Source organism: Dialister histaminiformans (assembly GCF_900103425.1).
GTDB lineage: Bacteria > Bacillota > Negativicutes > Veillonellales > Dialisteraceae > Allisonella > Allisonella histaminiformans.
Genome location: NZ_FMXA01000014.1, coordinates 1 through 50,245, shown reverse-complemented (window position 1 = coordinate 50,245; position 50,245 = coordinate 1). Strand labels below are relative to the sequence as shown.

Here is a 50,245-nt window from a genome sequence, read left to right as displayed (position 1 = left end):
CTGAGTCTGTACCGGATGACGCCGTCCAGGGCGGAAGAGTGCATCGAATTTACGAGGATACACCCGTTTCCATGCCAACACGGAAGTTAAGCTTGTAAACAAATACATAGCGATCTTAACGCATCTTCTGCGTCACTGGAGACAAATCCGAACTCGGACGTAGCAGACTACAGTCTGAGTCCGAATTTGTCTCCGTTCCTTGAATCTGCATTAACCTTGTATGTATTTGCATCTCTGTTCTTACGCTGGGGAGTCATGCACTTTTACCGTTGTATTTGCTTCTATCCTCCCAGATCGCTTCTGGGGAGCATGCTATGTGAGAAAATACAAGCTTAACTTCTAACCGTGAGTTGTTAGAAAAACGTAAAACACACCCATTTGAGGAAATTGAGGCTAGTTTGTCTCAGATATGGCTGAAGCCGGATAACTCCGGTGTCAGCCTGTAGGCAGCTACGGCTGGCGACCGTGAAATATTAGAGAAATGTAAAACACACCCATTTGAGAAAATCGGAGTGAGTTTAGTCTGTATGCGCTGAATGCTGGTAAATTCGGTGACGGGCTGTAAAAGGTTACGCCTGGCATCGGATTTACCAGCAGTGAAGCAGCAGGCAGGCTGAAATCGTCTCCGATTTCCCAAATGGGGCCGAAAGTACTTGCTGGGAAGTCCTGGGAGGGGACAGCTTCCAGAGGATTCATTCTCTGGAAGCTGTATGTTTTCAGACCGTAAAACAGGAAATCCGGAGGATTTCCCAAAGGATATTGCGGCCGGCAGATAAAACTCCATATTCTATGCATCACAAAAGAGACACCTGAAACGGTGTCTTTTTTATTTGGCAATCTTGGTAACTCCCAGGCCAGGTGCCTATGTAGGTAAAATAGTAAAAGGATACAAAGGGAAAATGCGAAGGCCTGGTGAGGCGCGAAGACAAAGTATTGTTATCATATGTTTTTTAAAGAGTCTTATAAATTTACAAGCAACAATAAGCATGTTACACTTAATTTAAGTTGTAGATATATTTACATGTAGGTTTTATTGAAAGAGGGATATTTATGCCTGCATTCCCCCTGCGTTTATTTGTCCTTTTAGCATTGGTTCTGAATGTGTCTTTTATTGTTGACCTATCACATGCAGCAGAACCTGCCCCAAAAATTGTTCGCATTGGCTATGCTATACCTAAAAATTATAAGGGCAATCCCGCCAGGATTCATAAGTCGGGATATACATATGAATATATGAGGATGCTTGCTTCTTTCAATAACTGGAGATATGTTTATGTATACCGAACCTGGTCTGAATTGCTGGGGGATCTGGCAGCAGGAAGAATTGATATAATGGATAATGTTTCCTATACGCCAGAAAGGGCTAAATTGTATGATTTTTCTGTTTTTCCTCTACGGAGTTTGGCCTATTACCTGTTTGTGCCAAACGGCCAGGAAGACCGATATCAGCGCATGGAGGATTTTCGTGGAAAACGTATTGGAGTTGGTAAAGATACCACTGTGGCCAGCCAGCTCCGTCAATGGAATAAAGAGCATGGACTGAATCTTAAGATTGTTGAATATAGTGATTATGAATCTCGTATTGTGGCATTAAGGCGTGGAGAAGTGGATGCATTGGCAGACTTTACTGCCAGGCTGGATACCGTTAAGGGAAATGTGATTCCTGTGTTGCGCTTTGGTACAGATAATTCCTATGTCGCCGTATCTAAGAAACGACCGGATCTTCTTAAAGAGACTAATGAGGGGCTGTCCATGATTAGCACATATATCCCTGATTTTAAAGCGCATTTGAAAGAAAAGTATATCCTGAAAAACTCAGAAAGTATTGTCCTGACGACTGAGCAGAAAGCCTGGTTTAAAAGACATGGAACAATTCGAATTGGATATATAGATACGATGGTTCCTTTTATTTCTACCGGTCCTGATGGACAGGCTCGGGGGATGTTCAAAGATTTAATCAATTACGGGTTTAGAAAATTTAATTTAAATGTGCCTGTAACTTATATTCCTTATCAGGATATGCAACAGCTGATCAAGGATTTACAGGAACATAAACTTGATGCTGCGATTCCCATTTACGATACTCCGTGGGAAGCGGAAAATAAACATATATTACTTACCCCTAATGTAGTACGGATGAAGATGTATGTTCTTAGTCGTAATGGAGAGCCTTTAAATCAGGATACCCTTTTTGCTGTGGTAAAATCATTGCCTCCGCAGGAAAAGTATATCAGGCAATTTTTCCCCGGGCATAAGATTAAATATTTTGAATCGCCAGAAGCTTTGATAGAAGCTGTGGAAAATGGAGATGCCGGGGCTGCTGTGGTAGATCCGTACTTTATTTCTCTGTATATCCAGAATAATGATCTTCAGGTTACCAGTCTGGAGGATTCTGAAGATTTAACCATTGCGGTAAATCCGGATAATCATCCTCTGTTTTTGACGATGAGTCGAATGGGGGAATTATGGGGAGACAGTAATATTGCAGATTCACTTTTGAAGCATACGGATGAAGCATTTACGCCTGGATTTGCATATTATGTACAGCATAATTATGGGAAAGTTATAGTGATAGCGATTATTGGGACCGGTGTGCTTACCGCTCTGGTTGGAACTATTATCTTCAGAAATCGGCAAAAAGAAGCAGCAGAACGCATGGCTTCCATAGATTTTCTGACAGGTCTGCCAAATCGCAGAGCCTATGAAGAAAAGTTGTTGGAGGAAGAGCATGTGCATAGTGAGCAATTTGCGGTCGCTGTATTTGATATTAATGGATTAAAAAAGGCTAATGATACCCTGGGCCATGCAGCAGGAGATGAATTAATTAAAACCATGGCAAAATTTCTGATGAATTTAAAGGATGAATCCAAAGAGAAACTTCCATTTTTTCAGGGGTATCGTGTAGGGGGAGACGAGTTTGTCGCGTTGATGCAGGTAGACGATAGGCAACGCCTGCTTTTACACCAGTCTTTACTGGATCAGATGAATAACTGGAAAGGCGCATTCAATCCCCGCATATCCGTATCTGTTGGAGTTTCCAGCCGCAGTGAATTCCCAGACAGTTCATCCAATGAGTTGGTACGCATTGCTGATAATCGAATGTATCAGGATAAGTTAAATTATTATCGCTCAGCAGAAGAGAAAAAATAATCGTGCTGTTGTAGAAGCGGGTATGTAGTATTGGGGCTGTATAAAAGCAGCAAAAACGCAGACTGAAATGGATGGTTCATAAAGAATTCAGTCTGCGTTTTAATATGTAAAAGCAGGGCCAGCAGATCATCCGAAATGGGGCGAAGATTTCGGTATAGGTAAAAATACCTGCCAATCGATTAAATGTCAGCCAGAAGCTTCACCAGTGCCTTAACACCTTTGCTTGGAGATTTAGCACAGTAAATACCAATATTTCCTGCATCAATGTCAGAAGGGACTACATGAAAATATGGCTTAAAATTATTGGCCCATGAGGAATGGATGATGGTCAGGACATCTCGGTAATAGCTTTGGAACCGGGTTTCTGTATTATAAGCATTATCCAGTTCCTCAATTTCAGCATAAGATGGCAATGCATCCTTGAAAGGCTGAGCAATGCCATCGTAATGGCCGGTGATGATATGTTGATTCCGAAGGTCTTCTTTATGGATAATAGGTAAGCGGGACAAAGGATTCTCTTCCCTCATCAGAAACGAATAGGTATCTCTCATAAGTGGAATAAATGTGAGGTTCTTTATGTATTCCGGACGATATTCTGCTGCGATACTTAAATCTACATCTCCATTGGCAATCGCTTTCAGATGGGTGGAAAAAGGGAAGAAAGGAAACATGATTTCACTCTGGGGGTATTCCTGGCGAAATTTCCGGAAAGCGCACAGGAAACGGGTAGGCAACCCTTCCTCTGGTAGTGCAACCCGTATATGGTAGTGTTGATTCTTATCATTATTTAAGCCATAGTATCTGGCCTCTTCATACAGAGAAATTATTTTTTTAGCACTGGTTAGAAAATGGACTCCGTTTTCCGTAAGCGTTACTCCGTGATTGGTCCTGTTAAACAGGGGAAAACCCAAATCACGTTCCAGAAGATTAATTTGCTGAATAAGTGCCGCCGGGGAGATGAATAATACAGAAGCGGCTTTTGAAAAACTTCCTAGTTTGGCCGTTTCAATAAAAGAAGATAACTGGCGATCGTTCATAATGTCTCCTTGTTTGAAGAAAAATGATATCTCTATCCGGATTGTTGCCATATTCATCCTGGAAGAATCTGACCAATATATGGGGTCAGACAATTCTGTACTCCTGTTTTTATTATACCAGTATATAAGCTGGCGTAAAGCTTTTACTTAATACGGATTTAAATTTATGAAATTCCGCATAAATTTAGTTCATTTTATAATAGAGCCAAAGGGGGGATGAATATGAAAACATTCCAGTTAAATGATTATACATTGCATGTGTTTTTTAACGATGCAGTAAGTTTTTTTGTAACTATGGCAGTCCTTGAAAAAGATGGACATGCGGTACTGGTTAATACTGGCTTTACCCAATCGGCAGCCAAGAAGGTTTCCTATTGGATTAAGGAAAAAGGACTGATTCTGGATAAGATCTTTATTACCCACTTCGATCCGGATTATTATTTTGGACTTGAAACGGTGATAAGGGAATTTCCAGAGGTCATAGCCTATGCTTCGCAGGAAACAGTGGATAAGATTTGTACCTCATTGTCTGGCAAACTGGACGCATGGAAAAATGTTCTTAAAGAAGATGCACCAGTTAATCCTGTAATTCCTAAGGCTATGGAGAAGGGGCCGATAGATTTTCTTGGAGTTCCCTTTATATTTAGCGGAGAGAATGGACGGATAAATCTCTGGGATGAAAAGAATCGGGTACTGCTGGGAGGCATAGATACTTTTAATGAAATTCATGTATTCCTGGCTGATACAGGGTCCAGAGAGAAGCTGGAGGCATGGATTAAGCGCCTGGATGTATTGGACGCATTACATCCTGAAATTCTGATTCCATCACATGCTGTCGAAAATGGTACCTTTGATACGGAAGCACTTAAACATACCCGGGAATATCTGAAGAATGCAATAGATGGAATTTCCAGGGCAGAAAACAGCAGAGAATTGACAGATTTTCTGCTTGCGGATTATCCGGACAGAGAAAATAAAGGGGTAGTAGAACTGGGGGCTAAAGTACTTATGGGAGAATTGCAGTGGGGCTGATTGTCACATAAAGTAAAATGATTGGATTAGAAAGGAGCAATATATTATGTTTTTTGATTATGTAAAAAATAAGAAAGTTTCTGTGCATTATGAATCCGGCTTTGCTTTTGATATTGTATACCCGGAAAAGGATGTACTGCAGTGGATTCCAACCAGTGATAAAAGCCTCGCTCCATCTGGGAGAGAACACTATGAAGTAGAAGAAGTAAGCGATAAGATTTTTTATGTCAATTGGGTGGAAGAAACAGGTGTCGTAGTATCGCAGATTCTGAATTTCAATTCTAATAAAGTGCTCGCATTCATGACCTGGAATGATGAAAAGGGACGCGGTGGCAGAGCATCCATTTTTCATAAAGGAACCTTTGAAATCAGATAAAGGCAGAAATGTACCTGTCGATACAGCAGGATAAAATATAAAATCAAGAACTCCTGATATACCATTAGTTTTTCGGTATATCAGGAGTTTTATGTAACTTCATGCCCAGGAAAATAAAATCCCACAGGGCTTATGTTTTTAAAACCATTAGCTTACCCATGCGTCCACGACCGGATTGTTTGGCATCGTAGAGAGAAATATCTGCCAGGCGAATCATTTTATACAGCGCTTCCGTGGTTCGAGGGGTTCCATAGCATTGTCCAATGCTGAAATTAACCTTTCTGGTTATGTTTTCAATGGAAATAGACTGAGTCAGCTGTTCGAGCTGGGTCAATTTGGCATTGAATATAGTTAAATTTCCCTTAAAAATGACAAGGAATTCATCACCGCCAATACGATAGGCAGAATTGCCAAAGACATGTTTCATATGACTGGCAGCCTGTTTTATAACCAGATCTCCGGCAGCATGGCCTGCTTCATCATTAAATTCTTTAAAGAAATCAATATCCAGCATAGCCACAAACAGCGGATGATGAATAAGTTGCGCTGTATCTGCATCCAGCCCATCTCTATTTTTTAGCCCGGATAGATTGTCAGTCCAGCTGGTCAGCTGCCATTGCCTGATGGTTTTTTCTGCGGAATCATGATCCAGTTGGAGAGAAGCAATGATAAGAATAAGGGCCCACAAAAAGTTGGAAATTTTAAGATAAGGATAGTAGATGTCCAGTAAGTTACACGTTCCATAGATAAAGCACATAAGCAGCAGGAAAATCCAGGAAAGGAGGGAGAAATGCTTGCGATGAAACAGGACAACAAGGAAACTGAATGCCATATAGATATACAGATAATTATCAGCAAACCATACCAATGGGCCATGATGGAATTGCCCGTCAGGAGTCATGTAAAAAATCCAGTGTCTGGTCCATGGAAGCAGGAAAATAGTAGTAAGAAACAGATAGGGGAGTGCACAAACCACTTTTTGCCAAACAGAGAGTGTTTTGTTTACACCGGTAAGACTTAAAATGTACAGAACAACCAGGTAAATTAACGTGGTGTTCAGTACATATCCGGAGAAATTCACCAGATTTCCAGTCTCCGGTGAAAAAAGAAGCGGATTGTTTCGCATTACACAGGAAAAAGCTTCCAGCAGGCTGGTAATAGCCAGAAGAATGGTAGTGGCAATTAACAGATGCATAGAGTGACTTTTCCTTTTGATTTGAAGCAGGCGGAAAATAAGGATTACGGAAAGCATGAGAAAGGCGCTGATATCATAGCCAACGTTGTATTCGCCAATATCATATAAAATGTGGACCATAAATAAAGCAGACCTTTCAAATATATTAATTATTATGAATATAAATAAGCTGATAAAACATAGATCGGTTGCTCACACTATAACACGAGAGCAGTTATTTATTCAATGGAAGCAGCTGCGTATGCTGTGAATCTCCTTCTGTTACATGGAGTTGACAATCTGTGCTAAAAGGAGAATAATGGGCAGTGAGATTGCATATTTTATTGATAAGTCTGTTAATCAGAGCGGGGAACGACCGCATGGATAAGATTTGATATGATACAAGGTAAGATTTGGGGCCGGTGTCTATAATTACAGGTATGGTAACAGGGGTGAATCATTTGGATTATAGAAAGCAAAAAGGTTCTTCGGCAGCAGTTCGAAAAAAGCAGCAATATCTGCTGGTATCGGTTGTTTTTTCTTTTCTCCTTGGGATAGGGTTGCTTATGGGGGCGATTTACGGGAGTCGGGCACATGCTCGTCATCTGGCCGAACTTTATCTGTCTGATGTGACCTGGGAGTTGGGGCAGGGAATAAAAACGACAGATTCTCTGGGGGAAATATTAAAAGACTCAGGTGGAAAAACTGATAGTTTTTATACGGGAGCCCGGGCATTGCAACTGCAGAATCCGGTAGTAGAACTATTTGCCTTCGAACTGCCGTCAGGGCAGCGGTTAATAAGCCCGGCAGGTAATTATGTGACTCCGCCTGACTTATATCTGAAGGATGTGCCAGTTTCCGGAATGAGTGGGCATAGGAATGCGGCAGATACCCTGTTTTTCGGTCCTTCTCCGATTTCTGACGCAGACACCGGGATATACATTCGTAAATCAGTATATGCAGGAACAGAAAAATATGTGGGTACTGTCACTACCATATTAAGCATAAATAAACTGCTCAGGACAGAAACTATTTCAGAGCTGGCTCGTCAGGGATATGATTATCGGTTGCTGCAGGTAGTTGGGGGAAATGTCCGGGTTATTACCACCAATCTGGATAAACCGCTGTCTTATCCATTGACGGTGACAGAAAATTATGAGGGACAACGATGGGAATTACAGGTTATGCCTCATAATGGATGGATGACTCCGGAAATCTTGCTTCTGGGGGTAACCGTTATGGCTATGGGAGGATTTGTTCTATATACGGCATATGAATGGGTAAAACTCAGAACTCGGAATGAAGAATTAAACATGGAAACCAGAGTGCTGAGGAAGGAATCAGTGATTGATCCATTGACACAGATTTATAACCGACGTGGGTTTGAAATAGAGGCTAATCATCTTCTCCGGTCACAGGATAAGGCCATTCTGGTATTTCTGGATATTAATGATTATAAGGTATATAACGACATTTATGGGCACGAAGCCGGTGACAGAGCTCTGGTTTCTCTGGCCAGAGAACTAACGGCACTCATGAAAAAAATGCATGGGCTTACGGGCCGTATGGGTGGGGATGAATTTGCAATGCTTATTCCTGGTAATTCGCAGAAACATATTGAATTATTGTCGAAATGGGCAGACAAAAAACATTTTTTTGTGCAGAAGGGGACAAGTTTTGAATTTGCAGTGAGTGTTGGATATGCGTTTTATCCTGATCATGGCGTGGGTCTCATGGATCTCCTCCATAAGGCGGATAAAGCGGCATACCACATTAAGCGAGTAAAGGGAATAAATAGTTTTTGTTACAATAGCGTTCTTGAAAAGGAACACCGATTGAATATGGGGTTCAGCGTCAAAGATCTGGAATATGGAATGCCGGCAGCCCTTGTTATCTGTGAAGCAAACTATCAGGGGAGGATATTATTTGCTAACCGGGAGGCAGAACAACTTTATGGATATGAAAATAACTCCTCTTCATGGATGGGGAAGCGTTGGGCGGATATGATTGCTCCGGAGGAGCTTCCCCGGGTTCTGATGGAAATAAAAGGGTATAGAAATCGTCATGGAGCTAAAGACATGAATGGGAACTACCCAGGACCGCGAAAACCCATTAACTTCCACCTGATAAAAGCCGACGGAAGCCGGAGAAAGGTCAGCACACTGGGAAGAATTGCCTATAATCAGCACTATGGAGATATAATGTTTATTCTTATGTTTGAATAGTGAATTGCAAAAACGCAGGAAGTCTGATGGAATGCTTCCTGCGTTTTTGTATAAAAACCAGTAGGATGGTATAGTGAATTATCTTGCCAGGTTGAGAGCTTCTCTTACTTTTTCTGCTGTTACCTCATAGCTGTCCCCGGGATGTGCCTCATATACTTTTGTTTCATCCACAAAAATGGATGGGCAGTAGTAATGATCAAACCCTTTGGCAGATTCCGGGTGTTCATCTTCATAAATCCATTCTGCAGTCATTCCCTGATAAGCTTCCTGCGCAGTAAGTTCTTTCCAGGCTTTCATTGCATTGTGGCAATATGGGCAACCGTGAAGAATAAAAATTTTAATATTTTTCATAGGAACCTCCTTTGAACGATAATCGTATTAATCCTTATAATTGTGGCGCTTCATCCATATGTCCATATAAGAGCAGTGGGAAGCTACTTTATAATGATGAGCCTTAGCCCATTGATACGTGGGGATTGCCAGTTTTCCTGCAATCCCCTGTCCACGCATACTTTCTTCCACTATAGTATGTTCTACAGTTAGTACATCTTCTTCCAGCGTATATTCAATATAACAGGAAGGGAAATGCTCCAGTTCAAACCGATGACGCGATGGCTGGTGGATGATATTCATAAAAAATCCTTTCTCAAATCAGAACCCCGGAGGATGTTGTCCTGCAGCATGGCAGAGAAATCCATCTGAAGTGTGTTGTGAGTATTTCAGGGGGATTAATCACATTATACATCCATTGACCGGGATTGAGTATAAATCATTTTTTTCGGCTTTCCAGCCAAGGGGAGGAATGTTCGCAGACAGTTTTTTGGTATGAGAGCGAAGAGTAAACTTTTCCTGGACAGCTGAAATGGGGACAGGGAAAAAGAAGCTCCTTGATAATGTATTCAATACCTGACAGAGCATAGTAAGGATTTTTCTTAAGTCAGATATTTTAGTAAAAAAGCGTACTGAAATATACAATCTATCCTAAAAAACACTACTGGGGCTCTTGCTTGCAATCATAATACGTATTGGTAGTTTCCCTTATGGTGATTTGTTATAATAGTAAAAATAGTATGGCATATGGTGCGGCGAAAGTGGCATATACATATGGTAGTTATCTTTAAAGTGGTGTTGAGGTAGAAATGAGTGCATACACAATTGGATTTTTAAAGCACAGTGGGTTTTACCTGGAGCTGGATGACTGTATTCTGGTCTTTGATTATTATCAGGATCCGGAAGGAATCCTGGATTCTCTGCTGGCCGATACAGTAAAGGATGTGTATTTCTTTGTATCCCATCGGCATTATGATCACTTTAATCCGGAAATTGCAAAATTTCAGAATAAGGCAAAGTCCTATTTTCTGCACAGGGATTGTGAGTTTTCTATAGAGGATATGGATAAGGTGCATTTCCTTAACGTAGGCGACTCTTATCATGCCAAACACTTTTCTGTGCGCATGTATGGCTCTACCGATATCGGAGGGTCTTATCTGATACAGTATAAAAATAGGAATATTTTTCATGCCGGGGATTTGAATTGGTGGCATTGGTCTGGTGAAAGTGACCGGGATAATATGGCGGCACGTGCTTTCTATTTCCGTGAGCTGAAAAGATTAAAAGGACTGGAAACAGACATACTGTTTTTTCCTGTAGATGCAAGACAGGGAGAAGCCCGGGAATGGGGGGTCAGGCAGTTTATGGAAACGGTTACTGTAAAACAATTGCTGGTGCCGATGCATGCCTTTGGTCCGGCATGGAAACGTTCCTACGCATTTCGGTGGAGATTTCCGAATGTTCCGGTATGGATTCCGCAGCATGATGGTGAAAAATATAAGGGAGAGTTGGTATGAGTTCAACCTGGATTATCATTCTTATCGGTATGATTGGGGGCAATTTCCTTCTGAATGTGGCTCCTGTGGGATTTTATGTAGAAGCGGTAGTAATTATCAATCTGCTGATTCTGGCACTGGCATTTTTTGCGTTCAGGCGGGATCCATTTATTGATATGCGGGCAAATATGCTATTCATGATTGGACTGACTGTGATTAACATCATGACAGAGCTGGGGATGATGTCTACTACGTTATCCTGGGTGGCTTTTGGGGCATTGTTTATCTGGTCTATGATGGGAGGAGGAAGGTCACGCTGATGAAAAACGGAAAAGTAGGTATGGCGGATGGATTGCTGGTGCTTTCCATGGCGCTGTGCCTTTTTTCATATATGTACATGGAAACATCCTGTGGAAAACTGCTTTTTCATATGGCACTGGCGGCTGGGATTGCAGGGCTTGCTGACTGGTATGCGGTAAGGTCATTATTTCATAAGCCGCTGGGGATTGGTTTCCATACGGATATAATCAAGAACAGCCGGGTAAAAATGATGGCAGCGGCAAGAAATATGCTGATGGAACAGATTTTTACAGTACCGGCCTTATACCGGCTGTGCAAACTTCATCCGCCGCTTATGGTATGCCGTCAGTGGATACAGGAAAATCAGGAGCTGTGTACAGCATGGCTGGCCCGGTGTATTCAGGTTGTCCTGGAACATATGGATCTGGAAGCCTCAATACATGGAAAAGGGGATGTGGATCTGATAGGGTTCGCGGGACCGGCGGTTACCGGGACACTGGAGGACATAAAAGGGGACCCGTTCTGGGACGCGGTTACCCGGGAAGCCAGAAGATTATATCATCTTCCGGTGATGGAAAATATGCTTAACCGTCTCTTTGAAGAAGCTGTTGCTTATTATGGAGAAGGAAGTACCGGAAGGAAGATGGCGGGAAAACTTCTTCTGAGTAAAAAGGAAGAACTGCTGAAGCGGGGAGAGGAAAGGTTCCTTCAGTCGCAGATTATAGCTTCCCTGGTTGAACAGGCGTGGTCTGTCTGGCTTCAGTCATTGACCGGAGAAAAACGACAGCAGCTGAATTACCGGTTGAATCAGCTGTTTATGAAATGGGTACAGAATGCTGTCCGTGAAGAAACGGAGAGGGACGATGCAGCTCAGAAGATAGCTGCTGCATTAATCGACTGGATTCTTGCACTTTCAGGCAACCGGGAAAGAATGCTGGAACGCAGTTTTTCGTACTGGCTTATCCGGAAGATTCCGGATATACACCAGTTAATGGACAGGACGGTAATGCAGTGGATGGAGCGTTACAGCGGACAGGAAATCTCAGATTTCATGGAACAGTCGCTGTACCGGGATCTGCAGATTATCCGGGTAAACGGTACGCTTATCGGCGCAGTGCTGGGGTTCCTGTTTGAACTGGCCTATATGGCGGCAGGAGGGATATAGTATGAAAAATATAAAGACAGCCAATGTGATACTCATACTGTCAGGTCTGCTCCTGATACCTCTTTTCTTTCTGCGGCTGCATACCCCGTCATCTGTGTTGGATGCCATTTTCTTTCTGGTACAGTGTGTATTTATCGGCAGTGTGGCAGACTGGTTTGCGGTAACGGCATTATTCAGAAAGCCTCTGGGCATTTCATTTCATACGGAACTTATTCCACGGAACAGGGATAAGATTATAGGTGGAATTCGTAAGGCCATTGAAAAGAAACTGCTCACCAGAGAAACAGCGGAAATGATGGTGGCCGATTTATCTGTGGAAAATCTGATTTATTCTTTTATGAATAATGAAGAACGCCGCACCCGGTTAATTCACCAGACGGCGGAAATGCTGGCGGAAAAATTCATGGATGCCAGACCTGTACTTCTGGAGACCGGTAGAGAAATGGTGGTATCCAGAAAGGAAGAAATAGCCGGATTTATCTGTGACAGTATAATCAGCCGCTCCGATATCCTGCTGGACAGGCTTCTTGATCTGGCAGAGAAAAAACTGGAAGAGGAAAAGACGGACGAAGTTCTGGCGGCCAGACTGAAGACCTATGTTATGGAGGAACTGGCACCGGGAAATATGATGATTGGGCTGGCCCTCCTGACCGGAGCAGTTAATTTTGAGCATATGGCAAAAGCCATTTCCAGAGCAGCGCGGGAAGAGCTTCAGCATCTGGACCGGGCACAGGTATACGGAGAATGGAATACCTCTCTGAGAGCACTGGCAGCAGACCGGCGGGTGATGGATATGCTGAAAGCCAACGTAGTCCGCCTGGCACATACAGACAGGGTACAGTCCATTCTGTGCAGTCTACCCGGATATACGGATGAAAAGGTGCTTGCCACGGATATGGCTGGCGCGATGGAGCAGGGGCTCTATACGGTGATAAATGACAGGGAAACCATGCAGAAGATAGAGGAAAGTTCAGTTTCACTTTTCAGGAAAGTGCTGAGTTACGAACAGTCTTTCGCCGGGACAGAGGCGGAAAATATTCTGAAGCGTTTTTCGAAAGTGAAATTCAACCGGTTTCTTTATGAGAAAACGGCAGATGAACTGGGGTGGATCCGTATCAATGGTGCAGTGGTCGGATGTATAGGCGGTACGATTTTTCTCAGTGTACTGTGGCTGGTAGAAAAAATTTCCGGCTGACTGCGTAAAGAAATTTTTCTGTAACAGCTGCAAACCTGGATAATCCGTTCTAAGGAGTCCGGGAACAGGTCTTCCGGAGAAGGAAAGGCAGATACACAAAGAATCGGATACAGGTAAGAAAATGCGTTGTGCATTGAAGCCTGTGTCCGGTTCTTTTTGTTTTATATGGAAAGGAGTTAGTCGCCCATGGCCATTTTTACAGTATATTTCTGAAGTGGCGAAGGGAACCAGACTCTGTCAGGGAAAAAGAAAGCCAACGGTAATCAGAAAGGAAGAAACACAGGGAAAGCCAGAAAAAAGGACGGCATGAGAAGGGAAAATGATTACTTTATCGCATAGAATGAGGGAATATAGAAGATGAATACATATAATCTTGACAATATTTTAATAAAAATACTAAAATTAATTTAGTATATCATGCATTTTTGCAGGATATATGTATTTACACTTAGATAGACTGAAATACATATTTTTACAAGGAAAGAGAGGTGAAGTCTTTGAGTTTAGATAAAGTAATGCTCTTTATCTGTATTACCGGTATTATTGCCGCCGCCATTGGCTGCGGTATTGGATATATACTGAGAAAACGGCTGGCAGAAGCTAAAATTGGCTCTGCAGAAGCAAAAGCACAGCAGATTGCAGACGATGCCAAACGTTTATTAGATAATACATCCAGAGAAGCACAGAACCTGAAAAAAGAGGCGATGATGCAGACTCGTGAAGAAATTCATAAGCTTCGTGAAGACGTAGAAAAGGAAAATCGTGAACGAAGGGATGAACTTCAGAAATATGAGCAGAGACTGGTACAGAAGGAAGAACATCTGGATCGAAGAAGTACAACATTAGAAGAACGAGAAGACGATTTATCAAAGAAAACAGAGCAGCTGAAAGCCAGACAGACGGAAGTGGATGCCGTATATGAACAGCAGAGAGCCCGTCTGGAAGAAATATCTCAGATGACGCAGAGTGAAGCCCGCACTATGATTATGGATAAGGTGGATTCTGATCTGACCCATGAAAAGGCTGTCAGAATCCGGGAAGCGGAAGCGGATATTAAGGCGGATGCGGACCAGATTGCCAGAAAGATTCTGGCAACCGCCATCCAGCGTAATGCGGCGGATACCGTTTCTGAAACCACGGTTTCGGTTGTTTCTTTGCCTAATGAAGAAATGAAGGGGCGCATTATTGGCCGCGAAGGGCGCAATATCCGTGCTCTGGAAACACTTACCGGGGTTGACCTCATTATTGATGACACACCGGAAGCGGTTATTCTGTCCTGCTTTAACCCGGTACGCAGGGAAATTGCCCGCGTAGCCCTGGAAGCACTGGTCAAGGATGGACGAATCCATCCGGCCCGTATTGAAGAAGTAGTGGCCAAGGCAAAACGGGAAGTGGATAGAGCCATCATCGAAGCCGGTGAGGCAGCGGTACTGGAATGCGGTATCCGCGGTATTCATCCGGAACTGGTTAAAACTCTGGGTAAGCTGCGCTATCGCACCAGCTATGGACAGAACGTCCTTCAGCATTCCATTGACGTATCCTACTTTGCAGGGGTTCTTGCCGCTGAAGTAGGAGCTAATGTGGATCTGGCCAAGAGAGCCGGCCTTCTTCATGATATAGGCAAGGCGGTAGACCGTGAACGCGAAGGTACTCATGTAGAGCTGGGCGTAGAACTGGCTAAGCGGTATCATGAACCGGAAGCGGTTATTAATACCATCGCATCTCACCATGGGGACTGTGAACCACAGTGTGTGGAAGCCGTTTTGGTAGCGGCAGCGGATGCCATCTCGGCAGCAAGACCGGGTGCACGCCGTGAAACACTGGAAAACTATATCAAGAGACTGACAAAACTGGAAGATATTGCCAAGTCATATCCGGGAGTTGAAAACTGCTACGCGATTCAGGCTGGCAGGGAACTTCGGGTTCTGGTAAAACCGGAAAAGATTTCTGAAGATCAGGCCACCATTCTGGCGCATAAGATTTCTCAGCAGATTGAAAGTGAATTGCAGTATCCTGGACAGGTCAAGGTTATAGTTATCCGTGAAACCCGTGCAGTAGATTATGCTAAGTAGCTAAGCAAAAAATCCGTAAGCTGGATTTTCCGGCTTACGGATTTTTTATTTGGATGCTACGGGATATGACCTGATTCATCCAGGGCGGGAACTTTCTCTGATGTGTTAAAATAGGTTTACGCTGAAAATCCTTTCAATCGTTTATACGAAGTGGGGGCTTTACTTTGAAAAATAACAGAAAATATATAAATAACAGCAAAGGACGATTTGATAAAAGACTGGCCGTTATCCTTCTTGCAGCTATCCTGATTGGCGGGGTAAGCGGATATAAATTAAATACACATATGCATCCTGCAGGAGATGAACAGGGCACATATACATGGAGCAATGACTCCAGCGCGCCGGTGGAAAGTACCCTGCCGGCTTCCAGAAATACTGCGGTAGTGGAAACTGCTAAACGAGTTGGCCCGGCAGTTGTCGGGATTACATCTGAAGTGTATGACCGCGACATCTTTAACCGGAATGTGGAAGTGGGGCAAAATGTAGGGTCCGGTGTTATTTTTGATAAAAAAGGATATATTGTTACCAATAACCATGTAGTAGGTAATAATCGACAGGTCAACGTAGCACTCTCTGATGGTCAGGTAGTCACAGGGAAGGTTATCGGAACGGATGCGGTAACCGATCTGGCGGTGGTAAAAATTCCGGGCAGTGATAAACTTCCGGTAGCTGAATTTGGTAATTCCGATTCCCTGCAGCCTGGGGAAACCGCAGTAGCCATTGGTAATCCGCTGGGCCTTGAATTCAGAGGTACCGTAACGGTTGGGGTCATCAGTGCGCTGAATCGTACACTGGATGATGTAGAACAGCAGATTAAACTTATTCAGACAGATGCGGCAATTAATCCGGGCAATTCCGGAGGAGCCCTCTGTACGGCCGATGGAAAGGTTATCGGTATCAACAGTGCTAAGATTGCAAAAGCCGGGGTAGAAGGGATGGGATTTGCCATTCCAATCAACCAGGTGAAGGCTATCGTTTCTCAGCTCATCAGCAATGGGCATGTTACCCGTCCATATCTGGGCTTATATGGGATTGATAAGACACTGGCAGCTAGAAACGGCATCTCCTGGGATCATAACGGGGGAATCTATGTATACAAGATTGCTGACGGCAGTCCTCTGGATGGAAGCGATATTGTACGCGGAGACTATATTATGCAGATTAATGGAAAGGCAACCAATTCCCTGTCTGAACTGAGAAATGTAATGATGAACTATAAACCAGGGGATAAGGTAACCATCACCTATGAACATAGTGGTCACACCAGAACCGCCGTGGTAGTTTTGGGAGAGGATGACGGGAAATGAAATTTTCTGTAATCGGCATTGGGAAAATCAAAGAAAAGTGGATGAAGGCAGGAATAGCCGAATACACTAAACGGCTGTCCGGGATGGGCAGAGTGGAATTTATTGAGCAGGGGGAAGAACGGGTTCCGGATAATCCTTCTCCCGCGGATATTACTAAGGCACTGGATCGGGAAGCGGAAAAACTGTTGAAATATGTTCCGGAAGGAGCCTGCGTGATCCTTCTGGATACAAAGGGAAAGGAAATGAGTTCAGAAGATTTTTCCCACTGGATGGAAAAAAAGATGGTAACAGGAAGCAGCCATTTCTGTTTCCTTATCGGAGGTCCTTATGGTAACAGCGATTTGCTGAGGAAAAGGGCACAGCTCAGGTTCTGTCTTGGCCAGATAACACTGACACACCAGATGGCAAGGCTGATTCTGACAGAACAGATTTACCGGGCGATGAAAATCATGAGACATGAGCCATATCATCTCTGATATTGACTATTGTATGATATAATATGATTATCAGATGATTCTGTTATAACTAAGAATTCAGGTGGATATTATGACTTCAAAAGTGTATAAGGCAAAAGATTTTATGTCAAAGTATGTCCTGTCTGTACCAGCAGATTGCACAGTACAGGAACTGATTCATTTGTTTGTATCCCATCCTATTGATGCGATTCCGGTAACTGATGGCGACAATAAGCTGCTGGGGATAGTTTCTGAAGGGGATTTGCTGTATAAGAAGGTACGTCCTTATGTTCCACAGTATGTGGATGTACTGGGCGCCAGCCTTTACTATTGCGGATATGGCCGTTATGAAAAGTCTTTCCGTAAATTACTGGCAACCAGAGCAGATGAAATCATGACCAAGGATGTACGTTGTGTAACTCCGGAAACGGATATGGACACCATTACTTCCCTTATGATTGATGAACATCTCAAGACGGTGCCGGTAGTAGATAAGAACAACCGGCTGGCAGGCATTGTGACACGCCATGATATCTTGGGGGTTATTGCCGCTACGGATGCAAGAGATCTGATTGATGGTGTTGGTGAATCCGTAAAGAATGCTATGGATTCCAAAGCAAACAAAGAAAAGTAGTCTGCAGGACGGCAGATAAGGAAAAGCGGGACATGTCTCGCTTTTTCTTTATCTCCGGATAATGATAAGATAAAATGAAACATGCAATTATTCCTTTATTTATACCCCACTGGGGATGTCCTCATCAGTGCGTCTTCTGTAATCAGGTACGGATTACCGGACGGAGTACGTCGGTTACGGCGCAGGATATAGAAAAGATTATCAGAGAATATGTGCCGGTTCGCGATGATAGCCGGTACTGGGAGGCCGCTTTTTATGGCGGATCCTTTACAGCGCTTCCTGTTAAAGTTATGGAAGAACTGCTGAAGCCGGCGAAACAGGCGCTGGATGAAGGAAGGATTCGTGCCATACGGTTGTCAACCCGGCCGGATTGTATTACGCCGGAAATCCTCAGGCTCCTGAAGAGATACGGGGTTAAAACCGTAGAACTGGGAGTGCAGAGTCTGGATCCCCAGGTACTGAAAAAGGCGGAACGGGGACATACGGCAGAAGACGCCAGGCAGGCCGCAGCGCTCCTGCGGCAAAATGATTTTTCCGTGGGATTGCAGTTTATGATAGGGCTTCCCGGAGAAGACTGGAAATCCATGCGCTACACAGCGCGGAAGGGAGTCAGGTTAAAACCTGATTTTATACGCATATACCCCGTGTTGGTTCTGGAAGGCACTGCACTGGGACAGATGTACAGGGCGGGAACATATCGCCCTATCCGGCTGGAAGAGGCAGTATGTAAGGCTGCCTTTATGAAACGGTGGTATAATCACCATGGTATTGGAGTTATACGCGTAGGCCTTCAGGCTACGGATGAATTGGATACAGGACATTCCCTTCTGGCGGGGCCCTACCATCCGGCAATGGGGGAGATGTGTGATCAGTACATCGCCCGTCATGTCATTACGCCATGGATACGTCGTGCAGCGGGACCGGTAGAAATCGTATGCTCCCGCAGGGACCGTTCAAAAGTTATGGGGCGGCGCAGGGAGTCCTGGATTTTTTATGAAGAACTTATGCAGGGAAAAGGAACGATAACCTGCAGAGAAAGCGCGGATATAGCTGTGGGAACGGTACGGATTTACTATGGAGATAAACACGTTACCGTAATGATTGATGAGAATGTTCCACTGGAGAACTGACGCAGGCAGCAGTGATTCAGCAGGACAGACTATACAGGAAATGAACGGGTCATATGATGAAAAGGAAAGGAGAAAGGACTCATGATAAAATCCATTATTTCAGCACTTGGATTCTTTCACCGGGGCTTTCTGATTATGGCCGGTTTTGCCCTGTGCATGCTGTTCTGTGCCTGTGTTCTGATGCTTCCTGTCTCACAGAATGGCGGGGTGCATCTGAGCTTTCTGGATGTACTTTTTACCGCGGTCAGCGTAATCAGCGTGACTGGGTTGTCCTATATCGATATTGAAAAGGAATTTTCTCTGTTCGGCCAGATATTCATCATGATAATGAGCGAAATCGGTGGGCTGGGCATTATGACAGCTATGGCGGTATGGGGAATCAGTACAGGGAAGCGGATTCAGCTCAGGGAACGGCTTCTGATAAAGGATTCTTTTAATCTGCAGACCCCTTCCGGTGTAGTCTGGCTGGTAAAACGGATTGTAACTACCACCCTGTGGATTGAATGTATTTCCAGCATTCTCCTTTCTATTTACTTTGTTCCACAGTATGGATGGAAAGGAATTTATCTGGGATGCTGGTACTCGGTGGCCTCATTCTGCAATACCGGATTTGATATTCTTGGGGCAGAAGGCGGAGTGGCCGGACTCATGTCCCATCCGTATCCGCTTATAATTATTTATCTGACCTCATTGCTGGGTGGAGTAGGTTTCCTGGTTATCAATGATGTCATTGATAAGAGGTCCTGGCGGAAATTCCAGCTGAATACGAAGATTGTCATCACCACCGGATTGTTTCTTACGGTGGTAAGCACCGTGGCCTTTCTCTGCCTGGAAGGTGAAAACCCGGCGTCTATGGCGGCTCTGTCATGGCCGGATAAGGTGGTAAATGCTCTCTTTATGGCATCATCATCCCGTATGTCCGGGTTCTCCATGGTGGATATGACCGCGTTGAAACCGGCGACACTGCTTCTGATGATAGCCCTGATGAGTGTGGGAACCGGGCCGGTATCTACCGGGGGCGGAATCCGTACTACTACGCTGGCTGTGCTTTATCTGTCCACAGCCTCCTGGCTGCGGGGCAGACATCAGGTGGTAGTCTATCATAAGAGGATACCCATGCAGGTGCTCTATAAGGCACTGAATATATTTTTTATTTACAGCGGCTTTGTGTTTTTAACCACATTTGCCATGCTTGTATGTAATACCGGAGGTTTTTCTTTCGGTCAGATTTTATTTGAATCGGTTTCCGCGTTCAGCACCGTAGGGCTTACGGCAGGTGTGACCGCACAGTTAAATACATCGTGCAAGATCATTCTTATGATTGCCATGTTCATAGGCCGTGTGGGAATTATGACGCTGTCTATTGTTTTTGGGGATAGAAGAAAGAGAAATCTCCAGTTCCCGGAAGAAAATATTTCGATTGGCTGAGGGTATAAATGAATAAAAAACTGATATTTTTTGTAGCTGGGCTGGGTCGTTTTGGAGAAAGTGTAGCCACCACTTTGGAAAACATGGGATATGAAGTTATGGCCATGGACCTGGATGAGGATGTTGTTCAGAATCTTTCCTCAACACTGGGCTATGTTGTATGTGCCGATGCTTCAGAAGAAAAAAACCTGCAGGCTATAGGGGCAGGGAATGCCGATGTGGCGGTAGTGGCACTGGGGGATATGTCAGCCAGCCTTCTGAGTACACTTATCCTTAAGGAAATGGGCGTAAAGAAAATTGTCGTCAAGGCATTAAGCAAAATGCACGGTAAGATGCTTACTAAAATCGGGGCAGACAAAATCATTTATTCTGAACATGAAATGGGAATTCGGGTAGCTCACAATCTGGTGAACCCGGGACTGGTAGATTATATCGAAATGGATAATGATCTGTCGGTGTTCAGTATCAGGGTGCCTTCCGGGTGGGTGGGGAAGGATCTGAAACATCTGAATGTCAGAAATAAGTACAATATCACAGTAGTTGCCATCCGCCGGGGAGAGAAGACCATGGTTAATCCGAATCCTGAACTTAAGCTGCAGGTGGATGATATGATGATTATTCTTGGGGATAATGAAAGTGTAAAGAAGGCAACAGAAACAATCGGGAACAGCTGATAACCGGAATCAGTGTCCTTGAAATGGACACTAATCTTTGCTATGATATCTATGAATTTTTGTTCGATATACACAAAGTAATATTCTTTTTGTAATAAAAACGATGTGTCGGGTTCTGTTTAAATACAACAGATTTTAAGTACAGGAGTGATTCCTTTTGGAAAAATTAATCATCAGGGGCGGCCGCCCTCTGCATGGACATGTGCGTGTGTCCAGCGCTAAAAATGCAGTTTTGCCTATTATCGTTGCTACATTGCTTCCGGATAGCCCATCCACTATCATTGATGCGCCGCATCTGGAAGATGTAAAGACTATCTGCAGTGTTATTGAATCTCTGGGCGGAAATATCCTGCTGAGAGATAACGCTATGATTTTTGATACGACAACGGTAGATAAGACAGAAGCATCATATGAACTGATGAGCCGCATGCGGGCATCCTTCCTGATTATGGGACCGCTTCTGGCTAAAAAACGTCACGCAAAAATTGCACTTCCAGGCGGCTGCATGATTGGCAGTCGTCCAATTGACCTGCACCTTAAGGCCTTTGAGGCCATGGGAGCTAAAGTTACGGTAGGTAATGGATATGTGGAAGCTTCTGTACCGGAAGGACTTAAGGGAGCTACCATTTATCTGGATTTCCCGAGTGTCGGAGCTACAGAAAACATTCTGATGGCAGCGGCAGTGGCTGATGGAAAGACTATTATTGAAAATGCTGCGGAAGAACCGGAAATTGTGGATCTGGTCACCTTCCTTAACAGCATGGGAGCCAATATCAAGGGCGCGGGTACCAATGTCATCCGTGTAGAAGGGGTTAAACATCTCTACGGCGCATCCCACACCGTTATTCCGGACCGTATTGAAGCGGGAACATTTATTATTGCAGCGGCTATGGCCGGCGGCGATGTAGTGGTGGATAATGTGCTTTCTGAACATCTGAAACCGCTTCTGGCCAAGCTTGGTGAAGCTGGAGTCAAGGTTATTAAGGATATTGACAGTGTACGGGTTATCAGTGACGGACATATCCATTCTACCGATATTAAGACGCTGCCATACCCTGGATTCCCGACGGATCTGCAGGCACAGTTCATGGCCATGATGACCATAGGGGATGGAACAAGTACGGTAACGGAAACTGTATTTGAAAACCGGTTTATGCATGTTGGCGAACTGCGTAGGATGGGTGCCAATATTGAGGTAGAAGGCCGTAAGGCTATTGTTCATGGGGTTCCGTTCCTTCAGGGGGCCTTTGTCAGAGCCACTGATTTGCGTGCAGGTGCCGCATTGGTACTGGCAGGACTGGCGGCCCATGGTGTAACTGAAGTCGGAGATCTTCGTCATATCGATCGTGGATATGACCATTTGGTTGAGAAGCTGAGAGGCTTGGGAGCTGACATTATCCGTGTCGACAAAGATTAAAGGCGTTAAAAATAATTTACAACTGTCCATGCCCGGAGGGTCTCTGGTAGACTGGCTTGGTGGACTGGGGGCTGAAGATATCGGAGTGGATCTGGGGAGCTCTAATGTAGTTATCTACATAAAGAATCAGGGACTGGTATTTCCGGAATCTTCCGTAGTGGCTGTGCGTGAAAAGAACGGCGAATTCGTGGCTTCCGGTACCAGGGCAGAAGAAATGGAAGGACGTACACCTAAAGGTATTTATACGATACGTCCTATAAAAGAAAGTGCCATTGTGGATTATCGGGCAACGGCACATCTTCTCAATTCCATCATTAACCAGTCATACCTTAAGCGGATGTTTTTCCATCCCCGCCTGATTATCTGTGTTCCGGTAGGAATTACCGGGGTACAGCGCAGGGCACTGCTTGAAGCCGCTTTTACCATGGGGGCAAGAAAGACCGTCCTCATCGAACAGCCTATAGCTTCCCTTATGGGGATTGGACTGGATGCATCCCATATGGAAGGGGCCATGATAGTCGATGTTGGCGGAGGTACCACTTCGGTATCGGTAGCCTCTGTCCATGGTATCGTGGTGAGCGACTATTCCCGTATGGCCGGCATGGCTATGGACCAGGCAATTATAGCCCGTGTCCGGGAAGTATATAAGGTGGAAATTGGAAGAAAGGCTGCGGAGCTTGTCAAGATTGCATTGGGAGCCCGCTGGCATATTGATAACAGGAAACGAAGCACCTCGGTGTGCGGTACATCCCTGGTTACCGGGCTTCCGGTGAAAATTGAAGTAACAGGAAAGGTGGCAGCCGAAGCACTGACACCAGTTCTTGAGCATATTTTCCGGAAGGTAAGGAGTGTCCTTCAGAAAACACCTCCTGCACTTCTGGCTGATATCCGGGATCATGGCATCATGATTACCGGCGGGGCAGGGCAGCTGAAAGGTCTGGATCAGATGATTACGAATCTGACTGGAATCCCTGCCTATGTAGTGGAACATCCTCTGTATGTCAATGCTATTGGCGCTGGCACAGCACTGGGATATATGAATGATCTCAGGGATTCCATGCAGGATTTGCGATAATTTTAAGATAAAAAATTCAAACTGAAAGATTGCAGGCCGTATCTTCTGCGTAGCGGAAGGTATGGCCTGCAGTTTTTGTGTTACAGGGAAGATAAGGGCAGATTACCCAAATTTTGTGCAGAAATGGTACAATGAACAAAAGAATAACTATCGGTAAATGAAAGGGAGTAGAGTATCTATGAAAACCAGATATAAGATTATGGCAGCAGCTGCTCTGCTGGCGGGAGCAATTTCTTTTGCATACGCGTCCGGTCCAGTTGTACAGACCTCGATGCTCAGCGGTACTACCGTCAGTGTAGTGGCACCTGGAACAAAGGTTAAAGAAGGGGATGTGCTGGTTATGGTGGATTCCCTGGTGGGACCAGTACCGGCAGCCCGCGCTACAGCGGATGGAACAGTAAAAGAAGTTAATGTGACCAAGGGACAGAAAATTGTACAGAATCAGCAGGTGGCAGTCATTGCTGATTAATTGGCTGGGGGAATGGTAATGAAATCTAAGTGGATCAGGAAATATAAACTGGCAGTTATGGTGGGATGTGCACTGCTTTTCAGCGGAGCTTCGGCATGGGCCGATCCCTTCATGCCGGTTTCTTCCGTACGGGAAGGTATGCATGGATTGGCTAAAACCGTTGTTCATGGCACGACCATAGATACATTCAATGTGGATGTACTTGGTGTGCTGAAAAATAAGGGGGCCAATGGGGGAGATCTTGTCCTCGTAAAAGTATCCGGACCACTTATTGATAAGACTAATGGCATTGCCCAGGGGATGAGCGGAAGTCCGGTATATATCAATGGGAAGCTTCTGGGGGCGGTGGCTTATGGCTTTCCACAGTCCGGCGGCCGTATCGGCATGGTTACGCCTATTGAGGACATGCTGAAGCTCTGGGCTATTGATGATAACGAATCCAGCACTATGGAACCGGATGTTAACCATCTGATTCCGCTGGAGACACCACTGATGGCATCGGGATACACCGCCGATGGGATGAATTTCCTTTCGGAAAAAATGAAGGGATTCCATATGACACCCTATTCGGCAGCCTCTTCCGGAGAGGATGACCGGAAACTGCCATTGTATCCGGGAAGCTCCGTAGCCGCCACCATGATTACAGGCGATTTAAAACTGGGAGCCATAGGGACGGTAACCTATGTGGATGGTGACCATATCCTGGCTTTTGGCCATCCGTTTATGAATGCGGGAAATACTGGGTATTTTATGCATAATTCCTACATTTTCACGGTTATACCCAGCACGAATACACCGTTTAAACTGGGGTCAGTGGGAGCGGAAATCGGAGAAATCAATCAGGACAGAGGTACAGGAATCAGTGGTGTCAGCGGCGAAAGTCCATCTTTTGTTCCGTTGCATGCCCGGGTAACAGATGAAGACCTTCGTTTTACACGAAATCTGGACGTACGGATGATTAAGAGTCAGAAACTGCTTCCTACTCTTTCCGCGACCTCTGTATATAACGCTATCAGCAGTACCATGGACAGAAGCGGTGAAGGAACAGTAAAGTTCACATACACTTTCTATCCGGCGGATAATGCGCAGAAACCGTTTACACGGACCAATATGTACTGGTCTTCATCGGACATTGCGTCCCGCAGCGTAGATGAGATTTATGATGTACTGAAGATTCTGGCTGATAATCGATTTAAGGATTATGACCTGCGGAATATCGACGTTAACATGTCGGTGACAAAGGACAGAAAGACAGCGAGAATACTGGATGCAACAGCAACACCGATGATTGTAAGCCCTGGGGATACCATTTATCTGCGTGTCCGCCTGCAGGCATACAGAGGTGATGTATTTTATAAGGATATGACATTTACCGTACCGAAAGACCAGCCATATGGAAAAATGATGCTGGAAGTGCGCGGTGGTGGTGTAATACCGCTTCCTTATCTGTTGGAACAGCAGAAATATAATTTGTCGGATGAAGTACTGGATCGCCTGCGTACATACAAGAATTTTGACGATCTGCAGAAAAATATTATGGATGAGGATCAGAATAATCAGGTGGTTATAGAAATTCTGGATCCGAATGTCAGCATGATATCTAAAGAAGATGATGGCAGGGCATCAGCGGAGATTCAGGGGAAAAAGGTGCAGGATACTCCGGACTACCTTCATAAAGAGGATAATAAGTCCAACAAAGACAGTGATAATGCGGAAAGGCCAAGAAGCCGTGCGGATACCGACTATGTGATTTACGGAGATGGTCAGTTTACATTTACTGTATTGCCTGAAGCTAAAAGAGATGCAGCGCTGAAAAAGATGATAAACAGCCGGAAGAAAGCGGTGGCAGAGATGCATGCCGATAACGAAAATGAAGCTCAGGATGCAGATTCAGGAAGTGAAGAAAAAAAATAAATAGTCTGCTATCTATTTTTTATGATATTTGTTATACTGGTCTATAAGCAATAAAAGGGAGGGAAAAAGCGCATGATGGAAATGCTGGAATGGCTTGGCAGAAAGACGCTGGGGATATTCGATCAGCTGGGTGCGATTATCCTTCTTTTTGTTGCCGCAGTGAAACAACTGCCGAAAATCAGTTTTCATGAGACCGCAAAACAGAGTCTTGACCTGGGGGTAAAATCTTTTTCCATTGTCGCGTTGACTCTCCTTTTCACAGGGATGGTACTTTCCGTACAGATGGCCGGTGTACTTACTAAATATGGAGCCGCTTTTTCCATCGGCGGGATTGTAACCATAGCCATGGGAAGAGAGTTAGGACCGGTTCTCTGCGGCGTAGTGCTGGCCGGCCGATGCGGCGCGGCCATTACGGCTGAACTGGGGACCATGCGGGTTACGGAACAGATTGATGCCCTTCGCTGTATGGCAGTCAATCCTGTGGCCTATCTGGTGGTGCCCAGAATGGTGGCCTGTATGACCATGCTTCCCGTACTTAATGTATTTGGGGTGGCAATCGGTATTGTAGGAGCCATGCTGGTTGCCGCGTTAAAAGATGGGGTTTCCGCCTACACCTTTTTCCATTCCATTCAGGTTTTCTGTGGAACGGAAGATATATCGGCCGGTATCATTAAATCGGTGATATTTGGCATGATTGTGGCTCTGGTGGGGTGTGACCGTGGGATGACCTGTGACGCAGGGGCAGAAGGGGTTGGCAAGGCAACCACACAGTCGGTAGTATATTCTATCGTTATGTTATTTGCAGCTAATTATCTGCTGTCATCCGTATTGTTCTGAGAATAGGAGTTATCTTGATTAGTGTTGAACATGTAAGTAAGTCCTTCGGCACAAGACAAATACTCCGGGATGTAAGTCTATCCGTGGGAAAAGGAGAAACGATGGTTATCCTGGGAGCTTCCGGCTCCGGGAAATCCACACTCCTTAAGATGATTATCGGCTTACTTCGCCCCGACAGTGGACGTGTGATGGTCAATGGACAGGATATTACCCGGATGAATGAAGACGAATTAAACAGAGAGCGGATACACATGGGCATGGTATTCCAGTACTCCGCATTGTTTGATTCCATGTCGGTCAGGGAAAACGTAGCTTTTGGACTTCGCCATCATGGACATTTTTCTGAAGCGGAAATTGATTCCATAGTCAGGGAAAAACTTCACCTGGTAGGATTGGATGGTACAGAATCCCTTATGCCGGCCAGTTTGTCAGGCGGCATGAAAAAAAGGGTAAGTCTGGCCAGGGCCATCGCGCTGAATCCGGAAATTATCCTGTATGATGAACCGACTGCCGGGCTCGATCCGATTCGGTCGACGGACATCAGCGCGCTGATTAAGCGTATGCAGGAAACTATGCACGTAACCAGTGTGGTAGTAACCCATGATTTGAAGTCTGCGTATTATGTGGCAGACCGGATTGCATTTCTGTATAAGGGGCAGTTCCGATTTATAGGAAAGCCTGAGGAAATCAGGAATTCAGACGATCCGACAGTTCAGCAGTTTATTCAGGGACGGGGATCTCTGACAGAAGATTCCCATACAGGAGGTGACAGAGGATGAAATGGTCTACAGAAGCCAAAGTAGGCGCGTTTGCATTGGCCGGCATTGCTCTGTTCTCCGGGATGATGGTTGAGCTTGGTAATGTAGTTCTTTTTGGGAACAAGGGATTTGATGTCACCGGGTATTTTGAAGACGCAGAAGGCATAGAGCCGGGCAGCTCCATTCAGTATGCCGGAGTTGAAGTAGGCCGGGTTGACAGCATTGCGGTGAAAGATGGACAGGCTGTTTTATCCCTCCGGCTGTATGAGGGTACACAGATTCCTAAAGATGCGGAATTTTCCATTCAGGACAGCAGTATTATGGGTGGAAAAATTGTCAGAGTTACCGGAGGTACATTGAGTGAAGGGTACCTGGGCCCGGGAATGGCTATACAGGGGGATTCCGGCGGGTCGATGAATGCTGCTATGGGGAAGATGAACAAGCTGATGGATTCGGCGCAGACCATGATGGATGGCTTGAATACCATTGTGGCGGATCCAAAAGCACAGGGGTCAGTCAAGAGTACTCTGGCTAATGTGGACACGATGACACAGAATCTGGCCAACATTACTGCACAGGGAATTGCCATAGCTCATCAGGTGGATGGGATGACACAGCAGATGAATGCCATGCTTCGTCAGTTTAATGGAGATGGTAAGGCGGTCAGCGATGCAAGGACGATTCTGGACAACCTGGCAGCTACATCGGCAAACGCGAGGTCGCTATCTTCTCAAGCGGCACAGATGTCCGGAAAATTAAACAATTTCATGAGTGGAGATAATTTGTCGGCTGACGCTTCCATGTTATATAATGTTAAAGACAATGAATTTTCACCGGATTTCAGTGTGAAATTTGGTGGAGACAGGTTTTTCCAGCTGGGAATAGAGTCTCTGGGAAACGGTTCTCTTCTGGATGCTTCATTAGGACAGAAACGAGGAAGTTTTGATTTCTATGGAGGCATTATCCGCGATAAAATCGGCGGTGGTGCAGCCTACAGAAACGGAAGATGGAAATTTAACACAGATTTATATGATCCCAATGATTTAACAATCCGTCTCCGCGGTGGATATGAATTCTCACCGAATATTTCAGTGGTGGGGCAGTCCATTCTGCCGCATAGCCGTGAAGGTGGCGGGGAATATATTGGTTTGGGTTATACATATTGAGACTCTGAAGAAGGGATGGAAATAAAGAATGAATAAGAAAAGATATGCAGTACTTGCATCAGCAGTGATATTGTCCTTAGGGGCCGGATTTAACGTTATGGCCGCAGATTCTGTACGCACAACTACAGATCCGGCTATTACCAGCAGAGCATTGAAGAATGATGCTGCAGAAAAAGAAGCTGCCCGTAAAGTGGACTTTACCAATCGTCTGCTCGCCAAGAATCTGGGAACAGAAGATGTAACCGCAGTAAAGGCTCCGGCTGCAAAGGCACTCAACATCGATCTGAAGGGTGCAGTTACTACAGCTCTTAATAACAACAGAGATATCCGACTTTCTGAATACGCACTGGAAAAGGCTAAAGCTCAGGTCAGTGAAGCGGCTGCAGGCAAGAATCCGCAGGTTTCCTATGACTGGAAGGGCGGCAGAGCCAAGACAAATCAGACAGTCAAAGTTATTTCCAATTCTTACAGCAATGGAATCAATGTAACCTGGCCAATCTGGACCGGTGGTGCTGTAGAAGGTGCCATTGATTCAGCACGCTATGCAGAAGATGCGGCTAATGTAGCTGTATACCAGCAGGAAGCAGCAACCAAGCTGTCTGCGACAAAGGCATACTATCAGTGGCTGGAAGCTATCAACCTGGCCGATGTAGCGGATGAATCTGTGTCTAATCTGGCTGGACATCTGTCCAACGTAAAACAGCAGTTTAATGCAGGTATTGTAGCCAAGTTGGATGTGCTGTCATCTAATGTGTCTCTGGCTAATGCCAAGGAAGCTGATATTTCTGCAAAGAATACACGGGATGTAGCGGAAGCTAATCTGAATAATGTTATGCGTATTCCCATGAATACCAAACTGACCCCAACGGATAAGCACTTTCCACAGCCTGACATCACCATTACCATGGAACAGGCAATTGCTATGGCGGAAAAGTACCGCTGGGAACTTGTACAGGCAGATTATAACGTAAAGATGGCGGAAGAAGCTGTCCGTATTGCCAGAGCCGGATATATGCCGACAGTAGCACTTACCGGTGGATACAGCTGGAATGATGACGATTTCCCGGGATTCAAGCATGAAGGCTGGAGTGTCGGTGGTGGCTTAAGCTGGTCAATTTTTGACGGCGGGGCAACTGATGCCAAAATCCGGGAAGCAAAGGCTGATCTAAAGACAGCGGAAGAAACACTTCTTAAGTCCAGAGAAAGTATTGAACTGGAAGTTCGCCAGGATTATCTGAATGTTTTCTCTGCTAAGGAAAAGATCCGTGCCACCGAAGCAGCAGTGGCAGAAGCAGAAGAAGCTTATAAGATTGCTACAGTTCGCTATGCATCAGGTGTAGGTATCAACCTGGACGTACTGGATGCTCAGCTGCAGCTGAACCAGGCGAGAACCAATTATATTACCGCCCTGTACGATTACAATATCGGACTGGCAACTCTTGAAAATGCTATGGGGATTCCTGCAGTTATTCATACGGAAACAACTGTTAAGTAATTCCGCTGATAGTCAAATTTAATATACGAGTGGGGAGCGCCTACTGTTGAAGCACACATGGATTAAGCGATTGGGGATTTTGAGTGCCATACTTGTAGTACTGGCACTGTTGACCGGTGTACTGGCTCATTATTATGCAGTTCCTGCAATTAATGAGGCGGTGGCATCGACAGCAAAGAAAAAAATTAATGGACAGCTTACATGGCAGTCTATGGAATTGACCCCTGGCCTTGATATCCGAATTAATGAGCTGGATGTAAAGGATAAAAAAGGGAGGGATGTCTTAAAGTCGCCTCAATTAACAGTCAACTGGTCTGTGTGTGCTTTAATGCGCTCTTTTTTTGATGACAGAGATACCCTGGCTGCCATTACCAGCATTGTGGCTGACAAACCGGCAGTTCAGGTATATAAAGATGGAGAACAGGGCTGGAACGTCTCTCATCTGATTATTGTGGATAACAGTACACCGGCTTCCAGATTTTATGGCCGGGTCCTCATTCATGACGGAAGTGTGCTTGCTGTACCGGCAGCCGGTTCAGCTGTACATGTTTCTTCCCTGAATGGCCAGCTGCGCTGGGATGATGCGCAGATTATCCACGGAGCCTTTACCGGACAGGTAGAAAAGGCGCTGACCCGTATGGATTTCAATTATAAAGATTCCAGTCACTATGATGGAGAAGTGACAGCGGATGGTCTTCCACTGACTTTGATTTATCAGCTGGGCATATCCTATCCGGAAGCCATGAACGATCTTCACATAGAACAGGGAAAGCTTTTTGTACAGAAAGGCCATCTCTGGAACAGAAATGGAACCATTTCCCTTCATGCTTCCGCACAGATTAATGATGCAGGCGGGCGGTATAAGAATTATCGTTTCTCCGGCGGCTATGCGGACTTTGATGTATTCAACGGTCACGCGGGAATCCATACGCTGTCAATGCAGGTTAACGGACAGGCCATTAAGGGCAGACTCTCCGCAGACTGGGGAAAGTCAACATCTGTAGATGGCAGTTTCCGTGGACAGGATATAGACCTGGCAGCACTTCTTCCAGGTCAGTCTGCCAGCGGCAGGGTAAATGGGACTGTACACGTATATGGAACCACAGATAAACTGTCTGCCAGCGGCCGAGTTTCCGGCTCAGACATCAGTGTTCAGGGAGTACATCTGAAAAAAGGGCAGGGAGCTTTCTTATGGGATGGAGAAAAACTGACTCTTTCTGATTTCCATGGTCAGCTTGGAAATGGCTCTCTGGATGGGACAGGAAGCTATGCTATGCATAGCGGAAAATTCTCAGTCAATGTCATTGCCCATAATGCGGATATAGGAACCCTGGCACGCTCTTATGGTGTCAGTGGTATACTGTCCGGACAGATTCAGGCAGAAGGTACACTTTCCGGAGGTACTCCGCACCTGGATTCTGCATATGGCCGCTTTAGCGGTACACAGATTAAAGGGCATGGGGCTTCCGTCGGAGCCGTGACCGGATCCGTTACTTTATTCGGAAATAATCTTAATGCAGTGATAAATGCCAGCCGATTTACCTATCAGGGAATGCAGGCAGACAGGATATCAGCTAATGTGACCAAGGCGGGAAATATATGGAATATTATTTCTGCAGATGGTCTTTCCGGACAGGGGGCATTCCATATTTCCGGAATGGCATCTGACCGCCAGATGAATCTTCTGGTGGATGCGGAACGTATATCGTTAAAGGGAGTATCCCATGTGGCCGGGGTAGCTATGTCCGGGGTGGCATCTCTCCATGGCCGGATTACCGGTACCATGAAATCTCCGGTATATCAGGGCAGCATATATGCGTCTGATGGATCCATAAAGGGTATGGAGTTTACTGATATATCCGGCAGTCTTACACTGGACCGGAACGGTGCGCGTATAGACAATCTGCGCTGGAATACCCGTGAAGGGAGTCATGAAATTTCCGGTATGCTGGGATTCAACGCTCAGTCTTCATTAAATCTGAAGGTTAAGTCTCAGAATATCCGGGCAGAACAGGTTCTGATGTTGGCAGGGATGTCCTATCCGATTACCGGATACGTAAACAACAATATGACCATTACGGGAACATTGAAGAATCCGGTGGTTACAGGGGAAATTCTGGCCTGGAATGGCTCGGTTATGGGTCAGCTGTATCAGAGCATTGGCGCCGATTATTCCTTTAAAGATGGGGTACTCAGCATATCCAATGGCCTGGGAAACGCTTATGGAGGAACGGCCTCAGTTCAGGGGACAGCTTCAGAAAAGGCCATTGACATGCATGTGGAACTGGTAGATGTCGATGCTGGTCGTATTCTGTTAAACAATCAAGTGGATGGTAAGATTACTCTTCGTGGGCAGGTCACTGGCAGTCTCAGTAATCCCATATTTGGCGGACATGTGGAAAGCCGGTCTATCCGCATAGGGGAAGCTTATATGGGACTGGTTAATGCGGATATTGACTATGCAAATCATGTCATTTCTGTTACTAATGGCATGTTTAAACAGGGAAGCGGTGATTTTACCTGGAAAGGCAGTATCAATTTGACCAATATGGGCATAGACGGTCACTTGCAGTTTACTGACTGGGATATGGCAGAGGCGGCCAAAATACTTCAGGTTCCTGTTCAGAACGTATCAGGGATTATGAGTGGTGCTATGAATATTACCGGCTCTATAGAACATCCAAATGGAGATATTGCCGCCACTATCAGTAAAGGGAATCTGGGAAATCAGCCGATTGCGGATGGAAAGATAGATCTGTCCTATAGAAATGGAGCGTTGACTATTCGTCAGTTACGCATACCTGTAGGGACGGGACTTCTGGCTGCTGAGGGGGCTACTACGCCTCAGGGGGGCCTGGATATTCAAATGGCAGCAAAGGATATGAATCTGTCCTGGGTACCACAGGTTCTGGGGCGGAAAGATGTTCAGCTGGATGGCAGCCTGACGGCAGGGATAAAACTGTCAGGAACAAAGGATAAACCCAATGCGGAAATTTCCATTGGTGTTGATAATCCTTCCTATAACGGCACTGGATTTGATTCCATGTCAGTTATGGGGCTGATTACCCAGGGGAAGGTATTTATCCAGCATGGTCTGGTTGTAAAGGGCCCCTATAAGGCCACTATGTACGGTACCATGCCAATTAATGCATTCACCAGGGTAAATACGGCAAATGCGGCTCCCATGAATCTGGATATTAATCTGGATAATGCAGATCTTAACATTCTGGCTATGCTTACCAATGCGGTTACCTCAGCGGAAGGACCCATAAAGGGACATGTTAAGGTAACCGGGCCCTGGACTGATCCTGAGCTTAACGGGGGTATTGCCATCTCCGATGGTTCCATGATGATAGAAAGCATGAAGGAAGCCGTTACCGGTATTTCAGGGCAGATTCAGTTAAATGGCAAATCAGCAGATTTGAATCTGCAGTCGGTCCTTGGGGGCGGCACGGCAGCGATTACCGGGAAAACGAGCTGGGATAAGGGTAGCCTGACCAGCTATGAAGGAACCGTTCAGGTGCATGCACCTGCCATTCAGTCTACCTATTATAATGGGGCACTGGATACCGATCTGACTATTGCTGAGATGTTTGGCAAACCGGGAATTAAAGGAACTGTATCGATTCATGACGCCACAGTGGATATTCCATTATCCTTTGAATCCGGTGATGGTTCATTGCCTGTAAATACCAATCTGGATATACAGATTGGAGACAATGTGAAGCTCTATAACAGTATGCTTTATGATCTGGCAATCAAAGGAAATATTAAGATTATAGGACCGCTGTCTGCACCGATATCATCTGGACGCGTCAATGTACTGAATGGTACGATCCATTATCTTTCCAATGAATTTAATGTGACTGATGGATACGCTATCTGGGGCGGAGTGCCTGATTCCATCCTGCCAGTGATAAATCTGGCGGCGGGAACCAAGGTGGGCCATTACACTGTAGATATGAAGCTTTCCGGACCTCCAGGGGCTTTCCGATTTGAACTGAACAGTGAGCCAGCATTGAATGATTCTCAGATTGTTACATTGCTTACGGTACATTCTGATCCATCCAGTCCGGATAATGATGCGGTACAGGGGGCGCTGTTTAATGCAGGACTGCAGATGGTATTTAACAGCGGGGTACAGGATTACCTCAAACAGACCATAGGATTGGATTATATCAGTGTGACCTCCAGCCTGAATGAAGGGTATGAAAGTGATTTAAAGCAGAATGACAGCTATTACTATATAAAGATTGGTAAATATCTGTTTAATGATTTTATGCTTACGGTTACTACAGGAATTAATAACGAACAGAACAGTCTTGGTTTTTACTATAATCTGAAAAACCGCCTGGGGGTTTCCGCGTGGTATAATAGTGAACATGATAAGTATGTAGGAGCGGACTGGAGCTTTAATTTCTAGGAGTACACTATGTTAAGTGAGTATGTGAGCAGCCTGAGCCATGTCAGGAAACTGACATGGGAAGAAGAAATGGCCCTTTGGAAACGGTATAAGGAAGATGAAGATATCGAGGCCAGACAGGAAATCATAGAGCATTACCAGCTGCTTGTATTTAAGGAGGCAATAAAATATCCTCTGCAGGAAACCGTTGTACTGGACCTGATTCAGGAGGGGATGGTCGGCCTTATGGAAGCAGCGGAAAAATTCAATCCGGATAACGGAGTGGCTTTTTCGCTTTATGCCCTGCACCGTGTACGTGGCAGGATGATAGATTTTCTGCGCCAGAACCGGCAGGAAGTGCTGGTGGATATGCAGGATGAAATACAGGCACAGCCTTATCTGCAGTCGGCTACCGGGGATACGGCGTTTGAATCGGCGGATTTTGATTCGCTGAATCATGCGGTAAACAGCGCTTTTTCCCGGCTTCCCGGGAGGGAGCAGGATGTTCTTCGGAATGTATACTATAAGGAAAAGACGGCAGCCGAAACAGCGGATGCTATGGATGTCAGTACCGCTTATGTATATAAGCTGGAGAAGAAAGGTATCCGTCGCATGCGTGGAATGCTGTCCAGATTGATGCATGATAGAAAATAGCCGGAATTGAGGCGAATTTCCGAGTAATTACCGGGTTTTCCCGGAAATATTGTATATTTTTACCGGTTATGACAGTTTGTTTTTTCGGTTATACCTCCGATTATATATAAAAAGGAGGGGTGTGCCATGCCAGGTGATAAAGTCAACCGTGTCAAATCCATACGGAAATGGCTGGAAAAAGCGGAAAAATCGTATTCCTCCCATAAAGAATTATCAGGAGAACTGAATCTGATAATGGCCCGTGCAGAAATGAACCGGCTGGACGAAGTGCATGATTGGACAAGAAAGAAAAAATGGATTATCCGATGTGCAGCTATGGTTATGGCGGTCATTGTCTTTGCAGGCAGTTCCTTTATGTATGACAGGATGCAGGCAGAATCGGGTTCGTCAGCCCCACCAGCCAGTGGAGGTCAGATGTCGACAACGGTACCAGAAGCTGCCGTATCGAATCCAAATGAAAATTTAATATCTGAAAAAGAAGTAACCAGGGCGGCAGCCGATGCGCAGCCGCCTCAGACAGAAGTGTCAGAACCTCCACGGAAACGTGCAGAAAAGGTGAAGACGACTGTCAGCTCAAAGACTGTACAGAAGCAGGAAAACCGGAAGAAGGCGGCGGAACAACCCGTGGAAAAACCGGTACGTCCGGCTCCGGTCATGTCAGAGAAAGAAATACAGAGTGTAGTTGGTGAAGCCGGCCGCGCATTGCGTGGTCAGTAAGTTCTAAATGTAAAAATCTGATTTTAGGAGGATTCTTAATGATTACAGGTTACAAGAAAGCTCTGCTCACAACAGCTGTTGTTATGGCTGTTTCTGGGTTTAACGTCTATGCAGCCCCGGATATTGCGAATAGCAATATGTCTCAGAGTGAAATGTACAATGTTACCCAGGGAAAAACAGAGGATCAGGCAGATGATATTGATGTGTCTGCTGCGACATCTGACAGCAGCAAGACAACGACTCTGCAGGCTTCCGGTGATAATGATCAGTCTGGGGTAGATATCAGAAATACGGCACAGGCTTCCCTGGCAGATACAGCATCCATGTATCTGGCTCCGGATGATGACAAGGCCATTGCGAAGGCAGCAGGTAAGACTATCACTTCCATTGACTTTGATGGAATTCCGGAAGAAGTTAAGGCCAAGCTGGTTCCCCTTCTTACGGAAAAGACCGGTGACAAGGTCTCTGTAGAAGGCGTACGCAATGATGTGGCCGCATTGGGCGGAACCGGGGTATTCTCCCAGATTTCTCCACAGTTTGGAGCGGTTAAGGAAGGGGTAACCCTCACATTCCGTATGGTTTCCAACCCGGTTATCCATAAAGTCACTTTTGAAGGAAATACGGTTTTCTCTGATGATGAACTGAGACAGATTCTGGCTGTTCCCAAGGACAGTGTACTGAATTTCGTTCAGGTATCCAGAAACATCAAAGCTATTGATGATCTATATGTACAGCAGGGATATATTCTGGCATCTATTCCGGATGTAACCGTAACTGAAAACGGAACCCTTAAGGTGAATATTGCAGAAGGAAAGATAGAAGATATTCAGATTGCCGGAAATGAAAAGACCAAGGATAAGGTTATTCTTCGTGAACTGCGCTTCAAGAAGGGGGAACCGTTTAATAAGTTCCTGGCAAGCCGCAGTATGGAACGACTTTACAACCTCGGAATTTTTGAAGATGTCAATATGAAGCTTCTTCCGGGAAACAAAAATCATGACGTTATCATTGAAATTGATGTAGTAGAACAGAAGACAGGCGTAGTTACTGTAGGTGCCGGGTACTCTGAATCCGACGGCATGGTAGGTATTCTTGGCCTGACTGAAAACAATTTCCGTGGAACCGGTGACAAGGTCAACTTCCGCTGGGAATTTGGTGGTTCTTCTCATGGCAAGAACTATGAAATCTCCTATACCCATCCATACATCAATGACAACGGAGATGCACTGGGCTTTACCGTATTTGATCGTCGTTATAAGTATGATGACTATGATTCCAATGGTGACACCATTGCAGAATATGATAAGAGAAAGAAAGGCTTTGGCGTTTCCTGGGCTCATGTGAATGGTGAATACCGGACCAACAAATTTTATCTTTCCACAACCAAGGAATCCTATGATGATGAAGACGGGTTTGATCCGGGCAGCGTAATGGAAAAATACATGAGAAAGAACGGTATAACCGATTACCGTGATAGTGATTGGTACAAGAAGATTATGGATAACTTCGGACGTACCAACAGCTTCACCTTTACCCATGTATTTGATAACCGTGATAATTATTTCAATGCGACCAAGGGCCGTCGCCTCTCCTTCACTACCGAATGGGGCGGACATGGACTTGGCGGTGACTATGATTACTACAAGTTCACAGCAGAAGGCCGTTTCTATAAAGCTTTAGGCAACGGTCATGTTCTGGCACTTCGTCTGATGGGCGGCTATATTGATGGGGATATTTCCTACAACAACCTGTTTGATCTCGGTGGCGCAGATTCTCTCCGCGGCTACGAAGATGATCAGTTCAAGGGCCGCAAGATGTATGAAGCAACCCTTGAATACCGAATCCCGGTTGCTAAGAAGGTAGAAGCCGTTCTGTTTACCGATGTGGGCAGTGCCTGGGATGTTCAGGAAGGCAAGATGCCATGGTATCAGGATGATGATTCCATCCATGCAGCAGTTGGTGTGGGATTGCGTGTACAGACACCTCTTGGACCAATCAGACTGGATTACGGTCATGGGGATCAAAACAAGTTCCACTTCAGTTTCGGAACACAGTTCTGATGTTAAGGAGTTAATTTATGCTTTCTTCTTTGCGTTATGTCAGGAAGATAGCTCTATATGCAGGGATTCTCAGCGCTGTTTTCTCCATGGCGCCGGGGATTTCAGAAGCGGCATCTATTCTGTCCGTCCATGTGAATCTCACATCGACAGATGGGGAGATGCCTCCTTCTGTCAGACAGAGAATCGAGGCCAGCCTGGCTTCGATTGGAAATCGGGTCCTGGTTGGAAAAGAGGCGGAAATCTTCCAGAATAACCGGTACCAGTATGATAAGGTACTGGCGGATATAGTGAACCGGGTAGTGGTTGGCTATGTGGTTTCCGATATGTCTCTGAACTATGGACAGGAAACAACCATGAATGTGGTGCTTATGCCGGTAGGGCAGACGATTAAATCCGTTCGCACCGAGGTGGATTACGGTAATCTGACGCCTCTGGCCCAGACACTGGTTAAAGAAGATCTGGCAGGGCTGCCGGGAGAGATGAATGCGCTTCTGACAGGACTTCCGGTGGATTCCATCGGATGGGCCGACAGTGTATCTCAGTCTGCCGGGCAGACTATTGTAAAAAATGCGCTCCCGGAATTTGATGCCCGGTTGCATGTAGAGTCCGGCGAAAATACAGTGGTGCACGTTTCGCTGCTTCCACAGGGGACAATCGTCCGTCGGGGCGTATTGACGTTCCGGAAAACTACAGTGCCCAGATTATTCATGTATAATGCCGCTAACAGGGCGGAAGGTTCGATGAGGAGTCTTGAAGGCCTTCCGGTTGCTTTTGTGGATCGGCATAAGGAGGAAATCCGGGAATATATGCAGAATCAGTTGGAGGAAGACTCCTTCATCAGAAGGTATGATCTGGAAATTGATACTGATCTGCATTGTGGAAGTGAAACAGAACTTCTGGTGGATGCGCTTACTGATCACTGGATAATTCAGGGACAGGCCTGGCTGGATGCGGGACGGAGCGGAGAAAAAAATACAGCTATCGAAGGACTTCTGGGGCATTATGTGAAGAAACATGATGTTGTATTTGGAGAAGCACGTTTTTACCCCGGGCCGGTAGATGGTAACCTCTATGGCGGATGGCTGCATTATTTTGGCAAATCCACCTATATAGGATATAAATATGATTTTACTGACAGAGAATCACATTGGCTGCTGCACCAGGGGTTTGGCAGGTTATGGGAAGCCAGATATGACAGAAATGTGGATGCCCATGAAGATGAAATAGGCATTTCCTATAAGTTGCATAATTACATGACGCTGGAATATGTGTATAATAGTGAAGACGGTAGTTGGCTGCGGCTGATTGCTAATTTATAGAAGGAGAGTTATTTATTATGATGTCATCATTAGGAAGTAAGAGAAATATTAAAATCTTTTCACTTGGACTGGCAGGTGTATTTATTCTTTCCATCGGTGGTATGGCGCTGATGTCCATGGGAGATGTGGCCAACGCCGCTCCGAATTCTGATATTGGTGTAGTGGATCAGCAGGAAGTATTGCAGAATAACCAGGCGGTTGCGCTTCAGTACCAGCAGAAACTTCAGCAGACTGCAGATTCCATGAAAAAGGACTTTGACACCAAGTCCGCTAAAATGACTGACGCAGAAAAGCAGAAACTCTATAATGATATGAGCCAGCAGTTTGCTGAAAAGCGTGCGGCTATCGAAAAGGATATGCAGGGCCAGATTGAATCGGCAGCTAAGGCAGTTGCATCCAAGAAGGGCCTCTCTCTGGTAGTAGAAAAGAGTGCAGTGGTTTATGGTGGCGTAGATATTACCAAGGACGTTTCTGATGCAATGACTCAGCAGGCGGCTAAGGCAAGCTCTGCAAAGAAGTAAGGATAAATTATGAAGATTCCAGTTAAGGCAGGGGCCATGATTCTTTGTCTGTGCGCGGCAGCAGGTATCTTATTTGCTGTGCATAACAGGCAACCGGAACCAGAATCGGTACAGACCGCAAAACCGGTCTATGGATTCGTGGATATGGAAACGGTGGTTAAGGCTCATCCCCGTTATAGCGAATATTTTCAGCTGGAAACCGAATATAATCACATGCTGGATTCCTATAAATCGGAACAGCAGCACTTTATTTCGATTGCAACCAATCAGGAAAAGATAAACAGGGCTATACAGTCAGAAGCGGTGGCACAGGCAGATAAGGATGAATATATGTCCCGCGTCAAAGTGAAGGAAGATGAACTGAACCGCAATCTGCAGAACCTGTACAAAAAGATTTCTGACAGCCATAAGACGCAGCAGGTGTCCACTGGGACTCTTACAGGCCTCAGCGAAGCGGACAGCAATGAACTGGCCAATCTTCAGCTCCGTCTGACTGTGCTCGATCTGTCTTCTAAGGAAAAGGCAGAGACCATGCAGCGAATTGGACAGCTCCTGAACAGCCGGTATGCATCTGGGGATAAAGAATCCATGCAGGGGTGGAGCAAGGAAGAAATTGAGCAGATGACTTCCGCAAAAGCCAAAGCTATGACAGAACTGGATACTTACGCGAAGAGTGTGGCTGAGGAAATCAAGAATCGAAAGACACCTTCAAAAGTTAATACACAGGCAGGAGTAACCGGCCTTCCGGATGCAGATAAATGGAATGCTGCATGGGAGAAGAAAATTAAGGCTAAACAGGCTCAGATGGCTGCGCTGAAGAGTGACATGATGAATGATATCCGCAAAGATGCTGCCAAAGTGGCTCAGAAAAAAGGATTGAAGATGATTTTTACCAGATGTGTAGCCAATGTATCTGGAGAAGATGTAACTGGAGATCTGGTTAACACATTGATTAGTGATAGTTACTAGGAGGTTAGTTATAAATGAAACAGCCAATGTGGAAAAAATTGGCCTGTATGGGGCTGATTGTTACGGCGGCTATAGTATCCGGATGTGGATCTGGGGAAAAGGTAGCTGTTGTTAATTATCAGACGATTGCCATGAAGTCTCCTAAAGTCAAGGCAATTGAAGCGCAGATAGAGACGAAAAATAATGAAATCGCTTCAAGACTGGAAGCAGCACAGAAGCAGGGACTTTCGCAGGATGAACTGCAGAGTAAATTTGCAGAAGCACAGCAGGAACAGGCTATTTTTATGCAGAGCAAGCAGAATCAGGTAGAATCCATGGTTTCAGCGCAGTGCCAGAAGATAGCCAAGGATAAGGGCTATACTATTGTTTTGCGTAATGGTATGGTTCCATATGGCGCAACTGATATAACTGATGAAGTTATTGCAGGACTGAATCAGGGAAGTTCTTCATCTGAGACAAAGTGAGGTAATGTATGAAAAAGACAGCAGCGGAGTTGGCTACAATAGTAGGCGGCAAATTATATGGTAATGCGGAGCAGGAAATTGTGGATGTTCGTGGCGCAATGGATGCTGGTCCAGAGCATGTAACCTTCGCACAGGGCGTATATGCAGAACACCTGGAAGAATTTCGCGCAGGACTTATCCTGGTAGACAAGCTGCCGGAAAAGACCACAAAGAATCTTATAGTATGCGATGACGCAAAACGTGGATTCAGTCAGCTGGTGGAATTATTCCATCCCGAAACCCATGTAAAGCCGGGCATTCATCCAACCGCTGTTGTCAGTCCTACAGCCAAAGTATCTCCTAAAGCGGCCGTAATGCCGTATTGTGTTATTGATGACGGTGCGATTGTTGGAGATGACACAGTTCTGTATCCTTATGTGTACATAGGGCGGAATGCTGTTGTCGGGCAGGGTTGCGAAATTTATCCGGGCGCAGTTATCCATGAAAATACAGTGCTTGGTGACAGGGTAGTGCTTCGCGCACATGCCGTGATCGGTGGACAGGGGTTTGGCTTTGCTACCGATGCCCAGGGACACCACAACCACATCCGGCAGCTGGGCAATGTAGTTCTTCATGATGACGTGGAAATCGGAGCCTGCAGTACCGTGGATAACAGTGCTATGAACAGCACCGTAGTAGGCCGTGGGACAAAGATAGATAACCTGGTTCATCTGGGACATAATGTGGAAGTAGGGGAAGATTGTTTCCTCTGCGCCCAGGTAGGGGTGGCAGGCAGCACAAAGATAGGAAACCACTGCATACTGGCCGGACAGGCAGGTATTACCGGACATATCCACATTGTGGATAATGTTATCCTTGGCGGCAAGACAGGGGTTATAGGGAATATCACTAAACCAGGTGAATATGTGGGATATCCTGCAAGACCGCATAAAGAATGGAGCCGATCCCAGGTACTGGTAGGTCATCTTTCGGAAATGCGAAAGAAACTGCGTCAGCTGGAAAAGACCATACAGCAGCTGAAAGAGGAACAATAAGCAGATTTTGACAAAAAGATGCGGTTATGCATCTTTTTTTGTTATCATGCCGAGGTTTTATATGATTGGAAATTATTTTTTACTCAAAAGTCTGAGCTGGCTTTGCTGCCATGTTTCAGATGACACAGCCAGCAAAATCGGCAGACATCTTGGAAATTTCTTCTGGTTTGCCGTACCTAAGCGGCGTAAACAGCTGGCGGTACAGAACATACTCCGCGCAGGCATAACCGAGGACAGCCAGGAGGCGCACCGCATAGCTAAAGAATCCGCAGTTCGCTTTGGTCCGCTGGCTGTTTCCATGTGCCGCTTTCCGCTGCTCAATAAGGATAATATCCGGGATATTGTGACCATAAAGGGCGCGGAAAAGCTGGACCGTCTCAAAGCGGAAGGGAAAGGCTGTATTCTGGCGGCAACTCATTGTGGTAACTGGGAGATTGAAGGCGCGGCTCTGGCCCTTTATGGCTATCCTATGCTGTCAGTGGCCATGCAGCAGAAAAACAGGGAATTTGACCGGTTTCTGACAGAATATCGCTCCATGCCAGGACAGACCATAGAGTACAAAACCGGAGTCCGGGACATGCTCAGACGCATTAAGCAGGGCTATTTTGTAGGACTTCTCTGTGACCAGGATCCAGGGGATACAGGGATAGGCGTTCCGTTTTTTGGGCAGATGACACTTACACCTACCGGACCGGCACATTTTTCATTACTCTGCAAACTTCCGGTAATGACCGCGTTGATTCATGAGACAATGCCGGGCCGGTATGAAATCATTATCGGTGATCCTATCGAACCGGATGAAGGACTGAATAAGAAGGAAGCCATACGGAACGTTACATGGAAAATTAATCAGCGCCTGGAAAACTGGATTCGTCAGTATCCGGAAGAATGGTTCTGGCTTCATAATCGATGGAAGTGGACAGATCGCTTTCATCCGGAGTGGAAGGGAAAATCATGCTGAAGCTGTATGGTCCCCGGGCGGTATGGGAAAAGGCAGGGCCTGTTCCTGTACTTAAAGTATCTCCAGGGGTTCCCTCCGATAACCGTCCGGTCGTTTTTTATCATGGCTGGAGTACAGACAGCGAGAAACAGCTGTCAAAGGCTTTGCTCATGGCAGCATACGGGTATACGGTGTTTATCCCTGAACTGATTAATCATGGGCAGAGAGGGACTCTGCCTGATTACTATTGTGTGCAGGACTATGACCGGTTCTGGCATACGGTTCTGGCGACCACAGAAGAATATGAGGAGCTCAGTTCGTTTATTGCCGCTGACATGGGATGTTATCCCGTGGTTATGGGGCATTCAATGGGCGGATTTATTGCTCTGGGGATTGGGAGCCGGTATGCGGACCGCCTGAACGGAATTATCTCTATGAACGGATCAGGAGACTGGATGGAAAGCCATCATTTTTTTGAACAGCGATTCCATATGAATCTCGCCAGTCACTGGACGCTGCGTAATCAGGTTGAGGAAAATACTCCGCTGGCTCATACCGGGGAAATGAAAGATATTCCCTGTCTGCTTTTAAGCGGAGAAGCGGATGCATCCGTGGCTATGCAGGCTCAGCAGCACTTTTATAATGTGCTCCATCAGACGAATACCAGGGCAGAATACCGAACCTATCCCGGGCTTGGACATTTTGTGACCATAAATATGATGGATGACGCGCTGCAATGGCTAAACCGGATTTCCATGCGGTAAACAGGACAGGAAAGAATTAGACCTGTCGGTATCTGATGACCTTACAGATAAAACATCCTCCTTATCATGCCGAGGTAAGGAGGGTGTTTTTGTGTTGTGGAATATGCGTTGGTGCCTGCCGGAATTCTGTCAGCATATATCTATGGAGAGGGCCCTGCGGGATGAAACAAAAATGTTTTCCGGTAAAGATGCTGATGTCGTCGAAGAAAACAGGGGGATTTCCCTTGACGCTGAAACAGATATCGGGTTTAATGATATACAGAAAACAAGAGAATTTCAGTGTAGAAATCCGTTTTTCATTTAAGTTTTTTCTCGGGTATAAACGTCCGGCCCGGCAGGAAATGCTGTGTTTCTCACCGCATTTCGTGTATTCTGCACCGTAGGCATACCGTTGTAATAAGTAAAGGAAAGTTATGAAAAAATACAGAAGTGTCTGGGTACTTATAATCAGTATGTTCTTTATGGCCTCCGCCTATACTATGCTCATCCCCTTTTTACCGCTTTATCTTCTGGAACTGGGGGTAAGTCAGGCCCGTGTCCACTTATGGACGGGACTCGTTTTTTCTTCCGCTTTTTTTGTGGCGGGAATCATGGGGCCTGTATGGGGTAAAATGGCGGATACCCGGGGGAAGAAGAGAATGGCTGTCCGGGCGGCCTTTCTTATAGGATGTTCTTATTTCCTCGGAGGAATTGTACATAATGAATGGCAGCTGCTGGGGATGCGTATATTCCAGGGATTTGCCAATGGCCTGGTAGCCGCATCCATGGCGATTATCTCTTCCACGGTGGAGGAGAAAGCACTGGGAACCTATCTGGGATTTGCGCAGACATCCATTATCCTGGGGGGCATTTGCGGACCGTTTATGGGAGGGGTACTTTCACACCTTATCGGAATGAGGGATTCATTCTTCGTGGCGGCCCTGTTTCTCTGGCTCGTAACGGCAGCGATTGTTATTTTTGTAAGAGAACCTGCCCATGCACCTTGGAAAACATCGCAGGAAGGTTCCATTGTCGATGACTTACGATATGCCAGATCCAACCGGCTTATGTTTGAATTCCTCATGGCGTACTTTGTCCTTCAGGGGACCATAATGATGATTCAGCCGGTAGTGACACTGTATATCGGCGAACTGCAGCATTCCATGAGTAATGTGGCAGTTACTGCCGGTACGATTATGAGCTGCGGCGGCATTGCAGGAGCGCTGACAACTACGTTCTGGGGAAGGCTGGGTCAGAAGAAGGGATATTACCGTGCCATCTGCATGACCATATCCGGCGCGGGGCTTGGCATGCTGATACAGTCCATCCCGGACTCCATCTTCTGGTTTGGCGTCTGTCAGGCTATGGTCAGCTGCTTTATTGTAGGGGCTAATCCATCATTGAATGCGGCACTGGTCAAATGCACACCGGAATCATTCCGGGGCAGGGCCTTTGGACTGTCCAATACGGCTCAGCAGATGGGCAGTATGATAGGACCGCTTCTTTCAGCGGGTATAACGGAATTTATGCCCATATATATGGTCTATATACTGGCGGGGATAGTCCTGCTGTACCTGGCATGGAGAATGTACCAGGCGCATTTACATTCCGTAAGCCTCTGAATCAGGTACCCCGGGTATTGAAATTATGTTATAATTCTTTTACGCAATGCATAGGATGCATAAAGAAAAGAGGGAAGTTATGCAGAGATTAGTATCATTCAACTATAAAGGCCTTCGGCAGTGGGGCGTTATGACTACCGATGGCACCGCGATTATTCCTGCCGTGGAATTGGAAGAAACGTATTTCATACCGCTGGCAGAAACCATGGAAGAATTTATTGCCATGGGCGAAGAAGGACTTCTGAATCTGGCTCAGATGCTGGAAATGAACAAAAAGGATAAGGCTGTGGAAGCCATTCCGGTAAGTGAAGTCCGCATAGAAGTTCCTTTTTATCCACAGCGGAACATTTTCTGTGTGGGAAAGAATTATCCGGCGCATGTGAAAGAATTTGAAAAGAATCCCAAGGCAGAAGTACCGGAAAATCCGGTGTTCTTCACCAAGGCAACTACCTCGGTCATCGGGCCGGATGACACTATTAACAGTTACCCGGATATTACCAGCTCCGTGGATTATGAAGGGGAACTGGCTGTCATCATTGGCAAGAGAGGCAGCAATATTGCGGCAGAAGACGCGATGAAATATGTATATGGATACACCATTATCAACGATGTAACTGCCAGGGACCTGCAGAAGAAACATGCACAGTGGTTCCGTGGCAAGAGCCTTGATACCTTCTGCCCCATGGGACCGACCGTCATGGTGGGATCCTGGCCAGTGCCGTTTACCATTTATACCAAGGTGAATGGACATCTTCGCCAGGAAGGTTCCACAGCGGATCTGATTTTTTCTATTCCGAAGCTTATTGAAGTACTCTCTTCTGGCATGACATTGCTTCCTGGCGATGTCATTGCTACGGGTACACCTCAGGGCGTAGGCATGGGAATGAATCCACCGCAGTTTCTCCGCAAGGGGGATGAAGTGGAAATCACCATCGATCCTATTGGCACACTGAGAAATAAGGTTAAATAAGCATTCCTACAGCAGAATGCATGAAAAGAGACTGGCCGTGTTTCGCTTTTTTTCTGAAAACACAGCCAGCTTTTTTCGCATTAATGTTTGTCAGCAGGAGTCAGGGCTGTATTTTGTTTACATACGGCTTCATGTGATAGAATATAAAAAAAGCTATTCATATTGGAGGAACAGAAATGGATACAAAAATTGAAGCTTCTAATTTTATAGAGGCAGAAATCAATAAGGATATTGAAAATAATGTGTACGCCAATGGCAGAGTACTGACTCGTTTCCCGCCGGAACCAAATGGCTATCTGCATATTGGTCATGTTAAGAGTATCTGCCTTAACTTTGGCATTGGTCTTAAATACCATGGCGCAACCAATATCCGTTTTGATGATACCAATCCATCGAAGGAAAATGTGGAATACGTCAATTCCATACTCAATGATGTAAAGTGGCTGGGATTCCAGTGGAAGGAACCGGTTCATTATGCATCTGATTATTTCCCTCAGCTTTATGAATTCGCATGCAAACTCATCCGCAAAGGACTTGCCTATGTAGATGATCAGACCAGTGAAGAAATTCGAAAGAACCGCGGCGATCTGGAACACCCGGGAATTGACAGCCCGTACAGAAACCGTTCGGTAGAAGAAAATATGAAGCTGTTCGAAGAAATGAAGGCAGGAAAATATCCGGATGGATCCAAGGTACTTCGTGCGAAGATTGATATGAAATCCCCGAATATCGTAATGCGCGATCCGGTTATTTATCGTATCCTTCGGGCGACCCATCACAGAACAGGCGACACCTGGTGCATTTATCCGCTGTATGACTTTGCTCATCCGCTGTCTGATGCACTGGAAGGCATTACTCATTCTATCTGCACTGTGGAATTTGAGGAAAGACGTCCACTGTATAACTGGTGCCTGGACAATGCTTTTGATGGCAAAGAAAAGCCAAGACAGATTGAATTTGCCCGCCTGAATGTTACAACCATGATCACCAGCAAGCGAAAACTCCGCCGCATGGTAGAAGAACACGTGGTTTCCGGCTGGGATGATCCACGTATGCCAACCATCTCCGGACTGAGAAGACGCGGCTATACCCCGGAATCTCTCCGTAACTTCTGCGATATGATCGGTGTAGCTAAAGCCAACAGTACGGTCGATGTAGGTATGCTGGAATACTGCATCAGAGAAGATTTGAAGGATAAGGCACCAAGAATTATGACGGTGGTTGACCCAATCAAAGTGGTTCTTACTAACTATCCGGAAGATAAGACCGAATATATGACTCTGGAAAACAATCCATCCGATCCGGCAGCAGGGACCAGAGAAGTACCATTTGGAAGAAATCTTTTCATTGAACGCGAAGATTTCATGGAACATCCGGTAAAGAAGTTCTTCCGCATGACTCCGGGCAAGGAAGTCCGTCTCAAAGGTGCATATATTGTTAAGTGCGATGAAGTCATTAAGGATGAACAGGGAGAAATCAAGGAAATTCATTGTACAGTAGACTTCTCTTCCCGCAGCGGTACACCGGGGGCAGACCGGAAGGTTAAGGGCACTCTTCACTGGGTCGCTGAAAAGACAGCGGTTGATGTAGAATGCCGTCTGTACGATTACCTGATTCCAAAGGACGATGTGGATGATGGCCGGGATTTCATGGAAAAGATTAATAAGAATTCACTGGTAGTTAAGCATGGTAAGTCTGAACCGGCTATTCTTAATTACAAGGCAGGAGATAGATTCCAGTTCCTGCGCAAGGGATATTTCATTCTGGATCCGGATACCACAGAAGGTAAGCCGGTTGCAAACCTCATTGTAGGACTTCGCGATAGCTGGGCAAAGGCAAGACAGAAGGCTGGTAAATAATGAACAGTAGAAAATGGGCAGTCACACTGGCGGCGTTGGGAATGATATGCATGATCCCAACGGCAGGTATGGCAGATAACCTTTTTGAACTTCCGGGGATAGGCTCTATGAAGCTGCCTGCAGGAGTCACTGTGGCCGAAGGGGCGCAGGCCACCTTGAATGCAGTAAATGAAGGCCGCAGTACATCTGATTACTGGAATCATAAAGGGCTCAGAAATGGGAATTTCTACTCTCTGACCTATGAGGCACCGCCGGATTATTCTTACGGCTGGGCATTGTCCGGGGAAGTAGGATATCCATTTATGCTGGAAGCAGGAATTTTTACGGATTCCAATCTGAGCCAGGTGGAACAGATGGACTCCATTGCTTCCTGGATGAATACGTATTTCAAAAATCAGAAAGCGGTATTTTCAGAAAGTACACCTCTTAAACAGGTGAAAGCAGGTAAGAGTCACCGCTGGGAAGGACAGGTCACCCTTACGGAAAACGAAAAGGGCATCACCTATAAGGAAACCTGGAATGTGGTTCTTCAGATAAATAACGCGAAAATCTGGCTGGGCATAGTCTGCTCCGATGGTAGCCGACCGGAACTCGGAAAGGCGCTGCAAGGGATGATTTCCAGGCGTAAACAGCCAAAGGAAATCCGTCTGGTTCCCCGGGTAAGCCGGTCCGTACAGTCGGAAACAGATTCCTGAATTTCCTGTTTGACAAGTATATGGTTTATCAGTAATATAACAAAAGATACAGGTAGTAAATGCCTGATTTACGATATGTAGGAGGAATTCAACATGGATAAAGTGGCAATTGTTTTCTGGACTGGATCTGGCAATACAGAAGCTATGGCACAGGCTGTAGAAGAAGGCGCAAAGAATGCTGGTGCGGAAACTGTACTGAATTTTGTAGGCGACACCAGCGCTGCTGAAGTTGCAACTTTTGATAAGATTATCCTTGGCTGCCCGGCTATGGGTGATGAAAGCCTGGAAGAATACGATTTCGAACCATTTTTCGAAGAACTGCTCCCGGATCTGGCTGGCAAGAAGGTAGGTATTTTCGGTTCCTACGCATGGAATGAAGGGGACTGGATTATGAACTGGAAAGCCCGTCTGGAAGAAGCCGGCGTAACCCTGGCTGCAGAACCGGTAAAGGCTTACAGCTATCCGGATGACGATGCACTGGAAGCTTGCAGAGAACTCGGCAAGACCATTGCAGAAGCCTGATTAAGACATAAATAATGAAAATGCGGACCTGACGGGATGACCGAAAAGGTCCGCATTTTTTATTTGAAAACTATCGTTATATTATGAAGATGAATTTTGGGATATAGGACATTTCGTGTTGGTTTTAATGCCGATGGAGCCAGTGTTTATCGGGCTTCATTGGCATTTATTTTTTTTGAAAAGATTTATAAGGGTGGACAAAACGTGTTGGTAAAAAGTCTCAAAACCCTTGCCAATACTGGAGAAATAGGCTTTTATTTTTTTATCAGGACTTAAATGTGTTTTAGGAGGAGTTTATGAGAAAAATAAGATGTCCCTATTGTGGGTTTCCCTGTCATAAATATGGGAAGACAAAGGCAGGAAGTCAGCGTTGGCATTGTGAAAACTGCCAGACCGTTTTTTCTTGTAAGAATAGAAGTAACCTGAAGGATTTTGAACTATTT

45 protein-coding genes are annotated in these 50,245 nt (G+C 45.6%); 40 read left to right on the top strand and 5 right to left on the bottom strand.

Annotation, left to right across the window (positions count from 1 at the left end; genetic code table 11):
• Positions 1–450 precede the first annotated feature (450 nt).
• Positions 451–837, bottom strand: coding sequence for a hypothetical protein (locus tag BLQ79_RS08165; protein WP_143270087.1), 387 nt, complete (start codon positions 835–837; stop codon positions 451–453).
• Positions 838–1,050: 213 nt separating this feature from the next.
• Between BLQ79_RS08165 and BLQ79_RS05945 the strand changes: the two genes are divergently transcribed.
• Positions 1,051–3,150 carry a transporter substrate-binding domain-containing diguanylate cyclase gene (locus BLQ79_RS05945; protein ID WP_091364800.1) on the top strand — a complete coding sequence of 700 codons (2,100 nt, stop codon included), beginning with the start codon at positions 1,051–1,053 and terminating at the stop codon, positions 3,148–3,150.
• A 179-nt stretch (positions 3,151–3,329) separates the two neighbouring features.
• Here BLQ79_RS05945 and BLQ79_RS08275 read toward each other — a convergent pair whose 3' ends face one another.
• Positions 3,330–4,187 carry a LysR family transcriptional regulator gene (locus tag BLQ79_RS08275; protein WP_159427863.1) on the bottom strand — a complete coding sequence of 286 codons (858 nt, stop codon included), beginning with the start codon at positions 4,185–4,187 and terminating at the stop codon, positions 3,330–3,332.
• 222 nt (positions 4,188–4,409) lie between these two features.
• On the opposite strand from BLQ79_RS08275, the gene BLQ79_RS05935 reads away from it, so the two are divergent.
• Positions 4,410–5,219 (top strand): MBL fold metallo-hydrolase, encoded by an 810-nt coding sequence (locus BLQ79_RS05935; RefSeq protein ID WP_159427862.1) that lies wholly within the window; start codon positions 4,410–4,412, stop codon positions 5,217–5,219.
• A gap of 46 nt (positions 5,220–5,265) precedes the next feature.
• Complete coding sequence (locus BLQ79_RS05930; protein WP_091364796.1) at positions 5,266–5,595, top strand: MoaF-related domain-containing protein; 330 nt, start codon at positions 5,266–5,268, stop codon at positions 5,593–5,595.
• 130 nt (positions 5,596–5,725) lie between these two features.
• On the opposite strand, the gene BLQ79_RS05925 is transcribed toward BLQ79_RS05930, so the two are convergent.
• The gene (locus BLQ79_RS05925; protein ID WP_159427861.1) at positions 5,726–6,790 is read right to left on the bottom strand and encodes a GGDEF domain-containing protein; all 1,065 of its coding nucleotides are present in this window, start codon (positions 6,788–6,790) and stop codon (positions 5,726–5,728) included.
• A gap of 440 nt (positions 6,791–7,230) precedes the next feature.
• On the opposite strand from BLQ79_RS05925, the gene BLQ79_RS05920 reads away from it, so the two are divergent.
• Positions 7,231–8,994 carry a diguanylate cyclase domain-containing protein gene (locus tag BLQ79_RS05920; RefSeq protein ID WP_159427860.1) on the top strand — a complete coding sequence of 588 codons (1,764 nt, stop codon included), beginning with the start codon at positions 7,231–7,233 and terminating at the stop codon, positions 8,992–8,994.
• 78 nt (positions 8,995–9,072) lie between these two features.
• On the opposite strand, the gene BLQ79_RS05915 is transcribed toward BLQ79_RS05920, so the two are convergent.
• Together BLQ79_RS05915 and BLQ79_RS05910 are read right to left on the bottom strand one after the other, a co-directional pair.
• The gene (locus tag BLQ79_RS05915) at positions 9,073–9,345 is read right to left on the bottom strand and encodes a thioredoxin family protein (RefSeq protein ID WP_091364789.1); all 273 of its coding nucleotides are present in this window, start codon (positions 9,343–9,345) and stop codon (positions 9,073–9,075) included.
• Positions 9,346–9,372: 27 nt separating this feature from the next.
• Complete coding sequence (locus BLQ79_RS05910; RefSeq protein WP_091364786.1) at positions 9,373–9,627, bottom strand: GNAT family N-acetyltransferase; 255 nt, start codon at positions 9,625–9,627, stop codon at positions 9,373–9,375.
• A gap of 506 nt (positions 9,628–10,133) precedes the next feature.
• Here BLQ79_RS05910 and BLQ79_RS05905 point away from each other — a divergent pair.
• From BLQ79_RS05905 to BLQ79_RS08525, 36 genes are all read left to right on the top strand, one after another.
• The gene (locus tag BLQ79_RS05905; protein ID WP_091364782.1) at positions 10,134–10,841 is read left to right on the top strand and encodes an MBL fold metallo-hydrolase; all 708 of its coding nucleotides are present in this window, start codon (positions 10,134–10,136) and stop codon (positions 10,839–10,841) included.
• Positions 10,838–11,140 carry a hypothetical protein gene (locus BLQ79_RS05900; protein ID WP_091364779.1) on the top strand — a complete coding sequence of 101 codons (303 nt, stop codon included), beginning with the start codon at positions 10,838–10,840 and terminating at the stop codon, positions 11,138–11,140. Before BLQ79_RS05905 ends, BLQ79_RS05900 begins: the two co-directional genes overlap by 4 nt.
• Positions 11,140–12,285, top strand: coding sequence for a DUF445 family protein (locus BLQ79_RS05895; protein WP_091364776.1), 1,146 nt, complete (start codon positions 11,140–11,142; stop codon positions 12,283–12,285). The genes BLQ79_RS05900 and BLQ79_RS05895 overlap by 1 nt, the downstream gene beginning before the upstream one ends.
• A gap of 1 nt (position 12,286) precedes the next feature.
• Entirely contained in the window at positions 12,287–13,480 is a 1,194-nt protein-coding gene (locus BLQ79_RS05890; protein WP_091364773.1) for a DUF445 family protein, read from the top strand.
• 515 nt (positions 13,481–13,995) lie between these two features.
• Positions 13,996–15,552 carry a ribonuclease Y gene (rny, locus tag BLQ79_RS05885; protein ID WP_200779842.1) on the top strand — a complete coding sequence of 519 codons (1,557 nt, stop codon included), beginning with the start codon at positions 13,996–13,998 and terminating at the stop codon, positions 15,550–15,552.
• Positions 15,553–15,716: 164 nt separating this feature from the next.
• Positions 15,717–16,859 (top strand): S1C family serine protease, encoded by a 1,143-nt coding sequence (locus BLQ79_RS05880; RefSeq protein ID WP_234944942.1) that lies wholly within the window; start codon positions 15,717–15,719, stop codon positions 16,857–16,859.
• On the top strand, positions 16,856–17,335 hold the full coding sequence (rlmH, locus tag BLQ79_RS05875; RefSeq protein ID WP_091364770.1) for a 23S rRNA (pseudouridine(1915)-N(3))-methyltransferase RlmH: 480 nt from the start codon (positions 16,856–16,858) through the stop codon (positions 17,333–17,335). The genes BLQ79_RS05880 and rlmH overlap by 4 nt, the downstream gene beginning before the upstream one ends.
• A gap of 70 nt (positions 17,336–17,405) precedes the next feature.
• Positions 17,406–17,948, top strand: a complete 543-nt coding sequence (locus tag BLQ79_RS05870; protein WP_091364768.1) for a CBS domain-containing protein — start codon at positions 17,406–17,408, stop codon at positions 17,946–17,948.
• 74 nt (positions 17,949–18,022) lie between these two features.
• Positions 18,023–19,078: an elongator complex protein 3 gene (locus BLQ79_RS05865; protein WP_091364765.1), complete on the top strand. Its 1,056-nt coding sequence runs from the start codon at positions 18,023–18,025 to the stop codon at positions 19,076–19,078.
• Between the two features lie 81 nt (positions 19,079–19,159).
• Positions 19,160–20,506, top strand: a complete 1,347-nt coding sequence (locus BLQ79_RS05860) for a TrkH family potassium uptake protein (RefSeq protein ID WP_091364763.1) — start codon at positions 19,160–19,162, stop codon at positions 20,504–20,506.
• An 8-nt stretch (positions 20,507–20,514) separates the two neighbouring features.
• Positions 20,515–21,180: a potassium channel family protein gene (locus tag BLQ79_RS05855; protein WP_091364761.1), complete on the top strand. Its 666-nt coding sequence runs from the start codon at positions 20,515–20,517 to the stop codon at positions 21,178–21,180.
• Between the two features lie 157 nt (positions 21,181–21,337).
• Positions 21,338–22,597 (top strand): UDP-N-acetylglucosamine 1-carboxyvinyltransferase, encoded by a 1,260-nt coding sequence (murA, locus tag BLQ79_RS05850; protein ID WP_091364759.1) that lies wholly within the window; start codon positions 21,338–21,340, stop codon positions 22,595–22,597.
• Positions 22,581–23,672: a rod shape-determining protein gene (locus BLQ79_RS05845; protein ID WP_234944941.1), complete on the top strand. Its 1,092-nt coding sequence runs from the start codon at positions 22,581–22,583 to the stop codon at positions 23,670–23,672. The genes murA and BLQ79_RS05845 overlap by 17 nt, the downstream gene beginning before the upstream one ends.
• A gap of 178 nt (positions 23,673–23,850) precedes the next feature.
• A complete protein-coding gene (locus tag BLQ79_RS05840; RefSeq protein ID WP_091364756.1) occupies positions 23,851–24,141 on the top strand; it encodes a biotin/lipoyl-containing protein in 291 nt (96 codons plus the stop codon).
• Between the two features lie 18 nt (positions 24,142–24,159).
• A complete protein-coding gene (locus BLQ79_RS05835) occupies positions 24,160–26,055 on the top strand; it encodes a SpoIVB peptidase S55 domain-containing protein (protein WP_091364755.1) in 1,896 nt (631 codons plus the stop codon).
• Positions 26,056–26,130: 75 nt separating this feature from the next.
• Positions 26,131–26,892, top strand: a complete 762-nt coding sequence (locus tag BLQ79_RS05830; protein WP_091364806.1) for an MlaE family ABC transporter permease — start codon at positions 26,131–26,133, stop codon at positions 26,890–26,892.
• A gap of 14 nt (positions 26,893–26,906) precedes the next feature.
• Positions 26,907–27,671, top strand: coding sequence for an ABC transporter ATP-binding protein (locus BLQ79_RS05825; RefSeq protein WP_091364753.1), 765 nt, complete (start codon positions 26,907–26,909; stop codon positions 27,669–27,671).
• Positions 27,668–28,816: an MlaD family protein gene (locus BLQ79_RS05820; protein ID WP_091364750.1), complete on the top strand. Its 1,149-nt coding sequence runs from the start codon at positions 27,668–27,670 to the stop codon at positions 28,814–28,816. Before BLQ79_RS05825 ends, BLQ79_RS05820 begins: the two co-directional genes overlap by 4 nt.
• Positions 28,817–28,844: 28 nt before the next feature.
• Positions 28,845–30,311: a TolC family protein gene (locus tag BLQ79_RS05815; RefSeq protein ID WP_091364748.1), complete on the top strand. Its 1,467-nt coding sequence runs from the start codon at positions 28,845–28,847 to the stop codon at positions 30,309–30,311.
• A 46-nt stretch (positions 30,312–30,357) separates the two neighbouring features.
• Positions 30,358–34,734 (top strand): translocation/assembly module TamB domain-containing protein, encoded by a 4,377-nt coding sequence (locus BLQ79_RS05810; RefSeq protein WP_091364745.1) that lies wholly within the window; start codon positions 30,358–30,360, stop codon positions 34,732–34,734.
• 9 nt (positions 34,735–34,743) lie between these two features.
• Positions 34,744–35,367 (top strand): sigma-70 family RNA polymerase sigma factor, encoded by a 624-nt coding sequence (locus BLQ79_RS05805; RefSeq protein ID WP_091364743.1) that lies wholly within the window; start codon positions 34,744–34,746, stop codon positions 35,365–35,367.
• A 126-nt stretch (positions 35,368–35,493) separates the two neighbouring features.
• Positions 35,494–36,084, top strand: coding sequence for a hypothetical protein (locus BLQ79_RS05800; RefSeq protein WP_091364740.1), 591 nt, complete (start codon positions 35,494–35,496; stop codon positions 36,082–36,084).
• 38 nt (positions 36,085–36,122) lie between these two features.
• Positions 36,123–38,144 (top strand): BamA/OMP85 family outer membrane protein, encoded by a 2,022-nt coding sequence (locus BLQ79_RS05795; protein ID WP_091364738.1) that lies wholly within the window; start codon positions 36,123–36,125, stop codon positions 38,142–38,144.
• A gap of 17 nt (positions 38,145–38,161) precedes the next feature.
• On the top strand, positions 38,162–39,463 hold the full coding sequence (locus tag BLQ79_RS05790) for a Tat pathway signal sequence (protein WP_091364736.1): 1,302 nt from the start codon (positions 38,162–38,164) through the stop codon (positions 39,461–39,463).
• A 17-nt stretch (positions 39,464–39,480) separates the two neighbouring features.
• Positions 39,481–39,984 carry an OmpH family outer membrane protein gene (locus BLQ79_RS05785; RefSeq protein WP_091364734.1) on the top strand — a complete coding sequence of 168 codons (504 nt, stop codon included), beginning with the start codon at positions 39,481–39,483 and terminating at the stop codon, positions 39,982–39,984.
• Positions 39,985–39,993: 9 nt separating this feature from the next.
• Positions 39,994–40,953 (top strand): hypothetical protein, encoded by a 960-nt coding sequence (locus BLQ79_RS05780; RefSeq protein WP_091364732.1) that lies wholly within the window; start codon positions 39,994–39,996, stop codon positions 40,951–40,953.
• 14 nt (positions 40,954–40,967) lie between these two features.
• Positions 40,968–41,417 (top strand): OmpH family outer membrane protein, encoded by a 450-nt coding sequence (locus tag BLQ79_RS05775; RefSeq protein ID WP_091364730.1) that lies wholly within the window; start codon positions 40,968–40,970, stop codon positions 41,415–41,417.
• Between the two features lie 8 nt (positions 41,418–41,425).
• Complete coding sequence (gene lpxD / locus BLQ79_RS05770; protein ID WP_091364728.1) at positions 41,426–42,451, top strand: UDP-3-O-(3-hydroxymyristoyl)glucosamine N-acyltransferase; 1,026 nt, start codon at positions 41,426–41,428, stop codon at positions 42,449–42,451.
• A gap of 61 nt (positions 42,452–42,512) precedes the next feature.
• Positions 42,513–43,412 (top strand): lysophospholipid acyltransferase family protein, encoded by a 900-nt coding sequence (locus tag BLQ79_RS05765; protein ID WP_091364803.1) that lies wholly within the window; start codon positions 42,513–42,515, stop codon positions 43,410–43,412.
• Entirely contained in the window at positions 43,406–44,155 is a 750-nt protein-coding gene (locus BLQ79_RS05760) for an alpha/beta hydrolase family protein (RefSeq protein WP_159427859.1), read from the top strand. The genes BLQ79_RS05765 and BLQ79_RS05760 overlap by 7 nt, the downstream gene beginning before the upstream one ends.
• Positions 44,156–44,568: 413 nt before the next feature.
• Positions 44,569–45,756 (top strand): MFS transporter, encoded by a 1,188-nt coding sequence (locus BLQ79_RS05750; protein WP_091364722.1) that lies wholly within the window; start codon positions 44,569–44,571, stop codon positions 45,754–45,756.
• 79 nt (positions 45,757–45,835) lie between these two features.
• The gene (locus BLQ79_RS05745) at positions 45,836–46,726 is read left to right on the top strand and encodes a fumarylacetoacetate hydrolase family protein (protein WP_091364720.1); all 891 of its coding nucleotides are present in this window, start codon (positions 45,836–45,838) and stop codon (positions 46,724–46,726) included.
• 176 nt (positions 46,727–46,902) lie between these two features.
• Positions 46,903–48,585 carry a glutamine--tRNA ligase/YqeY domain fusion protein gene (locus BLQ79_RS05740; RefSeq protein ID WP_091364718.1) on the top strand — a complete coding sequence of 561 codons (1,683 nt, stop codon included), beginning with the start codon at positions 46,903–46,905 and terminating at the stop codon, positions 48,583–48,585.
• Positions 48,585–49,280: a hypothetical protein gene (locus BLQ79_RS05735; RefSeq protein ID WP_091364716.1), complete on the top strand. Its 696-nt coding sequence runs from the start codon at positions 48,585–48,587 to the stop codon at positions 49,278–49,280. Before BLQ79_RS05740 ends, BLQ79_RS05735 begins: the two co-directional genes overlap by 1 nt.
• 93 nt (positions 49,281–49,373) lie before the next feature.
• The gene (locus tag BLQ79_RS05730; protein WP_091364713.1) at positions 49,374–49,802 is read left to right on the top strand and encodes a flavodoxin; all 429 of its coding nucleotides are present in this window, start codon (positions 49,374–49,376) and stop codon (positions 49,800–49,802) included.
• Between the two features lie 296 nt (positions 49,803–50,098).
• Positions 50,099–50,245 (top strand): transposase-like zinc-binding domain-containing protein (locus BLQ79_RS08525; RefSeq protein WP_456151363.1); only part of this gene is annotated, 147 nt, incomplete at its 3' end.

Bases quoted from the DNA above. Each gene is read 5' to 3' on its own strand.
- BLQ79_RS05945 (WP_091364800.1), top strand. From the start codon at position 1,051: ATGCCTGCATTCCCCCTGCGTTTATTTGTCCTTTTAGCATTGGTTCTG.
- BLQ79_RS08275 (WP_159427863.1), bottom strand. From the start codon at position 4,187: ATGAACGATCGCCAGTTATCTTCTTTTATTGAAACGGCCAAACTAGGA.
- BLQ79_RS05935 (WP_159427862.1), top strand. From the start codon at position 4,410: ATGAAAACATTCCAGTTAAATGATTATACATTGCATGTGTTTTTTAAC.
- BLQ79_RS05930 (WP_091364796.1), top strand. From the start codon at position 5,266: ATGTTTTTTGATTATGTAAAAAATAAGAAAGTTTCTGTGCATTATGAA.
- BLQ79_RS05925 (WP_159427861.1), bottom strand. From the start codon at position 6,790: ATGCATCTGTTAATTGCCACTACCATTCTTCTGGCTATTACCAGCCTG.
- BLQ79_RS05915 (WP_091364789.1), bottom strand. From the start codon at position 9,345: ATGAAAAATATTAAAATTTTTATTCTTCACGGTTGCCCATATTGCCAC.
- BLQ79_RS05910 (WP_091364786.1), bottom strand. From the start codon at position 9,627: ATGAATATCATCCACCAGCCATCGCGTCATCGGTTTGAACTGGAGCAT.
- BLQ79_RS05905 (WP_091364782.1), top strand. From the start codon at position 10,134: ATGAGTGCATACACAATTGGATTTTTAAAGCACAGTGGGTTTTACCTG.
- BLQ79_RS05900 (WP_091364779.1), top strand. From the start codon at position 10,838: ATGAGTTCAACCTGGATTATCATTCTTATCGGTATGATTGGGGGCAAT.
- BLQ79_RS05895 (WP_091364776.1), top strand. From the start codon at position 11,140: ATGAAAAACGGAAAAGTAGGTATGGCGGATGGATTGCTGGTGCTTTCC.
- BLQ79_RS05890 (WP_091364773.1), top strand. From the start codon at position 12,287: ATGAAAAATATAAAGACAGCCAATGTGATACTCATACTGTCAGGTCTG.
- rny (WP_200779842.1), top strand. From the start codon at position 13,996: ATGCTCTTTATCTGTATTACCGGTATTATTGCCGCCGCCATTGGCTGC.
- rlmH (WP_091364770.1), top strand. From the start codon at position 16,856: ATGAAATTTTCTGTAATCGGCATTGGGAAAATCAAAGAAAAGTGGATG.
- BLQ79_RS05870 (WP_091364768.1), top strand. From the start codon at position 17,406: ATGACTTCAAAAGTGTATAAGGCAAAAGATTTTATGTCAAAGTATGTC.
- BLQ79_RS05865 (WP_091364765.1), top strand. From the start codon at position 18,023: ATGAAACATGCAATTATTCCTTTATTTATACCCCACTGGGGATGTCCT.
- BLQ79_RS05860 (WP_091364763.1), top strand. From the start codon at position 19,160: ATGATAAAATCCATTATTTCAGCACTTGGATTCTTTCACCGGGGCTTT.
- BLQ79_RS05855 (WP_091364761.1), top strand. From the start codon at position 20,515: ATGAATAAAAAACTGATATTTTTTGTAGCTGGGCTGGGTCGTTTTGGA.
- BLQ79_RS05840 (WP_091364756.1), top strand. From the start codon at position 23,851: ATGAAAACCAGATATAAGATTATGGCAGCAGCTGCTCTGCTGGCGGGA.
- BLQ79_RS05835 (WP_091364755.1), top strand. From the start codon at position 24,160: ATGAAATCTAAGTGGATCAGGAAATATAAACTGGCAGTTATGGTGGGA.
- BLQ79_RS05830 (WP_091364806.1), top strand. From the start codon at position 26,131: ATGGAAATGCTGGAATGGCTTGGCAGAAAGACGCTGGGGATATTCGAT.
- BLQ79_RS05820 (WP_091364750.1), top strand. From the start codon at position 27,668: ATGAAATGGTCTACAGAAGCCAAAGTAGGCGCGTTTGCATTGGCCGGC.
- BLQ79_RS05815 (WP_091364748.1), top strand. From the start codon at position 28,845: ATGAATAAGAAAAGATATGCAGTACTTGCATCAGCAGTGATATTGTCC.
- BLQ79_RS05805 (WP_091364743.1), top strand. From the start codon at position 34,744: ATGTTAAGTGAGTATGTGAGCAGCCTGAGCCATGTCAGGAAACTGACA.
- BLQ79_RS05800 (WP_091364740.1), top strand. From the start codon at position 35,494: ATGCCAGGTGATAAAGTCAACCGTGTCAAATCCATACGGAAATGGCTG.
- BLQ79_RS05795 (WP_091364738.1), top strand. From the start codon at position 36,123: ATGATTACAGGTTACAAGAAAGCTCTGCTCACAACAGCTGTTGTTATG.
- BLQ79_RS05790 (WP_091364736.1), top strand. From the start codon at position 38,162: ATGCTTTCTTCTTTGCGTTATGTCAGGAAGATAGCTCTATATGCAGGG.
- BLQ79_RS05785 (WP_091364734.1), top strand. From the start codon at position 39,481: ATGATGTCATCATTAGGAAGTAAGAGAAATATTAAAATCTTTTCACTT.
- BLQ79_RS05780 (WP_091364732.1), top strand. From the start codon at position 39,994: ATGAAGATTCCAGTTAAGGCAGGGGCCATGATTCTTTGTCTGTGCGCG.
- BLQ79_RS05775 (WP_091364730.1), top strand. From the start codon at position 40,968: ATGAAACAGCCAATGTGGAAAAAATTGGCCTGTATGGGGCTGATTGTT.
- lpxD (WP_091364728.1), top strand. From the start codon at position 41,426: ATGAAAAAGACAGCAGCGGAGTTGGCTACAATAGTAGGCGGCAAATTA.
- BLQ79_RS05765 (WP_091364803.1), top strand. From the start codon at position 42,513: ATGATTGGAAATTATTTTTTACTCAAAAGTCTGAGCTGGCTTTGCTGC.
- BLQ79_RS05760 (WP_159427859.1), top strand. From the start codon at position 43,406: ATGCTGAAGCTGTATGGTCCCCGGGCGGTATGGGAAAAGGCAGGGCCT.
- BLQ79_RS05750 (WP_091364722.1), top strand. From the start codon at position 44,569: ATGAAAAAATACAGAAGTGTCTGGGTACTTATAATCAGTATGTTCTTT.
- BLQ79_RS05745 (WP_091364720.1), top strand. From the start codon at position 45,836: ATGCAGAGATTAGTATCATTCAACTATAAAGGCCTTCGGCAGTGGGGC.
- BLQ79_RS05740 (WP_091364718.1), top strand. From the start codon at position 46,903: ATGGATACAAAAATTGAAGCTTCTAATTTTATAGAGGCAGAAATCAAT.
- BLQ79_RS05735 (WP_091364716.1), top strand. From the start codon at position 48,585: ATGAACAGTAGAAAATGGGCAGTCACACTGGCGGCGTTGGGAATGATA.
- BLQ79_RS05730 (WP_091364713.1), top strand. From the start codon at position 49,374: ATGGATAAAGTGGCAATTGTTTTCTGGACTGGATCTGGCAATACAGAA.